At 48.1% G+C, this 57671-nt stretch carries 45 protein-coding genes (1 of these 45 running past the window's edge); 21 read left to right on the top strand and 24 right to left on the bottom strand.

Annotated features, from left to right (window positions below):
- Positions 1-61: the 3' portion of a carbohydrate-binding module family 20 domain-containing protein gene (locus tag AAKU64_RS03655; RefSeq protein ID WP_354329943.1), read on the top strand. 1871 nt of this gene lie to the left of the window's left edge; the window shows 61 of its 1932 coding nt (coding positions 1872-1932); the start codon falls outside the window, past its left edge; it ends in the stop codon at positions 59-61.
- 141 nt (positions 62-202) lie between these two features.
- Here the strand turns inward: AAKU64_RS03655 and AAKU64_RS03650 are convergent, their stop codons facing one another.
- On the bottom strand, positions 203-1159 hold the full coding sequence (locus AAKU64_RS03650) for a LysR family transcriptional regulator (RefSeq protein WP_354329945.1): 957 nt from the start codon (positions 1157-1159) through the stop codon (positions 203-205).
- Between the two features lie 186 nt (positions 1160-1345).
- Here AAKU64_RS03650 and AAKU64_RS03645 point away from each other — a divergent pair, with 186 nt between their 5' ends.
- The 5 genes from AAKU64_RS03645 to yfcF all read left to right on the top strand — a co-directional run bounded on the left by AAKU64_RS03645 (position 1346) and on the right by yfcF (position 4892).
- Complete coding sequence (locus tag AAKU64_RS03645; protein WP_354329947.1) at positions 1346-1957, top strand: FMN-dependent NADH-azoreductase; 612 nt, start codon at positions 1346-1348, stop codon at positions 1955-1957.
- Positions 1958-2174: 217 nt separating this feature from the next.
- A complete protein-coding gene (locus AAKU64_RS03640; RefSeq protein WP_354329948.1) occupies positions 2175-3044 on the top strand; it encodes a pirin family protein in 870 nt (289 codons plus the stop codon).
- Positions 3045-3140: 96 nt separating this feature from the next.
- Positions 3141-3548: a DoxX family protein gene (locus tag AAKU64_RS03635; RefSeq protein WP_354361458.1), complete on the top strand. Its 408-nt coding sequence runs from the start codon at positions 3141-3143 to the stop codon at positions 3546-3548.
- A gap of 144 nt (positions 3549-3692) precedes the next feature.
- A complete protein-coding gene (locus AAKU64_RS03630) occupies positions 3693-4124 on the top strand; it encodes a GNAT family N-acetyltransferase (protein WP_354361456.1) in 432 nt (143 codons plus the stop codon).
- Positions 4125-4256: 132 nt separating this feature from the next.
- Positions 4257-4892 (top strand): glutathione transferase, encoded by a 636-nt coding sequence (gene yfcF / locus AAKU64_RS03625; RefSeq protein WP_354329952.1) that lies wholly within the window; start codon positions 4257-4259, stop codon positions 4890-4892.
- A gap of 83 nt (positions 4893-4975) precedes the next feature.
- On the opposite strand, the gene AAKU64_RS03620 is transcribed toward yfcF, so the two are convergent.
- Positions 4976-6037 (bottom strand): 3-deoxy-7-phosphoheptulonate synthase, encoded by a 1062-nt coding sequence (locus AAKU64_RS03620; protein WP_354329954.1) that lies wholly within the window; start codon positions 6035-6037, stop codon positions 4976-4978.
- 287 nt (positions 6038-6324) lie between these two features.
- Between AAKU64_RS03620 and AAKU64_RS03615 the strand changes: the two genes are divergently transcribed.
- Complete coding sequence (locus AAKU64_RS03615; protein ID WP_354361455.1) at positions 6325-7455, top strand: acetyltransferase domain-containing protein; 1131 nt, start codon at positions 6325-6327, stop codon at positions 7453-7455.
- Between the two features lie 84 nt (positions 7456-7539).
- On the opposite strand, the gene AAKU64_RS03610 is transcribed toward AAKU64_RS03615, so the two are convergent.
- On the bottom strand, positions 7540-8181 hold the full coding sequence (locus tag AAKU64_RS03610) for a YcbK family protein (RefSeq protein WP_322120294.1): 642 nt from the start codon (positions 8179-8181) through the stop codon (positions 7540-7542).
- A 357-nt stretch (positions 8182-8538) separates the two neighbouring features.
- Positions 8539-9759, bottom strand: coding sequence for a 6-phosphofructokinase (locus tag AAKU64_RS03605; RefSeq protein WP_354361454.1), 1221 nt, complete (start codon positions 9757-9759; stop codon positions 8539-8541).
- Between the two features lie 381 nt (positions 9760-10140).
- Between AAKU64_RS03605 and AAKU64_RS03600 the strand changes: the two genes are divergently transcribed.
- The 5 genes from AAKU64_RS03600 to AAKU64_RS03580 all read left to right on the top strand — a co-directional run bounded on the left by AAKU64_RS03600 (position 10141) and on the right by AAKU64_RS03580 (position 17410).
- The gene (locus AAKU64_RS03600; protein ID WP_354329960.1) at positions 10141-11016 is read left to right on the top strand and encodes a DUF6236 family protein; all 876 of its coding nucleotides are present in this window, start codon (positions 10141-10143) and stop codon (positions 11014-11016) included.
- 198 nt (positions 11017-11214) lie between these two features.
- Positions 11215-11967 carry a phytanoyl-CoA dioxygenase family protein gene (locus AAKU64_RS03595; RefSeq protein ID WP_354329962.1) on the top strand — a complete coding sequence of 251 codons (753 nt, stop codon included), beginning with the start codon at positions 11215-11217 and terminating at the stop codon, positions 11965-11967.
- A 500-nt stretch (positions 11968-12467) separates the two neighbouring features.
- Positions 12468-14573: an elongation factor G gene (fusA, locus tag AAKU64_RS03590; RefSeq protein WP_354361453.1), complete on the top strand. Its 2106-nt coding sequence runs from the start codon at positions 12468-12470 to the stop codon at positions 14571-14573.
- Between the two features lie 186 nt (positions 14574-14759).
- Positions 14760-15170 (top strand): hypothetical protein, encoded by a 411-nt coding sequence (locus AAKU64_RS03585; RefSeq protein ID WP_354329965.1) that lies wholly within the window; start codon positions 14760-14762, stop codon positions 15168-15170.
- Positions 15171-15433: 263 nt separating this feature from the next.
- Positions 15434-17410 carry an ATP-binding protein gene (locus AAKU64_RS03580; RefSeq protein ID WP_354329967.1) on the top strand — a complete coding sequence of 659 codons (1977 nt, stop codon included), beginning with the start codon at positions 15434-15436 and terminating at the stop codon, positions 17408-17410.
- Positions 17411-17580: 170 nt separating this feature from the next.
- On the opposite strand, the gene lysA is transcribed toward AAKU64_RS03580, so the two are convergent.
- Entirely contained in the window at positions 17581-18816 is a 1236-nt protein-coding gene (gene lysA, locus AAKU64_RS03575) for a diaminopimelate decarboxylase (RefSeq protein WP_354361451.1), read from the bottom strand.
- A 175-nt stretch (positions 18817-18991) separates the two neighbouring features.
- On the opposite strand from lysA, the gene AAKU64_RS03570 reads away from it, so the two are divergent.
- Both AAKU64_RS03570 and AAKU64_RS03565 read left to right on the top strand, forming a co-directional pair.
- Positions 18992-19441: an Lrp/AsnC family transcriptional regulator gene (locus AAKU64_RS03570; RefSeq protein ID WP_322120284.1), complete on the top strand. Its 450-nt coding sequence runs from the start codon at positions 18992-18994 to the stop codon at positions 19439-19441.
- An 88-nt stretch (positions 19442-19529) separates the two neighbouring features.
- Positions 19530-19748: a hypothetical protein gene (locus tag AAKU64_RS03565; protein WP_354361449.1), complete on the top strand. Its 219-nt coding sequence runs from the start codon at positions 19530-19532 to the stop codon at positions 19746-19748.
- 46 nt (positions 19749-19794) lie between these two features.
- Here AAKU64_RS03565 and AAKU64_RS03560 read toward each other — a convergent pair whose 3' ends face one another.
- Positions 19795-20646, bottom strand: coding sequence for a substrate-binding periplasmic protein (locus tag AAKU64_RS03560; RefSeq protein WP_354329971.1), 852 nt, complete (start codon positions 20644-20646; stop codon positions 19795-19797).
- A gap of 15 nt (positions 20647-20661) precedes the next feature.
- Between AAKU64_RS03560 and AAKU64_RS03555 the strand changes: the two genes are divergently transcribed.
- Positions 20662-21183, top strand: coding sequence for a TlpA family protein disulfide reductase (locus tag AAKU64_RS03555; RefSeq protein ID WP_354329973.1), 522 nt, complete (start codon positions 20662-20664; stop codon positions 21181-21183).
- 71 nt (positions 21184-21254) lie between these two features.
- On the opposite strand, the gene AAKU64_RS03550 is transcribed toward AAKU64_RS03555, so the two are convergent.
- Entirely contained in the window at positions 21255-22376 is a 1122-nt protein-coding gene (locus AAKU64_RS03550) for a beta-ketoacyl-ACP synthase III (RefSeq protein ID WP_354361493.1), read from the bottom strand.
- 269 nt (positions 22377-22645) lie between these two features.
- Between AAKU64_RS03550 and AAKU64_RS03545 the strand changes: the two genes are divergently transcribed.
- Positions 22646-23485 carry a phytanoyl-CoA dioxygenase family protein gene (locus tag AAKU64_RS03545; RefSeq protein WP_354329975.1) on the top strand — a complete coding sequence of 280 codons (840 nt, stop codon included), beginning with the start codon at positions 22646-22648 and terminating at the stop codon, positions 23483-23485.
- Between the two features lie 134 nt (positions 23486-23619).
- On the opposite strand, the gene AAKU64_RS03540 is transcribed toward AAKU64_RS03545, so the two are convergent.
- The 7 genes from AAKU64_RS03540 to AAKU64_RS03510 all read right to left on the bottom strand — a co-directional run bounded on the left by AAKU64_RS03540 (position 23620) and on the right by AAKU64_RS03510 (position 37837).
- On the bottom strand, positions 23620-26271 hold the full coding sequence (locus AAKU64_RS03540; protein WP_503012580.1) for an Ig-like domain-containing protein: 2652 nt from the start codon (positions 26269-26271) through the stop codon (positions 23620-23622).
- A gap of 947 nt (positions 26272-27218) precedes the next feature.
- Positions 27219-30296 (bottom strand): efflux RND transporter permease subunit, encoded by a 3078-nt coding sequence (locus tag AAKU64_RS03535; RefSeq protein ID WP_354361491.1) that lies wholly within the window; start codon positions 30294-30296, stop codon positions 27219-27221.
- A gap of 12 nt (positions 30297-30308) precedes the next feature.
- Positions 30309-31574, bottom strand: coding sequence for an efflux RND transporter periplasmic adaptor subunit (locus tag AAKU64_RS03530; RefSeq protein WP_354329979.1), 1266 nt, complete (start codon positions 31572-31574; stop codon positions 30309-30311).
- A 200-nt stretch (positions 31575-31774) separates the two neighbouring features.
- Positions 31775-33211 carry an efflux transporter outer membrane subunit gene (locus tag AAKU64_RS03525; protein WP_354361447.1) on the bottom strand — a complete coding sequence of 479 codons (1437 nt, stop codon included), beginning with the start codon at positions 33209-33211 and terminating at the stop codon, positions 31775-31777.
- 408 nt (positions 33212-33619) lie between these two features.
- Complete coding sequence (locus AAKU64_RS03520; protein WP_354329983.1) at positions 33620-34627, bottom strand: tetratricopeptide repeat protein; 1008 nt, start codon at positions 34625-34627, stop codon at positions 33620-33622.
- Between the two features lie 203 nt (positions 34628-34830).
- Positions 34831-35604 (bottom strand): bestrophin-like domain, encoded by a 774-nt coding sequence (locus tag AAKU64_RS03515; RefSeq protein ID WP_354329985.1) that lies wholly within the window; start codon positions 35602-35604, stop codon positions 34831-34833.
- A gap of 124 nt (positions 35605-35728) precedes the next feature.
- Positions 35729-37837 (bottom strand): site-specific recombinase, encoded by a 2109-nt coding sequence (locus AAKU64_RS03510; RefSeq protein ID WP_354329986.1) that lies wholly within the window; start codon positions 37835-37837, stop codon positions 35729-35731.
- Between the two features lie 489 nt (positions 37838-38326).
- Here AAKU64_RS03510 and AAKU64_RS03505 point away from each other — a divergent pair, with 489 nt between their 5' ends.
- Entirely contained in the window at positions 38327-39637 is a 1311-nt protein-coding gene (locus AAKU64_RS03505) for a hemolysin family protein (RefSeq protein WP_354330098.1), read from the top strand.
- 79 nt (positions 39638-39716) lie between these two features.
- On the opposite strand, the gene AAKU64_RS03500 is transcribed toward AAKU64_RS03505, so the two are convergent.
- Positions 39717-40589 (bottom strand): MBL fold metallo-hydrolase, encoded by an 873-nt coding sequence (locus AAKU64_RS03500; RefSeq protein ID WP_354329988.1) that lies wholly within the window; start codon positions 40587-40589, stop codon positions 39717-39719.
- 96 nt (positions 40590-40685) lie between these two features.
- On the opposite strand from AAKU64_RS03500, the gene AAKU64_RS03495 reads away from it, so the two are divergent.
- From AAKU64_RS03495 to AAKU64_RS03480, 4 genes are all read left to right on the top strand, one after another.
- Positions 40686-41039: an ArsR/SmtB family transcription factor gene (locus AAKU64_RS03495; protein WP_503012577.1), complete on the top strand. Its 354-nt coding sequence runs from the start codon at positions 40686-40688 to the stop codon at positions 41037-41039.
- A gap of 101 nt (positions 41040-41140) precedes the next feature.
- Positions 41141-41590, top strand: a complete 450-nt coding sequence (locus tag AAKU64_RS03490; protein ID WP_354329990.1) for a YeeE/YedE family protein — start codon at positions 41141-41143, stop codon at positions 41588-41590.
- Positions 41587-42054, top strand: coding sequence for a DUF6691 family protein (locus AAKU64_RS03485; RefSeq protein WP_354329992.1), 468 nt, complete (start codon positions 41587-41589; stop codon positions 42052-42054). The genes AAKU64_RS03490 and AAKU64_RS03485 overlap by 4 nt, the downstream gene beginning before the upstream one ends.
- Positions 42055-42140: 86 nt before the next feature.
- Positions 42141-42944: a sulfite exporter TauE/SafE family protein gene (locus AAKU64_RS03480; RefSeq protein ID WP_354329994.1), complete on the top strand. Its 804-nt coding sequence runs from the start codon at positions 42141-42143 to the stop codon at positions 42942-42944.
- Positions 42945-43159: 215 nt separating this feature from the next.
- Here AAKU64_RS03480 and AAKU64_RS03475 read toward each other — a convergent pair whose 3' ends face one another.
- The 9 genes from AAKU64_RS03475 to AAKU64_RS03435 form a co-directional block, all read right to left on the bottom strand.
- Positions 43160-45886: a sensor domain-containing diguanylate cyclase gene (locus AAKU64_RS03475; RefSeq protein ID WP_354361445.1), complete on the bottom strand. Its 2727-nt coding sequence runs from the start codon at positions 45884-45886 to the stop codon at positions 43160-43162.
- Positions 45887-45996: 110 nt separating this feature from the next.
- A complete protein-coding gene (locus AAKU64_RS03470) occupies positions 45997-49200 on the bottom strand; it encodes an efflux RND transporter permease subunit (protein ID WP_354329997.1) in 3204 nt (1067 codons plus the stop codon).
- A complete protein-coding gene (locus AAKU64_RS03465) occupies positions 49197-50531 on the bottom strand; it encodes an efflux RND transporter periplasmic adaptor subunit (RefSeq protein ID WP_354361443.1) in 1335 nt (444 codons plus the stop codon). The genes AAKU64_RS03470 and AAKU64_RS03465 overlap by 4 nt, the downstream gene beginning before the upstream one ends.
- On the bottom strand, positions 50528-51946 hold the full coding sequence (locus tag AAKU64_RS03460) for a TolC family protein (protein WP_354330001.1): 1419 nt from the start codon (positions 51944-51946) through the stop codon (positions 50528-50530). Before AAKU64_RS03460 ends, AAKU64_RS03465 begins: the two co-directional genes overlap by 4 nt.
- A 73-nt stretch (positions 51947-52019) precedes the next feature.
- Entirely contained in the window at positions 52020-52436 is a 417-nt protein-coding gene (locus AAKU64_RS03455) for a hypothetical protein (protein ID WP_354361441.1), read from the bottom strand.
- A gap of 425 nt (positions 52437-52861) precedes the next feature.
- Complete coding sequence (locus AAKU64_RS03450) at positions 52862-53137, bottom strand: hypothetical protein (RefSeq protein WP_354330005.1); 276 nt, start codon at positions 53135-53137, stop codon at positions 52862-52864.
- A 29-nt stretch (positions 53138-53166) separates the two neighbouring features.
- Positions 53167-54426, bottom strand: coding sequence for a hypothetical protein (locus tag AAKU64_RS03445; RefSeq protein WP_354330007.1), 1260 nt, complete (start codon positions 54424-54426; stop codon positions 53167-53169).
- 5 nt (positions 54427-54431) lie between these two features.
- Positions 54432-56516, bottom strand: coding sequence for a T6SS effector phospholipase Tle3 domain-containing protein (locus tag AAKU64_RS03440; RefSeq protein WP_354330008.1), 2085 nt, complete (start codon positions 56514-56516; stop codon positions 54432-54434).
- A 21-nt stretch (positions 56517-56537) separates the two neighbouring features.
- Positions 56538-57671, bottom strand: a 1134-nt coding sequence (locus tag AAKU64_RS03435) for a DUF2345 domain-containing protein (protein WP_354361439.1), incomplete at its 5' end; no start/stop codon positions are given.

The following is a 57671-nucleotide window of genomic DNA, read 5'->3' as shown; positions in this document are numbered from 1 at the left end:
TGTCACGCCAGCTTGTGGCGCGGCGACTTTAGTGCTGGATGCAGGTAACTTTAAGTTTTAATGATCTGCGCTGAGCTAGTATTTTTGTTTGAATACTCGCTCAGCGTATTCTGAAAATTATTTAAATTAGCCATCACCCTTAATCCATTTTTTGCGGTGGTGGCGACATTAATAAGCAAAACAATCTCAGCTTATTTCAGCATTAGACAAGCGCTTTATTGGCAGATTTTCTTGCGCTGATTTGTGTCTCCATTGCCTGGCAGCCGGACCCGGAAAAATGGGCTTGTAGCGCATCCAAAAACACCCGTGTTCTGGCTGGCATTAAGCGCCTTCCGGGGAAAACTGCCCATGCAGTGACGGAGGGCATCTGCCAGTCACACAGCACCTGGACTAACTCGCCTTTCTTGATCATGTCTTCTGCAAAATAATCAGACAGCATCGTAATCCCCGCGCCTGATCGTGCCAGTCGTACCAGCGCATCTGGCGAATTAGCAATCGCCCGTGCGGGCGGCGAGCCTTTCCAGCTTTCTTCACCACGGATAAATGACCAGACGGCAGGCTCGCCATTACGCGTCAATATGCGCAGGCAATCATGTTCCATCAAGGCCTCCGGCTCGTGCGGTATTCCGCACTTTTCCAGATAGCTGGGCGCCGCATACAGGCCGACCGTAGCGACCAGCAAACGACGTGCAGCAAGAGTGGCGTCGTCGGGTAAATCTCCCATGCGGATTGCAACATCAAAATTCTCACTGATCAGATCAACCCGTCGTGCGGATAAATCGAGCTCTAATGAGATCGCCGGATAAGTCGCAATAAAATCCGCCAGCAAGTTGGCCAGCACATCGTTCGCAAAATCATTCGGCATCGATACCCGCAAGCGCCCGCTGGGCTGCACTTGCCGGTGCTGTGCTAAGGCCATGGTCGATTCCACCTCTGCCGTCACCTGATGCGCATGTGCTAAAACGGCATGCCCAAAATCCGTCACGCTCAGTTTGCGGGTGGTGCGCAATAACAGGCGCTCGCCCAATTGCGATTCCAGTTCCGTGATCCGGCGCGACAAGGTGGATTTGGGCAAGCCCAAACGCTCGGCGGCGCGACTAAAGCTACCTTCATCCACCACACGGGCAAATAGCAGTAAATCATTGGCTTCCAGGCTCATGCTGATCTTTCATTGGAGGTGGTGGTGGCTGAAGGGCGTTAACGGGGTTTGATTTTGCGTTGTTTGCATCCGATTGTACTTTATTGTTCCATTATCGGCACAATGATATCCAAATTAAGGTCTTCTGCATTGATTTCGGAACAGCTACAGTGCATGCACTACCACTTCACATGAAAAGGTTCCAAAATGAATATCTTGCAAATCAACTCTAGCGTCCGTGCTGATGCCTCCCATTCCAGCAATTTAGCCAATGTCGTCGTACAACGTTTGCGTACGGCCACACCAGATGCACAGTTGACTGTGCGTGATCTGGGTGCGACACCGCATCCGGCTTTGGATGGCGCTGCTTTGGGTGCTTTGTTCACACCCGCTGAAAATCGTTCGCCAGAACAAGCTGCCCGTGTTGCGTTGGATGACGCTTTAATTGCCGAAATTCAGGCCGCCGATACCGTAGTCCTCGCCGTGCCGATGTACAACTTTGGTATCTCAGCGCAATTGAAAAACTGGATCGACGCCATCTCACGTGCGCAAGTCACTTTCCGCTATGGTGCAAATGGCCCAGAAGGATTATTAACTGGCAAAAAAGTCGTCGTCGTCTTAACCCGTGGTGGCTTGTATCGCAACACGCCTAATGATACGCAAACACCGTATTTAAAAACCTTCCTGGGCTTTTTGGGTATGACCGATGTACAGTTTATTTTTGCTGAAGGCTTGGCAATGGGGCCAGATGCAGAGAAAGCCGCGTTCGCTTCTGCGCACGAGCAAATCCAGCAAATTGAATTGGCCCTTGCAGCATAATAATGCTTGACTGATATCGGGCATTGCTTAAATCACCGCTTTTAAGTCAGCTTTAAAAGTCCGGCTAAAAAGATGGGGAGAAGGTAGATTTTTATATACTCCCCATTATTTTTAGTAAAAATACCTTATTGTCCAGAGAATATATGGACAATTAAAAGATACTGATAATGAGTATATTTTTTAATTTGATATTGTTTTCATCAACATGGAGTCCATCATGACATCTGCAATTACTTCCGACACTGTTCTTCAGCCACGCACGGTGGAGCAAGTCATCGTTGGGTTGGCGACGTCGGATGGCGATGGCGTCAAGCTGACTCGCGTGTTAACGCAAAACTTGCAGTACCGGCTTGATCCGTTTTTGATGCTGGATGCGTTTGGTACCGATGATCCGCAAGACTATATCGGCGGCTTTCCCGATCATCCGCACCGTGGTTTTGAGACCGTCACTTACATGCTCTCCGGCCGTATGCGCCATCATGACAGCGCTGGTAATGAGGGTTTGCTGGAAGACGGCGGCGTACAGTGGATGACTGCTGGCCGTGGCGTGATTCATTCGGAATTACCTGAGCAAAAAGAAGGGCGCATGGAGGGTTTTCAGCTCTGGCTCAATCTGGCTGCTAAGGACAAAATGATGACGCCCTGGTACAAAGATTTCCAACATGCGGATATTCCAGAATTTACAATCGATGATGCCACGGTGCGCGTGATTGCAGGCGCCAGTCATGGCGTAACAGGTGCCATGCAACGTGCGGTGACCGAGCCCTTATATCTGGATATCAATCTGGAAGACGGCGCTGAGTTTGCCCAGGCGATGGCGGACAGCATGAATACATTTATCTACGTTTATCGTGGTGAATTACAGATAGGCGAGAAAACCGTAGCGCAGCAACGTATGGCAATTTTGCGTAACGACAGCAACAGCGACGGTGTACGGATTCGCGCTAAGGGTCCAACTCGTGCATTGCTCATCGCCGGTCAGCCATTGCGTGAAACGATAGTGCAATACGGTCCTTTTGTGATGAATAGTCAGGCAGAAGTATTCCAGGCGATTAATGATTTTCGGGCAGGAACTTTGACGGCGTAATTTGCTGTCAATTTTGAGTAATTGCAGGTTTAGTTTTTTAAAGCACCAGTGTCTTATCCAATAATGTATTGATCTCTATTTAGAAAGTATAAAAATATGAACGCACTGAATAAGTTTGGCCCTTTAGTTGGCCGCATCTTAATCGCATTGATTTTTGTCGCTTCTGGCGCAGGTAAAATTGCCGGTTTTGACGGTACCGTCGGCTACATCGCCAGCAAAGGTTTGCCTTTGCCACAGTTGGCCGCTATCGCCGCTATTATTGTAGAACTCGGCGGCGGTTTAGCAGTCATCCTAGGTTGGAAAGCGCGTTGGGCTGCCGCCGCGATGCTGATTTTTACTGACTCCGCTGCGGTGATTTTCCATAACTTTTGGGGTGTGCCAGCCGATCAGGCACAAAATCAGATGATCCACTTCATGAAAAATATTTCTATGATGGGCGGCCTGTTATTTGTCATCATCCACGGCAGCGGCGCATTGAGTCTGGATGGTAGCGGTAAAAAATAAGACGATCAACATAGGTAGTACGATATAGAAAATCCCTTGAATAGCATTTGCTGATCAAGGGATTTTTGCTTTATTAGACAGAACAGCTTATTGTTTCATTCTGTTTAATTATCAGTCTAACTTATTAGACTCAATACTATGTCCATGAGCTACAGAATAGCCACCATCGAAGATATCCCCGTCATCATGGAAATCCGCTTTGCCGTAAAAGAAAATGTCTTGACCAATCCCGATGCCGTTACACCAGCGATGTGTATAGATTATCTGGATAAACTGGGGCATGGTTGGGTCGCCGAAATGGATCAGCAGGTAGTCGGATTTTCTTATGCAGCGTCCGAAGATAACTCGATCTGGGCGCTATTTGTTTTGCCCCAATTTGAAGGCCACGGTATCGGTAAAAACTTACTCACGCTCGCTACCGACTGGCTATTTCAGCGGGGCGCAAACCAGATTAAATTAGGCACGCAACCCGATACGCGGGCAGACCGGTTTTATGCTTTGCAAGGCTGGGTGCGTGGCGAGATGAAGAGTAAAACCGAGGTTGCATATGTATTAACCAGAGATAAGGCAAATTAAAGGAAACTTTTCTTTATTGATCTCATCTGACAAATATCAGCAACGAATAGCGCCCGTACAATCACCCACCTAAGCTAAATAATTTTTCAATCATTTCTCAATCACTTCCACAAAATAAAGGAGCCTGTTTTGATGCAAGAACACTTCACTCTCTATGTCGATTCTCGAATGACCAGTCCATATGCGCTGTCTAGTTTTGTGACATTGACAGAAAAAGCGATTCCTTTTGAAATGAAAAAAGTGAATTTAAGCGCACGAGAAAATCACCATGCTGACTTTGCCAGTTTGTCGCTTTCTAGCCGCGTACCAACCTTGGGACACGAGGGTTTTTATTTGTCAGAATCTTCAGCGATTTGTGAATATCTGGAAGACTTATTTCCAGCTCCCGCGCATGCGCGTGTTTATCCGGAGGACTTGCAACAGAGAGCCAGAGCCAGACAAATTCAAGCCTGGCTACGTAGTGATTTTATGCCGATACGTGAAGAGCGATCAACGGAGGGAATATTTTTTAAGCCCATCACCACGCCTCTGTCAGATGCGGCTCAGGCCTCTGCCAATAAGCTAATTACCGCCGTCAATGATTTGATCAAGGACGGAGCAATCAACTTGTTTGATGCTTGGTGTATTGCGGATACCGATCTCGCTTTAATGATCAATCGCTTGGCCTTGAATGGCGATCCGGTTCCTGAAAAATTACTGGCATATGCACAGCATCAGTGGCAACGTCCGTCGGTGCAGCTATGGGTGCAACAAGAACGGCCAGTGTGAGATGAGTTGATTTTTTCTTGGGTTGATTAAGTGTTGAAGTTAAGTCAGCCCAAGAAGATTAAGCGCAAAAAAAATTAGCAAAATTAGCGTTTAATCGTCCGCAACTTAGTCGCTGCATCGCGCAGCATAGCCTCGGTGGTCGCCCAATCTACGCATCCGTCGGTCACCGAGCAACCATATTTTAGCTGCGACAAATCATCTGGAATCGACTGATTGCCAGCGACGATATTGGATTCAATCATTAAGCCAACTAATGCCTTAGATCCATTGACGACCTGATTAATCACATCGGCCATGACTAAAGGTTGTAGCTCAGGCTTCTTGTAGCTGTTTGCGTGAGAACAATCGACAACCACGTTGGCGGGCAACTTTGCTTTGATCAAGGCTTGCTCTGCCATCGCTACTGACACCGTATCGTAATTGGGGCGACCATCTCCACCACGCAATACAACATGGCCGTGCTGGTTGCCACTGGTGCGTACAATAGCGACGCGACCTTGACCATTTAAACCAAGAAAAGAATGCGGATGCGATGCCGACAAAATCGCATTAATCGCAATACTGATGTCGCCATCCGTACCATTTTTAAAACCAACTGGTGTCGATAAGCCGGATGACATTTCGCGATGAGTTTGCGATTCTGTTGTGCGGGCGCCGATTGCGGTCCAGGCGATTAAGTCACCCAGATATTGTGGCGAGATCGGATCAAGTGCTTCGGTCCCGGTTGGCAGTCCTAACTCACAAACATCCAGCAAAAACTGGCGGGCTTTTTCCATGCCCTGATCAACGTGGAAAGAATCATCCATATCAGGATCGTTGATATAGCCTTTCCAGCCAGTCGTAGTGCGTGGCTTTTCAAAATACACGCGCATCACCAATAGTAAGGTGTCCTTCACTTCTTCTTGCAACGCTTTTAATCTACGGGCGTAATCCAGACCTGCTACCGGATCATGGATAGAGCAGGGGCCGACCACTACAAACAGACGCGGGTCTTTGCGTTCTAAAATATTCCGTAAATCTTCACGGCCTTGGTTGACAACGGCAGCAGCGGCCTCGGATAACGGCAAGCGTGCATGTAAATCTTCTGGCGTTGGCATGCTGTCGAAGGAGGTGACATTAATATTTTCTAAGTTTGGGCTGGTCATGATGTGTGAATCTAAAGAGAGGCTAAAAACGATGTGACATTATGGCGCAAAGCGGGTCAACTGGTGATGGATGATGACCGCGAAGCTGCACAGCATTTATTTTTGTGATTATTTCCTCACCTGTGTTCTGATGAAGATATTTTTTATAAAGACGTTTTCTTGCACTTGACCATCAGGATATTGTCCTCTAACCTATTGATTACAAGCAAGTTTAGTTCTATTCCTTCGGCATGCATTCACGCTGTTTATTGTGAAGTACAGGCTGCAATATCTCTGAGGACAGCGTGATGAAAACTTCAAATCGCCTACTTGCTATCGATGTTCTGCGTGGTCTGGTCATCGTCCTGATGGCGCTGGATCATGTACGCGATTTTTTTGCACCTACGCCTTTTAATCCTCTTGATTTAACGCTCACCAGCCCAGGCTGGTTTTGGACGCGCTGGATTACACACTTATGCGCACCGACGTTTGTGTTGTTAGCTGGTATCTCAGCGTTTCTACGTAGTCAGCATCAAGACAAGTGGAATATGGCGCGCTATCTACTCAGCCGCGGCGCTTTGCTGATTTTTCTGGAGCTGACCTGGATTAATTTTAGCTGGCAATTTTCACTCGATAGTTTGTTCCTGCAAGTGATTTGGGCTCTTGGCGTGGCGATGATGGTGATGGCAGCATTACAGTGTTTACCTCGACCAGTCATCTTACTGGTTGCAGCTGCCTTATTATTGCCGCATAATTTGCTGGACAGCTTGCATAGCCCGGACGCGACTGCCATGTTCAAATTATGGCATCAGGGCGGTTGGATACCGTTAGGTGATCAATTTGGTATTTTTGTTTTATATCCGCTGATGCCCTGGGTAGGTTTAATGGCGGTAGGATATTGTTTGGGGCCGCTGCTGTTGCAGCCACCTGCGCGGCGTCAGCAAACTTTGTTGCTGATATCGGCATTGTTGATGTTGAGTTTTATCGCTTTGCGCAGCGGTAACTGGTACGGCGATCCAGATCCTTGGTCGCCACAGGCTGGTGGCTGGCTGATGAGTCTGATGTCGTTTGTCGATATTCATAAGTATCCGCCATCGCTGCTGTATTTATGCGTAACCCTCAGTATTAGCCTGGCTTTGCTGGCGTTGATGGACAAATATGTGAAGCAAGAAGTACCCTTGCTGAGCTTATTTGGCAGCCATCCCTTATTTTTTTATTGCGTTCATGTGATGTTGATTCATGTATTGGGTGCGATCATGATGCAACTGTTATTTGATCAGCAGATCAATTTTGATGATAGGCGACTGGGTGTGCCCTCGACATATCACCCGTCGCTAGTCCGGTGTTATCTGGCCTGGGTTTTCATCATGACTTTGATGTATGGGATTACGCACCGCTGGGTCGCTTATCTAAAAGAATCCGGGCGCATACCTTATTAAGATCACTGGCAGTGGACGGCTGCTTTTGGGGCGAGGTTTACGCTCACAAAAACTGTAGTTATCAACCTTTATATTTACTTCCCATCAACCTTTCCAGGTTCTTTGCAAACCAGTATCGGTATGTATCCAGCCGCCCCGTGCGCTGGGACGATAATAGAAACCGACACCGCCTTGGCGGAAGCTGCGTATTAATTCTCCCAATACTTCTTCATGCAATTGCGCGATGCGGATATCGGCAGCCTTGCCTTCCAGATGCAGCGATTTTCTGGCAGCCGGAATCCCTTCTTCGATCAGACGCTTATTCGATTCTGGTGTGCGGTAACCAGATAAAATCTCTAGCGGTTTGGTCATGCCAAAACGGGCGATAAAGGCTTGGGTTGCCCACAGGGTTTCCAATAATTTAGGATCGATAGGCGCGGTTTTTTTACCATTCACGTCACGCAGCAGATGACACAATTGCTCGTAGGCAGACTCTTTGACTTCACCATCTTTCCAGTACAAAATTTTGGTCCGCTCACCGCTGGCAGGCCGGATTAAATCCAGTGTTCGTGGTTGCACCCAAAAATCAATATCCAGCGCTTGCGAGTCGAATAAATCTGGCGGTGGCGCAAGCTCATGCGGTTTGTCCTGATCGCTGGCAAGGCTAATGAGTGGCCGCGTACCCACGACCAAACCAGCGGCAGTGAGCATCAAGGTTTTTTTGAGTAAATTGCGACGTGCTTGCATAAGTTTGATTTGTGTCTAAAAATAATTACTGATGTAGCGGGACTGCAAAACGCCATGCTTTAACGTAGAACATTGCGTCGTAGAGTTGTATCAGTCAAAAAGTACGACTTTAAAGTGCGGTCTTAAGGTACTGTTTTAAAGTGCATGGATAGCAGTATGTTTCAATATACTCCCCATCATTTTATTAAAAACTGCCCAATCGTCCAGTAATTCTCTGGACAATTAAATATACTCATAGTGAGTATTAATATAGGTCAAAACCCACCGACATGCAATCTTATCTACGCTGACTTAAAAAAAGATACCCAAGTTTGACCGATAGCGCTATCCCTTTGCTATACAGCTTTTTCGCGCAGCTTACTTTTTAACTCCTAATATCTTCTCCACCGGACTAAAACGCAGGCGGAACGCATCTGGCATACCTGACCCCAACAATGGTCGCAAATAACGCCGGAAAGCCTCGGTCACATCCGTACCGCTCTCCGCAATCAACTCGTCTTCCATCACCCGCGTTTTACCAGCCACCGCATCCAGCGGCAATAACTCGTAATCCACCGAATAATCGCCTTGACGTTTGATGGCGACAGAACCATCACGCTGCCCCCACATGGCAAATTGCACGGCTTTCTCGCCGACCTCACGCGCTTCACGCTGATCAACATCCGACACGCAACCAATAAATGAGCGTTGCAAATAACCAAAGGTATCGCCACGTACACGTTTGATGCCGAGTTTGGATTTGATCTCATCACATAGCAAATCTGCTAAGGCGCCAGTGCCAGACAACTGCACATTGCCGTGCGCATCACGTTCCACCTCGGTGGCGAGCAGGCTGGCAATCGCAGCACCGCTAGCATCATGAATCCCCTCCGATACTGCGATCACACAGCGACCATATTGGGTATAAACCGCTTTGACATCCGCCAGAAATTTATCTAAGGAAAACACCCGCTCTGGCAAATAAATCAGATGCGGCCCATCGTCCGGGAATTTTTTCGCCATCGCCGCAGCCGCCGTCAAAAATCCCGCATGCCGCCCCATGACAACACCGACATACACGCCAGGTAATGACGCATTATCTAAATTAGCACCCGCAAATGCCTGTGCCACAAAGCGCGCCGCAGAAGGGAAACCCGGCGTATGGTCATTGCCGACCAGATCGTTATCGATGGTTTTAGGGATATGAATACAGCGCAAAGGGTAGCCCGCTTTTTGCGCTTCCAGACTCACAATGCGCACCGTGTCGGAAGAGTCGTTACCACCGATATAAAAAAAGTGCTCAATCTCATGTGCCTGCAAGACTTTAAAAATCGCTGCGCAGTAAGCGGCATCCGGTTTGTCGCGGGTAGAACCCAAGGCCGACGATGGCGTGGCAGCAACCAGTTCCAGATTCTGGCTAGTCTCTTGCGTCAGATCGACCAGGTCCTCATCGACAATCCCACGTACTCCATGCCGCGCACCATAGATACGAGTAATCTGCGAAAAGCGCCGCGCCTCTTGCACAACACCCACCAAAGACTGATTAATCACCGCAGTCGGACCACCACCCTGCGCCACTAAAATTTTGCCTGATGCCATGAGATACCTCTTTGTAGGTTGCTGTTTTTATTGCAAATACGCTGGCTCATCTTGCCACTGGGGCTGGGTGGGGGCAAGGGGTTTTGTGATTGGTGGAAATGTTCTTTCTATGATAAATCTAATATTTATTGTAAGACGGTCATTACAAAATAATCAGCGTCCAACGTTTAACTGAAAACTATTATGAGTTGCCATAATGTTATATTCAGGCTGCTGAGTACTTAGAAACTTAGAGTTTTCTTAAATTTTTATCGACTAATGTTTAAGTAATAATTGGTATGGCAGACACTTATCAGACATTGATTACATGACGACTTTTTTCTGACTATTACATTGAACCCAATATAGGAGTGGATGATGGGCGAGGCGAAGCAACGGAAAATGAGTGAATCGAATTTCGGACGGGTTCCTAAAAAGGCAACTCATCGTGGTTTAGTTGTGAGTCCTCCAATTGAAATCGATGGTAGTCGTATGTTTGTTAAATCTTCAAATTTAGATCCGCAAGAACTTCGTTTCGCTCTATTATTTTGGGACCGACTCGTCTGGCCCTCATCTAGGGGCATATATTTTGCGAGTAACGCAGATGAGATTTTTCTTGAAACTGTTGGAATTCTGAGTCGACCGGACTACACCATAAACGGAGATCAAGCACAGGCGATCGCTAAAGGACAGATATTGGCTTATCAAGATCTTGAGCGTGCAGAGCCGGGAGTCTGGGCGCTAGCAAAAGGTGAAAACTCCCTTTTGTTAAAAGATGGTATCGCTGAAGAAGGAAAAGGTGCATTACTAGAACTACATCGTGCAATCCCTATACCGAGGCAAGACGTGCCATTGGCAGAAATCCTCGAATTCAAGCAACGGCGACGAGACGAGTTGAATTTATTGAGATATCAGTTGGAATCATTCGTATCTAAAATTGAGGAGTCAGTCGATAAACCAACGGAGCTAAATAAAAGCATTTCCGAATTAGATCAAGCATGTGCAAATTTATTAGCTGTTGGTAGGGAGTGGCAGTATCCTGTGTACCTATCAAACATAAAGGCATCATTTAGTCTAAGTCCTCAAAAATTTCTTCCGGCATTAGCAGGTGGCTGGAAGTTTGGAGAGCAGTATGGACTTGTAACTGCGGCGGCAGTGGCTGGCTTCGCGGGTATCGCGAGTACTCTCGAAATAAAAGCTGACTATGGACTTCGATCGATAAAGAGATCTGCTAATCCGTATCGATATGCTTATCTAATACATCAAGAACTCAATTAGGTTTTTATAAGAGGTCGCTTTTGTTTTGAACTCGATCACAGATGGTTGATTTGATTCGGTGTGAACTATTTAATTAACTTTATCTAGATGTTATTTTTTCAATCTGTTTCGTAAAGTTTCCGCACTACTGTATCTATTATCAACCCTATCCTTCATGTAACAATAGCTGATCTGATTTTCATTTGGCTTGGTACGATCATGCTCTCTCAAGAACAACTTCAGCAATTTCAACAAAACGGTTATCTGGTGTTGCCGGCGCAAGTCGATGGCAATGTTTGTGAAGAGATGATCGCGTTTGCTCAGCAACAATTGGCGTCGCATATTGCGCCGATTGAGTATGAGGCGGATACGCGTTACCCAGGCGCGCCAGTGTCGCGTGATGCTGAGGGTGGATTGACTGCGCGGCGGGTGTTGCAGGTGATCGGTCGCAGTTCTTTGGTGGCTGATTGGGTAACAGCTGATCAACTGGTGCAGCCTTTGCGGCAGATTTTGGGCGAGGGCTTGCGTCTGGTGCAGTCGCATCACAATTGCATCATGACTAAACAGCCGCGGTTTTCTAGTGTGACAGGATGGCATAGAGACAGCCGCTACTGGCATTTTCAGCGTGCTGAACTGGTGTCCGCCTGGCTGGCTTTACGCGATGAGACGGTAGAGAATGGTTGCCTGTTAGTGATACCCGGCTCGCATCGCTTGGCGATCGCTGCTTCGCAATTAGATGCGGCCTTATTTTTGCGTGCTGATTTACCCGAGAACCAAAGTTTGTTAGCGCAAGCGAAGACGGTGCCTTTGCGGCAGGGGGATGTGTTGCTGTTCCATAGCAATCTGTTCCATGCAGCAGGCTGTAATCAAACGACACAGACTAAATTCTCTCTGGTGACGACCTATCGTTCTGCGGATAATCCTCCGGTAGCCGGTACTCGTTCCACGTATCTGGATGAGATTGCGCTTTAAGTAGTTATTAATATTTTTTATCAAGTCACCATTTATGTAGAAGTAGAGTCGCTAATTTTGTCAGGTGAATAAAATTGTTCGCAATTTAATGTTGCGCAAATAATAAACAGCATATTGCGTAATTCGACCTTGACTCTCAAATAATCCCTGCTATCCTGTGTTGATGAACTCAATGGACATTCTCTTTTTTACCTCTGATGTTTCGAAACTTTTTTATAAGGTTTCGGATTGCCAAAGTGCGCCCTCAATGACATCTTAAGATTATTCTTAATGAAAAAATTAAAGGCCCACCAGGGTCTTTTTTGTTTTTAGGCGCTTAGTTTTATCACTTATTTTGTACTCATTTTTTACCTCAGTTTGATTAATCGGGAGCTATATATCATGAAGTTAGCAGACGAAGAACGCGCGCGGGACCACTGAACAACGGGTGGTCGCATGGCTCCCGCGGCGCTTGTCCCACAAGACATTCCACGACCGCTCGCTATGTTGAAAGTACCATCATGACTACCACTCCACTTCGCTCAACAATGAGCAATGCTGTAAAAACTTCTACACATCAGTTCGCCCGCAACTTCGGCATCATCGCCCATATTGATGCAGGTAAAACCACGCTCTCAGAACGCATTCTTCTCAAGACGGGTGAAATCCATCGCACGGGTGAAGTGCATGATGGCAATGCCACGATGGATCATTTGGATCTGGAAAAAGAACGTGGCATTACGATCGGTGCCGCGGCAACGCAATGTGTCTGGGACGGCCATACTTTTACCCTGATCGATACGCCAGGTCATATCGACTTTGCGATTGAAGTTGAGCGCTCTTTGCGGGTGTTGGATGGTGCGATCACTGTGTTAAGCGGCGTCGCAGGTATCCAGCCACAAACAGAAACAGTCTGGCGTCAGGCAGAAAAACATGCTGTGCCGATGATCATCTTCGTCAATAAAATGGATCAGCTTGGCGCTGACTTTGATCGTGTGATGGAACAAGTGCGAACACGCTTGCATGCGCGTCCAGTAGCGCTGATGATCCCGGTCGGTACCGGTGATACTTTTTCTGCGGCGATTGATGTATTGCACCAACGCGTATTGACATGGGATACCGCTGGCATGATGACTGCAAGTGATTTGTCGCCTGAGCTGGCTACGCAAGCAATAGATGCTTATGCAAATGTGGCTGCGATTGCGGCAGAAGCCAACGATGATCTGACAGAGGCATATTTGACAAATGACACGCTCACGCTTGCCGAGATTAAACAAGGTTTGCGCCATATGACTTTGTCACGTCGCGCTGTTCCGGTGCTGGCTGGTTCTGCTTATAAAAATGCAGGGATAGAGCCATTGCTAGATGCGGTGATTAACTGGTTGCCGTCGCCGGATGATGTTGCCGCACCGACTGCGATGTTAAATGATGTCGCTGTACCAGTTGCGACAGGGGCGACAGATCCACTCGCTGCGCTGATCTTTAAAGTGGTGCATGACGAGCATGGTTCTTTGTCCTTTGTACGACTTTATGGCGGTACTTTGCATGAGGGCGATACGGTCTGGAATGCCAGTTTGCAGGCGCCGGTCAGGGTAGGGCGTTTGTATATTGTGCATGCCGATCGTCGCACTGGTGTTAGCCAGGCGGAGGCGGGCAGTATTATTACTATCGCTGGTTTAAAAGATGTGCTGACAGGCCAGACTTTGTCGTCGAAAGCAGTGCCGCTGGTGTTAGAAACCATCGATGCCGGTGAACCTGTTGTGGCTCTTGCGATAGAACCGGGTAATAGCAGCGATAGAGCAAAAATGATCGCTACGCTGGATCGCTTCCGTCGTGAAGATCCGTCTTTACGTCTGGAAGGCAATCCAGAAACCGGCGAGACTATTTTATGGGGTATGGGTGAGCTGCATCTGGATGTCGTGCTTGAAAGAGTGCGGCGCGAGGCTGGTGTAGAAGTCAAAGTCGGTGCGCCACATGTGGCCTACAAAGAGACGATTGCAGGCCCGACGGTCGAGGTTGAGGGCAAAGTGTCTAAGCAAACTGGTGGCAAAGGGCAATATGCACGTGTTGTGATGAGGGTGGCGTTGTTTGACGGTGAGTTTGCATTTGAGAATGCTATCAAGGGCGGCGTAGTTCCTAATGTATATTTCTCTGCGGTAGAAAAAGGCATACGGCAGGCACTGGCGCAAGGTCCGCTTGGGCATCGCGTCACGGGCATCAAAGTCACTTTGCTGGACGGTGATTATCATGCGATAGATAGTAGTGAAATGGCGTTTATGGTGGCGGCGAAAGAAGCCGTTTTATCCGGGCTGAAACTTGCTAATCCAGTCCTGCTAGAACCCGTCATGACAGTCACCGTTGATGCCCCAGCGGCCAATGCCGGTGATGTGATCGGTGATCTGCAACGTCGTAATGGCCGGGTGCTGGGGATAGAAGAACATACAGGCCGGGTAGAAGTCGTGGCTGATGTCCCGCTCAAGAAATTGTTCGGGCATACGACCGATCTGCGATCCCTGTCGCAAGGCCGTGCTTTTGCCAGCGCTGTGTATGCCAGACATGCGGCAATTGCTCATCAAGCGCATGGTCAACCTCAAACCCATGATGAGTGGGACGCAGTTGTTGCATAGGAAGTGTTAAGGAAGGTAGAGGCGCTTGCTTTTACCTTCCTGTTATATTGGAAGGCCGTTAAAAGCAGTAAGCTGCAATATCGAATTACACTGAATTACATGCAATTTCAGGATATCGCCGCATAGCTTGGTAAAATGCCGCTCCGCATCATCATCTAGTGTTATTTGTTTTTGTAAAAATCATTCATGTCTCGTTCTGTCATTAAGTATTTTGTCCCCACGATTTTGGCTGTTGCCTGCGCTGTTTTTTTCTTGTCAGCATGTTCTTCTACGGCATCAACTTCTACTCCAACAGCGTTGGCAAAAACCATAGGTGATGGCCCTTACCAGTTAAGCGTCACGTTTGAATCTACCGATGACGCTGTCTTTGCTTGTGCTGCTGAGCTGGTTGATAAAGAGCAGGTTGTCGCTACGATGACGTCCACTTTAACTACCAACGCGCCCGGCGTCATCAGGGCACTGGCGTTTACCCAGACCATTGATCATGCTAGTGAACACACCGATGCTTTTATCGAGGCTTTTAAAAAATGTCAGGGTAATCTTGCGCTCGGCGGGAATAGTTTTAGCTGGTCATTAAGCCACAGCTTATCGAAGTAGTGATTGCTTAAAATAAAACGTCAAAAACAGATGTCCAATCAGAATGCGGCCTCCAGCATGAAAATGCTTGGGAAGGCGCAGAATGTATGGACAAAGGATTTTGTTTTTTATCTATCAACTAATTGAATTTTTTTGCAAAAAATTGTCTCTTAGGCGTTGAATGTAGTTCAGAACAGCCTGCATGTGAAGCATACAAACGGCACTCAGAGTATGCTCTAAGCTCCGGCCACAAATAGATTTGTGGCATTCATCCAGGAGCTTGCATGCTAGAAGCACCAATCCCGAGTAACGATGCAGATCGCTTGCAAGAGCTGCGGGATTTATGTGTATTAGATACGCCAAAAGAGTATCGTTTTGATCGACTTACCTTGTTGGCGCAACGCCTGTTTAGGGTAGAAATGGCGATGATTAATCTGGTAGATCAAGACCGCGTGTGGATCAAATCTACCGTTGGGCTAGAGGTACAAGAAGCGCCTCGCAACACTTCGTTCTGCGGCCATACTATTCTGAATGCTCAGCCGCTGGTTGTGCGAGATACTTTGACCGACCCTCGGTTTAGCGACAATCCTGCCGTTACCGGCGAACCCTATATTCGTTTTTATGCAGGCCAGCCTTTGCGTAGTCCGAACGGTTTTCGGATTGGCAGTCTATGTCTGGTACATAGCCAGCCACGGGAATTTGACAGCGCCGATGAAGAAAGCTTACGCACGCTGGCACAGTTGGTCGAAGTAGAATTACAAGCCAATGTGTTAGTCAAAAAACTGGCGCTTGCTGAAGATAGCGCAGCCCGCCTCAACACCATCGCCCGTCAGTTTGAACAATTATCCTTAGTGGCTCGTTACACCGACAGTGGCGTCATTATTAATAATGCGCGAGGCGAGGCTGAGTGGGTCAACACGACTTTTACCAAAATGTCGGGCTACAGCTCGCAGGAGATGATGGGCCAAAAGCCTAACCGTATTTTGCATGGGCCTGGCACAGACCCCGCCACCGTGGATTACATCATGACTTGCCTGGCGCAAGCGGTCGAATGCAAGACGGAGATTTTGCATTACAACAAGCAAGGGAAGGCGTATTGGATCAGTCTGAATATGCAACCCGTGTTTGATCAGGCCAACCAGCTAAGTCACTTTATTGCGATCCAAACCGACATCACCGAGCGTCGTGAAAATGAACAAAAAATTCGTAGCAGCGAAGCCTTGCTGCAATCTGCGGCGCGTCTGGCAGGGGTGGGTGCCTGGGGCGTTAATCTGCTTACATCAGAAGTGACCTGGTCTGATCAGACGTGTTTGATTCATGACACAGAGCCGGGATTCCAGCCGACACTAGAACAAGCGATTAATTTCTATTTACCCCATGTTCGCCCCATCGTCCAAGAGGCAATCCAAAAAGCGATTGATAGCGGGAATGGTTTTGAAATTGAATTCCCGCTTACCACAGCAAAAAACCGCGCGATCTGGTGTCGCTCTGTCGGCGAAGTAGTGTATGAAAATCAGCAAGCGGTACGCATGATAGGGACTTTTCAGGATGTGACGGAGAGTCGCATGATGGATACGATTAAAACTGAATTCATTTCTATGGTGAGTCATGAATTACGCACACCGCTGACGTCGATACGCGGGTCTTTAAGTTTGCTGGAATCTGGCGTCATGGGCGCATTGCCAGAAAAGGCAGAGCAGCTCATCAAAGTGGCGCACCGCAATAGCAAACGCTTGCTGGCCTTGGTCAACGATATTCTGGATATGAACAAATTGTCGGCGGGCGCTTTGATCCTGAATCTGCAAAGGCACGACTTGATATTGCTCGCGCAGCATTCGATAGAAGCCAATCAGGCCTATGCCGATGAGTTCCAGGTGAGTATTGATTTTAATAGCGACTTACCGGCCGCAATGGTCGATGCCGACGCCGGACGCCTGCTGCAAGTATTTGCCAATTTAATTTCTAATGCGATCAAATTCTCTTCTGCGCAGATGGCGATCAAGATCATGATTGATCTGCATGAGGGTGCTTACCGGGTGCAAGTGATTGATCAAGGCTGCGGTATTCCAGAATTATTCAAACCAAAGATTTTTGGTCAGTTTGCGCAGGCCGATAGCAGCAGCACCCGCAACCAGGGCGGTACAGGTTTGGGTTTGCATATCAGCAAAACCTTGATAGAAAAAATGGACGGCAGGATAGGTTTTGACAGTGCCGAGGGCGAGGGCACGAGATTTTGGTTTTGCTTGCCGATGTTGGCTTAGTGATGAATTGAAACTGGTGTTTAGTAAGTAGAAGTTCCCCAAAATTAAAGGTCCAATGATAATGCGGCTTCTGGCATGAAAAGCGTCCAGAAGCCGCATTATGATTGGACGATCTAAATTGAATTTAATTTAATCCAATTTAATTTAATAAATGGTTTTCAGAAAAGCGATCAAATTTGTTCTAGCGCAATCAGATCCTGCACTGTCTGGCGACGACGAATCTGCTTGATCTGGTCGCCATCGACTAACACTTCGGGTATCAGCGGGCGGCTATTGTAGTTGGATGACATGCTCGCACCATAAGCGCCGGTGTCATGGAACACCAGCAAATCGCCAATCTCACATAAAGGCAAGTCTTGGGTTGTGACGACGCCGCCATCTTCTTGCGTAAATACATCGCCGGATTCACATAGTGGGCCAGCAACGACGGTGGCTTTTAAGTCCATTGTGCGTGGCGTGCCATCCGCAGCGTGGGCGCTGATGCGGTGGTAGCTGCCATACATCGCGGGACGTGCCAGATCGTTAAAGCCTGCATCAACTAAGGCGAAGAAGTTATTGCCGACTTGTTTTTGCGCACGCAGTTCAGAGATCAGGATGCCTGATTGAGCGACCAAAAAACGACCAGGTTCAATTTCCATGCTGATGCCGTGACCCAGATGCGCCTCAATTTGCTCGCGCGCTTTCGCCCAGATTTGGAAATAATGATCGGTATCCACCACCGCTTCACCATCACGGTAAGGAATGGATAAACCACCGCCAATGGAGATGGCCGACATATCGCAAGCACAAGTTTTAACCTGAGAAATCATCGCATCGCAGACGCTTTGCAGATGATCGTAATCCACGCCTGAGCCAATGTGCATATGCAAGCCAACCAGCGTTAGTTTGTAGTGCGCGATCAGTGCCAGACTCTCTGCCAGATGCTCATACCAGATACCGTGTTTGCTTTGTTCGCCACCGGTATTGGTTTTGCGGCTGTGTCCATGTCCAAAGCCGGGGTTAATTCGCAACCAGACCGCATGACCGGGATGGGCTTGGCCTAACTGTTCCAGCATTTGAGGTGAGCCGCAATTGACCGGGATGTTCAGCTCTATCACACGCTTTAAGGCATGCTTGTCCAGTAAATCAGCGGTGAAAACGATGGGGGCGTGCTTTGCTTGCGCATCTGGAACATAGCCAGCGGCCAGCGCCCGCTCTACTTCTCCTAGCGAGACTGCATCGACCATGACGCCTTCTTCTCGCATCAGGCTCAGCAGATGAATATTGCTTGAGGCTTTTTGCGCAAAACGGATGACATCAAACTGGCGCAAACGGGCAATTTGCTGGCGAATAATGTTGGCGTCATAAGCCCAGCAAGGAGTCTGGAATTGTTGCGCAATGCGGGCGATCTGCTGATGAGAAATCATAGTATTTTCTTTAAAAGATTAGTTAAATTTGATTTACACTGTAACAAGTAAGCACACTCTTTTAAAGAGCATTCCATCAGCAAAATAGGACGATTGCAATGGATTGGCTTGAATATCATGGCAGACACCTATCAAACCTGTGGCAAGCGCTGACGATCATAAGTTAACCAAAATCATGACCCAAAAAATTGACAACTTTGACCAAAAAATTCTACAGCTCTTGCAGCAGGACGCTCGCATGACGCATGCAGAAATTGGTCGTCAAATCCATCTGAGCCAACCTGCTGTGTCCGAGCGCATTAAGCGGCTGGAGAGCGCCCAGGTGATCCGTGGATACCGCGCTGATATCAATCCTAAAGCACTTGGCTACCAGATCACGGCGATGATACGTTTATCGACTCAGCAAGGTCGCCCCTATGCACAATACGTTGCCGACTGCCCGGAGATTATTGATTGCTATACCGTAACGGGTGAGGATGGGGCTGTGATGCGGGTGCTGGCAACCGATGTCGAACATCTGCAACGCATCATCAATGCACTGAATGCATTTGGCTCGACCTCGACCGCGATTGTGCTGACCACCCATGTGTCGGGCAAGACGATTTCTGCGCCATTAGATTTGTAATACCGCCAGAAAATCCCTTCTGGCGTTCATTTGTAACTGTGGTGTAACTGAGGTGGAACTGAGATTTCACTGATCAAGGAAAGAAAAAATGAATGCAATCAAATTCGTCGCTATCGCTTTAATCCTGGCTGGCGTGCTGGGTTTAATTTATGGCGGCTTTAGCTATACCAAAGACAGCACAGCTTTAAAAGTAGGGCCAATTGAATTATCCGTAAAAGAAAAAGAAACCGTCAACGTACCAGTCTGGGCTGGCATTAGTGCGATTGTTGTTGGTGGTTTACTTTTGGTTTTTGGTGCTAAGAAGTAGTCGCTTGCTGCGCTATTAAAAGAGTCTTAGAAGACTAGCGTACAGATTATTCCAGTGCGCTAGTTTTTTTTGCTTTTTGGATCACCGTATTAATGCGGTTGATGATGCCATTATCCTGGCTCGCTAAAATGGCGAAATGGATGTGATCGGTACTCAGTGGCTTGCCTAATACAGCAAACTTCACACCCGATGGCAAGGCGGACTCTAGTGACAGTTTTGGGATTAAGTTGTTGATGATGCTTTCGATTTTGGTCGGGTTATCGCTACGATGTCCTACCAAAATAACATCGGTTCGCTTGTTGATTAATTTTTGTAATCGCGAAGTAATTGAGTAGGTGTCTTCGTCTACAGTGAACGCACTGTTTTTTTGTGCATCAAATTCATCTCCATAACTAGAGCCTCGGATTATTCCAATTTTTTTACCTTTTAAATCTTGTATAGATTGGTATGGAAAAACGCTGTTGCTTAAAGTGATCATCCATACATAGCTTGTATATACAGGGTCAGAAAAGTGTAATGTCCGCAGGCGCTCTTTGGTCTTGGATAATCCAAAGGCTAAGCCCTCGCCTTGATTGAGATTTTTGAGTAAGCGGTTCCATGGATAGTGTCGTATTTCAAAGTTAACATCGAGTTCTTTTTCGACGTAATCCATCGTTTTGCGAAAAGTATCATTGACGGGAATTTGTGGATTTTGATCAGGGCTCGCTTCCGCCAGCAGCAAGACGACGCTACTCTTTTCTGACCATGCAAAGCTGGGTATCAGTAATGTGAGCAAACCACTGATTAGTTTTCGTCTACGTTGTTGCAATGTTATTTCAGTCAGCATATTAATTTTGCAAGAGATAGTCAGCCACCATAATACGGCATCGGTCGTATAATGGGATTCTGTTGTGTACATCTCTGGTGGTTTCTTATGTTGGCGCCTTCTTCCCCGATCAAGTTCAGAATTTTTTCCGTTATTGCTGGCGCAGCTTTAATTACGCTGTGCGTCTTGTTTTATCAATCACTGTCAAATAAGGCAATTGTGCCGGACGTCACTTTTGTAAATCTGAAAGGTGAAAAAATTAGTGCGCAGAGTTTGCGCGGCAAAGTCGTCATGGTCAATTTTTGGGCGACTTCCTGCACTACTTGTGTCGCTGAGATGCCACATATGATAGAAACTTATAATAAATATCATACGCAAGGCTTGGAATTTGTTGCTGTTGCGATGAGCTACGATCCGCCGAATTATGTACTCAATTACACTGAAACCCGGCAGTTACCTTTTAACGTAGCTCTAGATATTGACGGCGCCTTAGCAAAAGCATTTGGTGAAGTTAAATTAACCCCAACGACCTATGTCATCGACAAGCAAGGTAATATTCTTAAGCGTTATGTCGGAGAACCGTCCTTTACAGAGCTGCATGCCTTGTTAGAAAAAGCCTTGGCAGTTTAAAAAGGTGACAACCCTTAAAACAAAAAAGCTGCGTTTATATCGCAGCTTTTTTGTTTTAGGGATGCTTACGATCAGAGCTTTTTAACGACTACGCAACCGATCGAATAACCTGCACCAAACGAACAAATCACACCGACTGCGCCGCTCGCTAAATCATCCTGATACTTGTGGAAAGCGATGATGGAGCCTGCCGATGACGTATTCGCATAGGTATCCAAAATTGTTGGCGATTCTTCCGCCGTTGCGTCGCGTCCAAGTATCATACGAGCGATCAGCAGATTCATATTTAGATTAGCCTGGTGTAACCAGAAGCGTTGTACTTCAGGGATTTGTATCCCTGCTTCTTGTACTGTTGCCGTAATGGTTGCAGCTGCCATCGGACAAACTTCTTTAAATACTTTGCGACCTTGCTGACGGAAAAGCTTATCGGGTTTGCCAATGCCGGATTCATCTGCACGGTTTAAGAAGCCGAAGTTGTTACGGATATTATTGGAGAACTGGGTTTTTAATTTGAGACCAATGATTTCAAACTGATCGGCAGACGTTGCCAGATCTGCGCGCTCTACCAAAATCGCAGTGCATGCATCACCAAAAATGAAATGACTATCGCGGTCACGCCAGTTTAAATGGCCACTCGTAATTTCTGGGTTGACCACCAGCACTGAGCGCGCCTGGCCGCTTTGTATGGCACTGACCGCAGCCTGAATACCAAAGGTGGCAGATGAGCAGGCAACATTCATATCAAAACCGTAGCCATCGATGCCCAAGGCACTTTGTACTTCTACTGCAATAGCTGGGTAGGCGCGTTGCAAATTGCTGCAAGCGACAATGACCGCATCCACATCGGCGGCGGTACGACCTGCGCGTTCTAATGCTTGTGTGGCGGCAATCACGGCCATTTCGCACATGATGGAGGGTTCTTCGTCACTGCGTTCTGGTATGCGCGGCGTCATACGATTGATGTCGAGCACGCCTTCTTTTTCCATGACAAAGCGTGCTTTAATGCCGGAGGCTTTTTCGATAAAGCCGACGCTGGATTCTTCTAATGCAGTTACTTCACCGCTGGCAATTGCCGTCGCATTTTGTGCATTAAATTGATTAACATAGGCATTGAAACTAGCGATTAATTCTTCATTGCTGATAGATTGGGATGGAGTAAACAGACCAGTGCCGCTGATGACGACTTTATTCATTGGGACTTCATTCATCTCGATATCTTTCTTATAATAGTGTCGAAGCTGATGCACGACAAAGCGGCACAATTTTACACAAAATTGCCTGGTTTTAAGGAATTAGCCACGATAACTGATAAAACTAGAGCGCTTGTTCCAACCTTGGTGAGATCCGGTTCTTTAAATAGCTAACATTCTGCCAAGCGTATAATTTTGTATCATACAGCTAGTAACATCTGATTTGACTTGCAGAGAATTCATCGTTTGCCACACATAGAGGGAAAAGTATCATGTTGAGCGTCGCCCAAAAAGAGCAATTTATTCAGGATGGTTATTTGATCGTGCCGGACTTTAAATCTGCTGCCGAGATCGCTGCATTGCGCGAACGCGCGGGTTTGATTGTGGAGCAGTTTGACACTGCTGAGAGCAAGTCTATCTTTACTACCCAAGAGCAAGAGAAATCGACAGACGACTATTTTTTAGGTTCGGCCGATAAGGTGCGCTGTTTTTTTGAGGAAGAGGCATTTGGTCCGGACGGCGAACTGAAGCAGGATAAATCTTTATCGATCAACAAAATCGGCCACGCCTTGCATGATATTGATCCGGTTTTTATTGCTTTTTCACGTGATGCCAAGTTGGCGCAAGTGGCGCAGGATTTAGGTCTGGTGGAGCCGCAAATTTGGCAATCCATGTATATCTTTAAACAGCCAGGCATTGGTGGCGAAGTACGCTGGCATCAAGATGCTACTTACTTTGATACGACGCCAATCAGTGTGACTACGTTCTGGTTTGCGCTGGAGGATGCGTCTTTAGAAAACGGTTGTTTGTGGGCAGAACCGGGTGGACACAGAACTCCCTTGCGCGAACGTTTTATCCGTGAGGGCGATCACGTCATCGTAGAGAAATTAGACGCGATGCCTTGGCCGGATGATAGTACAGCGGTGCCTTTAGAAGTCAAAGCGGGTAGCCTGGTTTGCTTCCATGGTTTGTTGCCACATTACAGCGCACCGAATCGCTCTGCGGTATCTCGCCATGCTTATACATTGCATGTTACCGATGGCCGCACTGTGTACTCTCCGAAGAACTGGATACAACGCGGTGCTAATTTACCAGTAAGAGGTTTTCAATAAAAAACGCTAGCTTGTAAATTCCAAACTGGCGCGATTATTTTGTGTGACGTCGTAGCGTATTAAAGCTAACTATGGCGTAATGCTTAATGGATGAATCTGTTGGAACTGGCTTGCGCCAGTTCCAACAGATTTTTTTATTGCGCAATTAAGCTGACATCATCAATCAGGAACGAAGTTGCGACGGTGCTATTTTCCACACCTAAGAAGTACACGCGAACAGTCTGACCTTTGTACGAGCTCAAATCAAAGGTTTTGTTAACGTAAGTACTGCCTTTATTTAAGTTGGAGTAAGTCGCCAGTGTCGCGAGTACCGTGCCATTGCTATTACGGATTTGCACTTGCAGGGTGTCATAGGCATTGGTGGTCGTCGTTTCGTCAGAGATGACTTTCAGCCAGAAGCTCAGCGTTGCGGTTGTGCTGGTAGCGGGAATCGTGACTTGCTGATAAATGGAATCCGTATGTGCAGCGCCATAACCATCCATCCACGCTTTATACGTTCCGCCATGTGCTGCCTGGCTGCTGTCAGAACTGACTACGCCGCTAGTCGCTGTCCATGAGCTTGCACCACTTTCAAATCCACCATTTACAATCAACTGAGTCGATGCCGCCGCGTTATTAACGGTGAAATTGACTGCTGAGGATGTGCCAACATTATTGGCGGCATCGTAAGCTTTGGCCGTTAAGCTATGGCTTGCATTGGTGAGCGTAGTGGAGTTTAGCGTCAGTGAGTAAGGTGTGGTCGTGGCGCTGCCTTTGAGAGTGTTATCGACATAAAACTCAACTTTAGTAACCCCAACGTTATCGCTCGCCGTTGCCGACAAAGTGATGGTGCCGCTAGTGCCGCTTTCAGTCGCGCTGACCGTTGGCGGCGTGGTGTCGCTGGTCGCATTGCTGACCGTAAAATTGACTGCGCTGGAAGTGCCGACATTGTTCGCCGCATCGTAGGCTTTGGCGACCAACGAATGGGAGGCATTGCTCAGTGTTGTTGAATTCAACGACAAGCTATATGGCGAACTGGTGGCATTACCTTTCAGAACGCTATCGACATAAAACTCAACTTTACTGACGCCGACATTGTCGTTGGCGCTGGCGGATAAAGTGATATTACCGCTGGTACCACTTTCGGTTGCGCTGACTGTTGGCGGCGTTGTATCGCTGGAGCCGCCTGAGCCTGTGGACTGCGTTACCCACATCGGTGCAGACCACAAAATATTGCCGTCATCCTGAGTGATTTTTGCATAGTAAAAATGCTCACCGACTGCTGGTGTGATGGTCGTTGTGGCAGTGCTGGACAATTGTGTGACCGTGCCGTTACGTCCAGGCACACCCTCGTAAATTGCTACCGTTGCAGCAGTACGTCCCGTACTGCTGGCAAAGTTAGTGACCAGAGTTAACGCACCGGTATTGGTAAAGCGCTCGCCCATCAAATGGCCGTTGGCAGTCAAGACCAATTGGGAATTTTTATCCATCGTCGCAAACACTCGGCGCGCCTTTAATGCAGCCAGGAAGTTGGCTGTGTTTAAGGTCGTTCCGGTTGGTAGCAACACGCCAGTGCGGTTGGTGTAAGAAGCACCCCAGTTAGCACAGTGGTTATCTTGATCTGTGCTGAAGGCAACGTGATAACCAGCTTCCAACGCTTTATTACAGGCCGCTTCGTAATTACTACGGCTAGTTTCGGTCTCGGTGGTATTGGTTGAGAACGCAGAAGTGTTCAGCACTTCGCACATTACCATCGCCTGATCGCCATCAGCGGTATAGCCCAAATCAACGCCACCGGCGTTGAACTGGCCTGTAGCTGCTGGATGATTAAATTGGCCGATCCAGCCGCGTTGACGCATCAAAGTATACAGCGCGGCGTAGTCACTTTTTGCTGTGTAGGTGTCGCCAATCAACTGATTGCTGCTGTTATATTCCCATTCCAGTAATTCGTTGGAATTGAAAATATTCATATGGCCGCCATTGCTAATGACGCCCCATTCCATGCCATAAATAGCCAAGAAGTTTGAATGTGCAGAATTGAAGCTGGTCGCCGCCGTTAGTCCCGATTGATATAGATTTTTTGCGGTTGCTGGTACGGCAGAAGCATTGGTGCTGTCAGACCCGTCGTACATATGATTGTGTTCCGACGTCATCAAAAAATCCAGACCACGGTTTAACGCATATTGGTAGGCATCTGTCGGGCCAAGTGCGGCAGATTGCGGATTTTGTGCGCCGGTACAAGAACTCAGAGCGCCACCGCCATCGCTGTGATTTGTCTGGCTATGCAAGTTACCGAAATAGATTGTGTACGGCAAACTGCTTGGTGCCGCAACGGCTAAAGAACTGACTGTACCGCCAGCAGCAGTTGAGCTGAGTGTTTTAGTGCTAGCGAGGCTTGTGCCACTTTTTGCGCGAGTAGGCAAGGCTTTAAAACTCGGCATAGACGGTGCGGTGAGCGTACCCACTTGCATAGGCCAGCTTTGAGAAATGATTTCAGTTTTAGACTTGGCTAATACGTTTTCTACTAATTTGTCTTGTGCACCTGCACCGCCAGCCAAAGCAGTCAAACCACTCGTGTCATTGGATGTTGCAGTCAAGCGCACTTGGTATAAACCATTAGGTACGTTGGAAGATAAGCTAGTCGAGCCATATGGACGACCTGCCCACAATACTTTGGTTGTGATAGTTTTTTTAAATAATTTTTCTACGCCATACCATTTGTTGACGACTTTCCCGGTCGGGCTGATCAGCTCCAGACGCCAGGTGACGGATTGTTCTTGTTCCAGCAGGGGGAATTCAAATTCCATCGTGAAATAACGCGACTCGTCACCAGTCCGCAGACTAGCATCTGCACGAAAAGGTACATGCAGCGTCGCCTCAAATTCATGATGATCGGCGTATGAGGCCATAGCGCTACTACTTGCTGCCACACCTAAAGCGCAGACCAGACTGAGTTGATAGGCGAGGGTTTTTAGTTTGATGCGATGACTCAGATGATGTGTAAAGTTGTGCACGAGTTGTTTCTCCCTTAAGACGGCTGTTGAGTAAATTCGGTATGTTCCGAACCAAGTACATTGAGTAAATCTGAAGCTAGCTAATAAAAAACTGCAACAAGATTGATACGGCCGAAGGGAAGAAAAGCAGACTTCGCTGCAGACCTGTTCTTGTTATTGTTGTGCTCTACATCTTTTGTTGACGACTGATATCAATACGCCGACCCTGATATTGGCTGTGACACCTCGACGCAATCGTAGACACAAATAAATTGCCTCATGACTTTCTGATTTCCTAAAACGATAAAAAAGCAGAAAAAAGCAATCGCTTGCGCAAACGATTGCTCATTAACTTATGAGTAAGAAATCAAGTCAAGGATTTGCGTTTTTTTTAGGGAAATAGTGCAGAAATTGTTGTTAATTGATAACAACATATCGATATGCATATTTTTATGACCCTTTAATGACATGCATTGCACAGCCATTGGAGGTTAACTTCGATTAAAAATCGTTTAAATAATTAATGGTACTTATTTAATGATATTTTTGATCTTATTTTTTAGCTTATTTTTAATCGTGTTTTACAGCAAAATGATCATGATTTTGCAGAGTTAAAATGCTTGCATTAAATATATAAAAAGCAGCAAAAAGTGCGCTGCTGCGTGAGCGCAAACCGACCATTAATACGATCGGCAGGTATCAATATTTTGTGACGATCACCGCATGCATGCGATAGGCGTGGTGATTTGCTGCGGTGATCGTTATTCGTCCGCAGCGGTAGTGGCGTGCGCTGTTTTTACTGTACGTCGCATTACTTTTTGTACAAGGTCGTCAACATAGGTAAATACGACTGGTACCACCAGTAATGAAAGCAGGGTGGAGGTAATCAAACCACCGATGACGGCGATTGCCATCGGTGCGCGAAAACTAGGATCAATGCCGATGCCCAAAGCAATTGGCAGCATGCCAGCGCCCATAGCAATGGTGGTCATTAAGATAGGGCGCGCGCGTTTATGTCCGGCATCTAGCAATGCAGCGCGACGCGACAGTCCGTTGCGACGTGCCACGATGGCATACTCGACCAGAAGGATAGAGTTTTTAGTGGCGATGCCCATCAACATGATTAAGCCAATCAAAGACGGCATAGAGAATGCGCTGTGCGTTAATAGTAGTGCGACAAAAGCCCCGCCTATGGATAAAGGTAAAGCTGCCAGAATCGTGACTGGTTGCATAAAATCATGGAACAGCAATACCAGCACCATGTAGATGCACAATACCCCCGTCAGCATCGCCAGCCCGAAACTCGCAAACAGCGTCTTCATCTCTTCGGCATCGCCAATTTCTGTGCGGATGACGCCAGCCGGAAGATTCTTTAAGCTTGGCAGGGTATCGACGGCATCGCTGACCTCACCTAAAGTTTTATCGTTCAACTCTATGGTAAAGGTGACGTTGCGTGATCGGTCCATTCTGCCAATTTGTGTCGGACCGCTGCCCATGCTTAGATCAGCGACTTGGCTCAGTAGCACATGTCCAGTTTTGCCAGGTACCGCGAGTTGGGATAACTGCGAGAGATCATTGCGTGACCCTAGCGGGAACCGCACTACGATCGGTATCTGGCGCTCAGGCAAATTCAATTTTGCCAGACCAACGTCATAGTCGCCGACGGTAGCGACGCGTATCGTTTCTGCAATCGCCACAGTGCTCACGCCGAGATCGGCGGCGCGGGCGGAGTCTGGACGGATAATAATTTCTGGCCGGAGCAGGCTGGCGTTTGAGCTAATCGCGCCGACGCCTGACAAAGTACGTAAATCTCTCTGCACTGCCTCTGCTGCGCTGTTTAAAGTATCGGGGTTATCTCCGCTTAACGAGAGTTGTAGTTTTTCTCCCGTACCACCAAGTCCGATATTGATTCGCACACCCGGCAGCACTTGTAATACCTGACGTAACTTGCCTTCTATCACTGTTTTTGTCTCGCTGCGTTGTGATCGGGGACTCAGCGTGAGTGTCAAATTGGCTTTGTTGACTGAGCTAATGCCGCCCTCGCCAAATGGATCAGAGCCTGCGCTACCGCTGCCGACAGAGGTATAAATTTTGGTAATATCTTTACGTTTTTCTAGAATTTTTCGCGCTTGTTCTGCCACAGCGAAAGTGTCTTTAAACGAACTGCCAGGCGGTAGTTCTAACTTGACGACGGTTTGTGAACGGTCGTCCGGTGGTACAAAGCCAGTCGGTAAAAATGGTACTAGCGCAAGCGATCCAAAAAAGAAAATGCCCGCCAAAATCGACGTCATCAATCGATGTTCCAGACACCATTCCGCCACCCGCATATAGGTTTGCATCAGCTTGCTGTCGCTGCTCGGATGCACAATAGGTTTCAGAAAATAGGCCGCCATCATCGGCGTTAACAAACGTGCGACGACTAAGGATGCCAGTACTGCCAATGCCGCAGTCCAGCCAAATTGCTTAAAGAATTTACCGGCGATGCCAGTCATAAACGCCGTTGGCAAAAATACTGCAACCAGAGTGAAGGTCGTGGCGATGACTGCCAAGCCTATTTCATCTGCGGCCTCCATCGCCGCTTGATAAGGCGTCTTACCCATGCGCAAATGGCGTACGATATTTTCGATTTCTACAATCGCATCATCGACCAGAATACCGACTACCAGCGCTAGCGATAATAGCGTTACGGTGTTGAGCGTAAAGTCAAACAAATACATGCCGAGAAAAGTCGGTATGACAGACAATGGTAATGCTGCGGCAGATACCAGAGTCGCGCGCCAATCTCGCAAGAACCACCAGACCACCAGTACCGCCAGCAGTGCGCCCTCAAACAGCAAATACATAGAACCGTCAAAGGATTCTTGTACTGGCTCGACCATGTTATACGCTTCGTCCAGAATTAAATCCGGATGGCTCGCTTGTAATTTGTTTAAGGCATCACGTACGCCTTTGGCGACCGTAATTTCGCTCGCACCTCGACTACGTGTAACTTCAAAACCGACCACCGGTTTGCCATCCAGTAGCGCGATTGAACGTCGTTCGGCGACGGTGTCTTGTACATGGGCGATTTGTTTGAGTTGCAGCCGGCGACCATCACTCAGGCTCAATTCCATGTTGGCGAGTTCGGCTGCGCTGGCGACGGTGGCGATGGTACGGACTGCCTGTTCACTGTTACCAATATTGGCGCGACCACCAGAGGCATCACGCTGCACTTGGACTAGCTGACGCGAGACTTCGGCGGCGGAGACATTCAGTGCCGCCATGCTGGCAGCATTGAGTTCAACCAGGACCTGACGGTCGACGCCGCCCACCCGTGCAACTTTGCCCAGACCCGGTACCGACATCAAGGACTTAGTGATCTGGTTATCCACCAGCCAGGACAAACCTTCTTCATCTAATTTGCCAGAGGCGACGGTGTACACCAGAAACGGGACGCCGGAAAATTCCACCTTACTGATCACAGGATCTTTCACGTCGCCTGGCAATTCTCCGCGCACGGTGCTGACGGCATTACGGACATCGTCTAATGCTTCCAGCATAGGTTTTTCCAGCACAAACTCGATGGTGGTAAGCGACATGCCATCTTGTACGGTGGAGTACAAATGTTTGACTCCCTGCATCGTGCCCAGCGCGTTTTCCAGCTTGCGGGTGATCTCAGTTTCTATCTGTGCCGGAGCCGCGCCGGGGAGGGATGTGGCGACGGTAATCATCGGCAATTCGATATCAGGAAAGTCCTGTATCTTCATCGCATGAAAAGCGAGCAGACCAGCCAGGGTCAGCAGAATAAACAGCAATAGCGCCGGAATCGGTGTTTTGATCGACCAGGAAGAAAAGTTCATCATGCGCTGGCCTTACTTTGGGCTGGAAGAGGCGGGAGTTGCACTCACCACTCTGACGATGTCGCCATCGGCCAAAAAACCAGCCCCGCTGTCGATCACTTTTGATGTCGCTGAGAGTCCATTATTGAGAGAACTCAGGATTTCAGTTCTGCCGTTTTGGGTTCTGCCGGTGGTCACCCGCAATTGCTTTACTTTGCCGATGTCCTTCGTTACGTCCTTGCTAGTGTCCATCACAAAGATACTGGCATAACCGTCACGCATCACGACCGCTGTACTGGGTACGGAGATCGCGTTGGTCTCAGCCAATACGAACGCACCTTTGGCAAACATGCCTGCTTTGAGATTATTCATCACGCCAGTTTTATTTGCTCCCTCCAGCAAATCCACATACACCAGGGTCTTACGAGTTTGTGTGTCTACCGTCGGTGCCAGCATTCTGACTTTGCCTTGAATAACGCTGCCATCGGTAGCGAACACGTTTACTTGCTGACCGATATTGATACGGGCACTGTCTTCTGCCGTCATTTCTGCGCGCCATTCCAGCTTGCCCTGGCGAATCAGACGAAATAATTCCTGACCGCTTTGTGCAACTGCGCCGATGGTCGCGCTGCGGGCAGAGATCACACCATCGTCCGGTGCAACAATGCGGGTTTGCTTTAGTCGTAATCGCGCCGATTGCACACTTGCCTTGGCGGCGGACATACGGGCAAATGCGGTATTTCTGGCAGTGGCATACTGGTTGATTTGCTGGATGCTGATGGCGCCGCTTTCTTTTAACTGCATCGCTCGTCTGGCATTGCTTTGGGCTTCCGCCAAGGTCGCTTCCGCCTCAGCCAGCATCGCTTCCTGCTGGGCGACTTCAGTGCTGATCGTCTCTTCAGAAAATTTGGCGAGCAGTTGACCACGTTTGACCTTGTCACCAACCTGCACCAGTAATTCATTAAGCCGTACACCGTTGAGTTCGGTGCCGATGATGGCCTCTTGCCATGCAGCGATGCTGCCATTGGCGCTGCTGCTACCGGCCCATGCCGTATTTTGTATGGTCGCTACCGTCACGCTGAGGGAGGGACGTACGGAACCTGCTGCAGCTGCTGCATTACCTAAGCCAACGGCGCTGGCGCCAAGATTGGTGTTGATGTCACCTTTGGCGCTGTGACTAGTATTGCCGGTCTGATCTGCTGACAAACCTCTTTTGGCAAAGACAAGGATGAGCAACATCAGTATCAGCAAGGCGCTGACGATGATGGCTGTTCTTTTATGATCGAGTACGTACTTCATATGCCGACTCCGTAAAATTCTTTTCTCTGCAATTCTTTTCCCTGCATTCACTCAACAGAATATGAGCATATAAATACCGGGAAATACAATATACTCCCCCATTATTTTTTTAAATATACCCTATTGTCCAATGATTATATGGACAACTTAAATATACCTGTAGGGAGTATTTATTTATATCAAAGTGTCTGCATAGGTATTTATTCTGTTATCGAGGTGGTTTTCCAATCACCACCGACCGCTTTATACAGCGCAATCCAGGCACTTGCCTGATCGCGCTGCAAAGATAATTTTTGTTGCTGACTGCTGAGTTGCTGACGCAAGGCATCTTCTTTATCGAGCACGCTATTACTGCCAAAGCGGACGCCTGCTTCGGCGCTTTCTAGTGATTTTGTATTCGCTGTTTCAATGGCAGCATAGCTTTGCAGATGCTGGTTGACGGTATTCAATCTGACTATTGCCTCTTCGACTTCGCGGATGGCGATCAAACTTTGCTGGCGGAACGCCGCTAGAGTCTCGGCATAACGCGCTTGCGCTCCATCCACCGCAGCTTTGCGCTTGCCCGCATCAAACAAGGGTAAATCCAGGCTGGGGCCGAACGACCAGCTGCTATCGCGCATCGTTTGGTCGCCAATGCGCACACCAAATACATTGATCGAGCCGAGTAAAGATATAGAAGGATAACGCCGCGCTTCTGCAACGCCGATCTCTGCCGCACTAGCGGTCAGGTTATATAAACTGGCGCGCAAGTCGGGGCGTTGCAATAACACTTTGGCGGGGACTGCATCGACAATAAAACTACTGACTTGCGGCAATTGCCCATGCCGTGCGCTCAACATCTGGCGCAATTCTGCCTCGGGCAAGGTGCTTAATACAACCAAGGATTTGACGAGTACCGCACAATCACTTTGCTGACGCTGTAATTGGGTTTGCACATTAGCGACCACGGCGGCTTGCTGTGCCAGCTCCAGCGGTGAGATAAAGCCAGCTTCGGCTTTGCGAGTTGTCAGTTGCTGCGCCAGCTCTTGCGACTGCAAGGCTCGTTGCTGTAAATCGGCTTGCGCTTCGCAAACACGTAAGCTGACATAGGTGTTGGCAACTTCTGCTGCAAGACTAATCCTGGCATCGTGCCACTCGGTTTCACGCGTATTGAGCCGCGCTACTGCGCCGCGGCGAGCTACCGATACTGCGCCAAATAAATCGACTTCCCACTTGGCATCTAGCCCCGCGATCGCCAGCGTCTGTTTGCTGGTTTGCAGTAATTGTGGATTGCGACCAGCCGTCACGCTGGCCGTCAGGTTGAGGCTAGGCCAAAGCGCAGCTCCCGCTGCTGCCGCATCGGCGCGCGCCTGTCCTATACGGGCGGTGGCTTGCGCCAGACTTTGATTTTGTTGCTGCGCAACTTGTTGAAGCTGGCTCAGCGTAGCGTCGTTCCAGCTATCCCACCAGGCAGAAAGATTTTGTGCAACATCCACCTTCTCAGACGGTGGTAAATTTGTTTGCCAAGTTGCGGCATTATTATCAAGCAGATGCTGATCTGGCTTAGGTGTGCTCAAACTACAGGCAGACAATAACCCGCTCAGGCACAAGGCAGCGACAGCAGGGGAGAAGACAAGTTTTTTGGCGCTTAAAGCCATGGAGTGCCTTGTAAAACTTGCAGATAAAGAGCTCGCAAAGAAGATGACGTAACCACGCAACTATTCACGTACACGCAACTATTTTTTAAATAAGCACGCAGACGATTTAAATTCAGATCAATCTCAGTTTCGAACATGCTTGGAAATACTTACTACTCGGTGATTCATGACCGAATTAATGAGTGCCATACTTTCTCTTGTTCGATAGCAATCTTAATGCTGTACCGACACAGGGATTGTGAATTGACTCATGGGAGAGGTCAAATTTTTTGATATAAAAATGACCTTATTTGCAGAATGTGTACCGTTTCAGACCACACTCGCCTGAAACGGTAGATGATTTACAGAGGAACAGAAAAAAATGAGGGTAGCAAATAAGTTCTAACTTACTGATGATCAGGCGCCGAATTAGCCTCTCAGCATTTTCAACTGCGCCTCAACATCGTCTTTAATTTTTTTCGGTAGCTCTGGTTTAAAGCTCAATGCTTTTTCAAAAGTGACTATCGCCTTGGCTTTGTCGCTTAAAGCTTGCAGACATTGGCCCATGCGATAGTAGGTATAGGATTGCGCATCGATAGCGAGAGCTTTCTCAAAAAAAGTGATGGCTTCTTTGTGTTTACCTTGCTCTTGCAGATTTCTGGCCATGCCATAAAAGCCGCCTTGCTTATCCGGGAAGCGACGTTGCGATTCTTGGAATACACGGGATGCATCCGCATATTTTTTCTGCTTTGCATAATTGCTGCCTAAACTTTGCAACAGATCGGCTTGCATATCGCTCAGCTGTTCTGAATTGGTAGCGTTGACTGACAAGATCGCGGCTTCAGCTTTGCTGAAATTCTCATCTGCGATATCCAGCTTGGCTTGCATTAAAGTGCCGGCTGCCGGATTGATTTTTACTGTCTCTGTAATGAGTTTTTCAGCTTTGCCTTTGCCGCCACCTGCGATGCTTGGCGCTTGCATGTAGTACTCCATCAAGGAGCTGCGTGCCTCTATATTTTGGGGATTGAGTTCGACTGCTTTTTGGAAGGCATCACGTATTTTGCTGGCATAACCAATCGCTGACATAATCCCGCCGCGCATGGCCTTGGTGCCTAATACTTCCCCCAGACTTTCTTGACAATCCGAGTTGCTTGGATTTGCATTAATGCACTGCTCAGCTAGCTTTGCCGCTTCGTCTAAACGACTTTCTTTACCCTCAATCAAAATCAATTTAGCTTTGGCAATTAATGCATCTGCATTATTCGGCTCTACGCTGAGTTTGGCGTTGGCGACACGCGCCACTTCATCATATTTTTTTGCTTTAAATAAAGGCGAATAGTCGTTGGCAAATGCGGATTGGGATACCAGTGCAGACAAGCTGATGGTAATGCTGACTGCAAGACTAGTTGAGACGATAGCGGCAGAAGATCTTTGCATGAAAATCCTTGATGTCGAATTGTGATGGGCGCGATACCCACGCAATGCTCAGAAGCTTGGGTACACGTAAAGATAAGGACATAAGGATAACGCGATCAAGCTCGTTTAGGTTGACGTTTTATTATGGATATTTTTAAAAAATTGCGCGACTAAATGCCATCATCTTTTTAACCAATACGCTTTTTACTCAGCTCCTCACCTATCTATTGCATGCTCTCCAGCACACTTTGCATAGGATGCTTGTTCACCTGAATTAAGCCGCGTTGTGGCCGGTCCAGATCAATGATGGAGAAAATGACTAACGCGACCAACAACGCAAATATGCTCGTCGCCATTATGTTGCGATGACCAATGGCGCCGCAGGCATAGCCGCTGAGCGCGGCTGTCAACAGTGCCGAGATAAACAGCAGCCAGAACACGGATTCAGGTACATGATTTTCTCGCGCATCATTTTGCTCTGCGCTGACATCAATCATGTCATTGAGCGCTTGCACAAACAGTGAATTATTCATTTGTCTTTCGCGCCGCAGTTCGCTACTGGCGATGCTCCAGATTTCTTGCTGTAATTGATTCGTGTGCTGACTGACTTGGCTAATTTGTTTTTGATTAATGCTGGTCTGATAGCTCGCCAGACGAATTTTGGTGTAGTCCTTTAATTTATTTTTGACTTGGTCGCGCACATTAGGATCGAGTAAATCAGCCCGCAAATACGTAGTGCCGATCGCATTAGCTTCTTTCAAAATAATATTTTTTCGCAGATCATAACGGGCGGAGGCCATCGCAAACGAGAACGCGAGTAACAATCCCAGCAAGGCCAGAGCAGCACCCATTAAAGTAGAAAACACGGAGCTGGATTGCTCATATACCGCAGGGTCATTACGCTTGCCGAAGCGGTAACTGATCTCAATCATCAGGAACAGACAGATCAATAAACTGAGTGCGATTTTCCAGGCATCGATTTGGTACAAAAATTCCATTTTTCTGTCCCGGTGGTGATTTGATAGCGAGAATATTTAAGGTCTCTGAACAAGGCTTTGTTCAGAGACCTGCGAGAGCTTAGATATATCGGTTGGCACTTAGCAAGTGCCAATGAGTTTATCGTCAGTGAGACTTGTGCTCAATCGGTTTTTGATCTGGTACCGACGCGGCATTAATGGATTGTGCCGATTGTTCCGCCTCTTTCGCCTCTTCATCCAGTGTCGCTGCAGTCACTGGATCTATGCCAGAGATTTCTTTTGGTGGTAAAAAGAAATCTCTGGTACCCGACCAAAACCGCTTCCACAGCATTTTATTTAGAGCTCTGCCTTGGCCAAAACTCACGCGCTTAGACCGTAAGGCAACCATCATCGCCAGCGAAAAACTCACGCCTAAATTGGTCAGGCCTACCAATAAAATACCCGACAGCGAAGTGACCACAACTTGCCAGGGCATATGGTTGTCCATCGCCGCTAGTGCAAAGGCAAAGTTAGCACTGGAGAAAGTGATATGGCGAATATCAATCGGTAATCCAAAGAACACGCCCAACTGACCTATCGTACCCAGCATCACACCGAAGAAAAAATTACCTGCTAATGCTCCCAGATTATTGCCGATATAGTTGGTCATTTTATGCAAGCGTGATTCGCCCAAAATCGCTCTTAACCAACGTAATTGGCGCAAGCGTTCTGGTATGCGCGAATACGCTGCTTTATTATCGTAATAGCCCGAAATCAATCCAGACAAAAACAAGCACACACCGGCAATCGCCGCATGCGGAAGTGCCAGACTGTGGATAGGGTCAATATCCTCTAGCAAGTGGTGGGCTTTATCGACCGTCACCATGTGGTGACCAGAGATCGCAAACCATGCCCAGGCAATCGCAAAGGCAGTCGGGATCGCAATCCCGACGTTACCGAGAATCGCAATAAATTGTGAACGTAATACTTGTACGATCAGCTCGACCAGTTCATCGAGTTTTTGCTTGCCTTTATCAATTGATTTGGCGATCAGTGCAGCGGTCATCGCCGGCTGTTTGGTCGCAATCGTAAAGTGCAAGACATGCACAAACATAAATCCGAATGAATAGTTTAGGCTATATAAAACGGCATAGCCAAACGGTGCCATGATCAATTTGCCAAACAGGATTTTGATCATCGCCATAAAGCCGACAATAAATCCCGCGCCCATTGCCGAGCGCATCATTTCGTACCATTCTTTGCGATTGGTCGTGACGTAATGTTCACCGCTTTTACCAGCATGCTCGGTGACTTGCAATGACAATAATTCGGTGTTGGTCTGGATTAGGTCCCGGATACTGCCGTTTTTGTTATCGGCTAATACCAGTTCTTTTAACAGCGCGACCCCGATCATCGCCGCAGATTTGGCGCTGCGGGTGTCCAGCAGTGTTAATAAAATCCGTAAGCGCTCGATACTTTGTGTCAGGCGTAATAGCAAACGCGTCAGGCTGACGGATACGCCTTGCATCGCTGCGGTACGTCTGATTTTGATTACGACTTCTTCACACTGCGTCAGTAACACTTCGATATGCAAACTGTCTTCGCGGCTTATTTCTTTATCGATTAACCAATCGCTATGGCCAACAATGTAATCGTTGATGGCGTCGTTCTGGCGTAAAAATGGCGATTCAAAACGTTCTATATCTGGATAATTTCTGACCAGTTCTGCCTCCAGGCCAATCGTAGTGATACGGTATGACAAAACTTGTACTGCGCTGAGTACTTCTTGCGTCATTGCGGCATAGATCGGACGTGGGTTGGAGACTCTAAAACCCAGACTCATGAATAACTCTAGCCAGACTTCATCACTGACACCCGATACCCAGCGATAGTCGTTGGCGTTATTAAATAGTTGACCGAACAGATCTTTAAGGTAGTCGTCATTGACCAGCGGCGGCAAAAACTTCTCTGCCAATTGATGCCAGACGGCACCCCAAAATCCCTTGTTTTGGGTAATGCCCGTGTCGGTAAACAGATGCACCAGTTTGCGGGTCGTGATCACTTGCGCGATGTATTCACGTAGGCTGCGTGCCCAATCCGGATGTTGCTTTAACAGGTAGCACAGCGCACGGATATTGTCGGTAGCTTGCCCAATATTGTGGACGCGAGGAGGGCGTAGCGCTGCGACCAGATCACGCAAACAATCTATATTTCGATAGAGTGGGTCTTGCTGTCTGATTTGAGAGATGCGAATAAGGATGCTGTCGATAGACAATGTTTTCTCCATTTCTTTCTTGCGGATGAGCTTTGTCGGATTCTATGTCATCTTGGCACGATTGCTTGTAACTAAGTGCCGTTAATTATGTGCGGAATTAAGCTCAGGGATGAGTAGAGAGCGGTCGCGAAACCAGTAAAAGTCCTAAGGATATAGTCCGAATTTTTCTGTACGCCAAGCTTGCAGCTACGGAATGCGACGTCTGACTATGTTCGCTGCTGCCAGTATTTTTATGCTATCTGATTTAATCTGACCGAGCCGGTTTTTTCTAGTATTTTCAATATACTCCCCAGTTTTTATTGAAAAATATGCCTATTGTCCAATAATTCTATGGACAACTTAAATATACTTGATCCGAGTATATATTGACGACCGTAGTAATTTTCAAGCGATACTTGCTAAGTAATCGCATATTGACACCTCAATTACTAGGCAAGTTCCCTCAATCTAGTCTACATTAGCGGTTGGTTCGTTGACAGAAAGTTTGTGTTGGATAATCTTTTGCTCGTAATCGCCGCCTTGTTTTTGGTGGTGTTGAATGGTTTTTTTGTGGCCGCCGAATTTGGGTTGGTCAAATTGCGTCAAACCAGAGTGCGCAGTATTGCCAAAACCGGCGGCGTGCGTGGACGCTTACTTGGTACCGTGCATCAACATCTGGATTCTTATTTATCGGCCTGCCAGCTTGGTATTACGCTGGCGTCTTTGGGTCTGGGGTGGATAGGTGAACCCGCGTTTGCCCGCTTGCTGGAGCCTCTGCTGGTTGCCGTTGGCGTCGTCTCGGTAGAATTGATTCATGGCATTTCCTTCATTTTTGCCTTCTTCGTCATCTCCTTTTTACATATTGTGATTGGTGAACTGGCGCCAAAATCGATGGCGATCCGTATGCCAGAGACCGTATCGTTGTGGACTGCACCGGCGCTGTATTTATTTTATTGGACGATGTACCCGGTTATCTGGGCGCTCAATGCCAGCGCCAATAAAGTCTTGACCTGGGTTGGCTTAGATGCCGCACATGGTGGCGATACACATTACTCGCCGGACGAACTAAAGCTGATTTTGCGCGGTAGCCATGGCAGTAAAAAACTGACGCCAGATGAGTGGAGCATCATGGCGCAGATGCTGGATTTTGGTGATCTGGAAGTTTCTGACCTGATGCGTCCATTTAGCGAAGTAGTAGCGATGCATAAGGACAAAACCTTGGCGCAGAATATGGAAACTGCGTATCGCAATCGCTTCAGCCGTTATCCGTATCTGGAGGCGGATGGCAAAACAGTCCTTGGTATGTTGCATCTGAAGGATTTATTTCTGGCGCAGCAAAGCGGTAAACCGCTAGACGAATTAAGCAGCCATTTGCGCTATGTAGAATTTGTCCCGCCAACCATGCCCGCATTGGAATTATTCCGGCGCTTTCGTAAAGGTGCGCCGCATTTTGCGATCGTCGGTTACAAAGACAATAAACCGCTGGGCTTTTTGACTTTGGATAATTTGTTAGGCGCTTTGGTTGGACAAATCCGTGACGAATTCCGCTTGAATGAAAACGATTGGGTCACGTTGGACGACGGTACTATGATGGGCAAAGGCAGTTTGCCTTTGTTTACTCTGGGCATTGCACTCGGTATCGACATCGATAGCGAAGAGGTTGAATCTATCGGCGGTTTAATCATGCATACCTTGGGCGACTTACCGATTGAAGGCCAAAAAATTGGTTTCCCACAATTTGATGCAGTAGTGAAAAAAATGAATGGCCCACGGATAGTGCTGGTCAGGATTTATCCTAAAGAGCTCGTAGAGAGCACATAAAACTGGTGAATAAATCTGGCGACGCTGCAGTAGAAAACTATATGTAGAAAACCATGTAGAAAAATATATGTAGAAAACTTCATATGCCATTCAGCGGGATTTTTAAGTAGCTAATCCCGTTTTCTTCCGCTGTCGGAAAAGCACCAGCACGGATATTGATTTGCACCGACGGCAAAATTAATATTGGCATCTCTAAACCCGCATCGCGCTTGTTGCGCATTGCTACAAACGCGGCCTCACTGATGCCGTCATGTACGTGAATGTTATTAATCCTTTGCTCGGCCACACTGGTTTCTAAGCGGATTGCGCGGTTGGTCGGTGGGTAGTCGTGGCACATCATGAGGCGTGTCGATTCCGGCAGTGATAATAGTTTTTGGATAGAGCGATACAGTAAGTGCGCATCGCCATCAGGGAAGTCGCAACGCGCCGTGCCGACATCGGGCATAAATAAAGTGTCGCCGACAAAAACCATATCGCCGATCTGGTATGCCATATCTGCTGGGGTGTGGCCAGGCACATATAAGGCCTTGGCGGTCAAACTGCCGATCTGGAATTCTTCATTCTCCTCAAACAGCACATCAAATTGCGAACCATCAACCGCGAAGTCCGGCTCCAGATGGAATAGCTTTTTAAATACCGTTTGTACCTGACGGATATGTGCGCCAATCGCAATTTTTCCGCCTAACTGCTGGCGCAAATAATGTGCAGCCGATAAGTGATCGGCATGCGCGTGGGTTTCTAATATCCAATCAAGTTGTAATTGCTGGCTACGAATAAATTCCACAATCTGATCTGCACCTGCGGTACTGGTGCGCCCGGATTTGGGATCGTAATTGAGGACGCTGTCGATCACGGCAGCATGACCGCCAGTTTTGCCTGCTACCTTATCAAAGACCACATAAGTCGCGGTGCAAGTGGTGGCATCAAAGAAGCTTTGAAATTGCACGGACATGATTTCCTCATTCCTAATGATTGGGGGATAAATATTCTTTTGACTTACATAATATCAAATTATATAATGTAATCAAGTAAATTATAACGAGCTGCTATGACTACCCAAACAACAGAATCAATAGAATCAACAGAGCCAGCCGGACATGCGTTTGATATTGCACAAATGCGCATCGCTGCACAAGCCGCTAGCAGCACCTTGCGTGCTTTGGGCAATGAAGATCGCTTACTGCTGCTGTGCCAGCTTAGCCAAGGCGAGAAGTCTGTCAGCGAGCTGGAAGAGCTGCTAGATCTGCATCAACCCAGCTTGTCGCAGCAATTGGGCGTGTTGCGAACCGAAGGTTTAGTCGATACGCGGCGTGACGGAAAGCGCATTTATTACTCTGTCGCCGACCCCAAAGTACTGCATTTGTTGCAGCTTTTGTATGATCTGTATTGTCCTAAGTCCTGAATATACTCAGGGTTAGTATATTTTAATCGTCTAGGTATTATTTGGACAATCGGCATTATTTTAAAAAAATATTGGGGAGTATATTTTATGAGACTATTTTTATGAATATTGCATGGGCCGTTTTTACCCCGGTTTCTGCTTTGCTTGGCGGCGCTTTAATCGGTCTCGCCGCATCGCTGCTGATCTTGATGAATGGTCGGGTTGCTGGCATCAGCGGCATCGTTGCCGGATTGTTGCGACCGGTGAGCGGCGATTGGTGGTGGCGCCTAGCGTTTGTGCTGGGTTTGCTGAGCGCGCCTTTGGTATATGGCGTATTTGCCACTTTGCCTATAATAAAAATTGATACTGGTTGGCCGTCCATCATCATTGCCGGTTTGCTGGTCGGCATCGGTACACGCTATGGTTCAGGCTGTACCAGCGGGCACGGCGTTTGTGGTTTGTCGCGTTTATCGCCGCGTTCTTTAATGGCAACCATCGCGTTTATGGCAGCCGGTTTTGTCACCGTTTTTATCCTCCGGCATGGTTTGACCAATTTAACCGGAGTTCTATGATGCCCCTATTTTTCTCTGGATTGGCGGGACTGATTTTTGGTCTGGGATTGATTTTGGCGGGCATGGCTGATCCGGTCAAAGTGCTTGGTTTTTTAGATCTGGGCGGCGCTTGGGATCCATCATTGGCCTTGGTGATGGCGGGTGCGATTGCGGTAGCCAGTGGTGCATTTTGGTTTGCGCGTCGACGTCAGCGTCAATATCAACACCAACATCAACAGTCGCTGCTTGGTTTGCCTATACATTTGCCGACTGGCACGCAGATCGATCGTCGTCTCATCATCGGTAGTCTGCTGTTTGGTATGGGTTGGGGAATCGCCGGAATTTGTCCGGGCCCGGCGCTGGTTTTGCTGGGTGGCGGCTTTGGCAAAGGCGCCTTGTTTGTGCTGGCGATGCTGGTCGGCATGCAGGTGTTTAATTGGTTAGAAAAATTCTATGCTTCTACAGCAAAACAATCTGATCAATAAAAACGGCTTTGCTTATTTGAACTTGGCTATTTGATCCAACCTCTATGACGCTGTTCACTTGATTCTACTCACCTGACTATACTCACATGCTCCAGCTTATTGCTTTGATTATTGGTGTAACCGTCGGCGCAGTCATGGGCATGACTGGTGCGGGTGGCGGCATTTTGGCGGTACCCGCTTTGGTTGAGGCAATGGGCTGGCAAATGCAGCAAGCCATGCCCGTGGCATTGTTAGCCGTCACCGTTGGCGCTGCGGTGGGTGCGGTAGAGGGCTTTCGAAAAAATCTAGTGCGTTACCGTGCTGCATTACTGATGGCCTTGATTGGTATGCCCTTAACCTCTGTCGGTGTACTAGCTGCACAGCGCCTCCCACAAGTCTGGTTGATGGGTTTATTCGCTGTGATTTTATTTTTTGTGGCGATCCGATTATTCAGCCGAAGGATTAATCCCGCTTCCGGTCAGCAATCACCAACCCGGGTTTGTATCAACAGTAGCACCGGGCGTTTTGAATGGACGTGGGTTACCAGCTTAGTCATTGCCTCAATCGGCGGTATCGCAGGTTTAGTCACGGGTTTATTGGGTGTTGGCGGCGGCTTTGTTATCGTCCCGATGTTGCGGCACTACACCAACCTCAGTATGCATGGCGCGATTGCGACTTCCTTATTTGTGATTGCTTTAGTCGGCAGCGCCGGGGTAGGTAGCGCTGTACTACATGGCGCGGTAATCCCTTTGCAGTTCACAACATTTTTTGTACTGAGTACGATACTTGGCATGCTGCTGGGCAGACGTGCTGCCAGATTATTCAGTGAGACGATGATACAAACTAGCTTTGCTTGTTTGTTGCTATCAGTTGCCTGTTTGTTTGCTTATAGAGTGATAGTTTTGCTTTAACCCAGATTTTCCATTGGAACAACGCCAGGCAGTTCGCCAAAGGTGCAATTATCGCTGTAGCGTTTCCACTCAAATCGCGGTGGTGCTATCCCTCTGAAGACCGCACGCCGTCTGCATTTTTTGCGAAGTGGTAGCGGTCTAATGGAAAATCTGGGTTTAACTCGCAAACCTCGCCAAGCATCGCTAACGAGTGGTGACGTCTACCTTTTCATCCGTTAAAGTTCAAGACTTCTAAAAATATTCCGTCCCGCTTTTTTAGCCAGATACAAGGCTTCGTCAGCCTTGTTCAAGAGGTCTTCGCCACTGGAATTTTTAGTGTTAGAAATCGCAATCCCGATACTGGTAGTGATGATTCTAGAGTTGCCATCAATATTGAAGGGAGTCGTCATTGCCTGGATGATTTTTGATCCTACAATTTCACTTTCTTCCTGGCTATTTAAACCTTCAAGAACAATCACAAATTCATCACCGCCCAAGCGCCCGACCATGTCGGTCTGGCGGATACAGCCCTTTAATCTGAACGCAAATTCTTTGAGGACCAGATCGCCTGCATGATGTCCAAGGGTATCGTTGATGGATTTAAAACGATCAAGATCAAGAAACATGACAGCGATAGACCGCTGATTTCGTGTTGATCTGGCGGTGGCTTCCGCTAGCCTTTCGTTGAGTTGGTTACGGTTGGGTAAGCCAGTTAAGGTATCAAATCTTGCTAGCGCGAGTAGTTGTGTTTCTATCGCTTTGGCATCGGTAATATCGTTAATTAATGAATTAACGCCAATTACGTTTCCAGCCTCATCGCGTTGCGGTGCATAAGTCGCTCTGTAATGATTAAAGATCCCAGAGATACTGATTTGCAATTCAAACTCTGTTTTTTCACCTGCAAGCGCAATCTGAAAATGTTCTGTGTGTAGTTGCTGAATTGGTTCGCTTAGCAATGACAAGACAGAGCGTCCGCGTATCTCTGCAAGTGGCAGATTAAACCAAGCTTCGTATGGCCGGTTCACAAATTGAAAGCGATCTTCTTTATCGATAAAGCCGACGAATGCCGGGATATTGTCTGCAATTGCACGCAACAATCCCTCGCTGGACTGCTGTTTTAGTTCTGCTTCTTTACGACCGGTTACATCAATGACCATGGTATAAAAACCGACCGTAGAACCATCAAGATTAACGTCAGGCACATATTCATATTGCAGATATCTGGCGAGACCGCGCTCGGTGGTAAAGCGCTCAAAAGAGACCGCTTTTCCTTTCAGTGCTTGCCGGATATTTTCCTTCAATTCCAGATAGGGCGCTTCGCCAAAAACGTCTTTGACCGTCTGGCCTATCATCATCTCAGAGTTCAAACCAGGGATCATGTTGTAGAACCGATTGCAGAACTGATATCGTTCATCCGCATCAATATAGCCTATCAGTGCGGGCACATTATCGGTAATCGTTCTGGTGCGTTTTTCACTTGCAGTTAATTCTGTTTGGATGCGTTTAAATTCTGTAATGTCCTCAACAAGTACAAAAAATCCATCGACCATTCCGTCTGCATTAATGTCCGGGACGTAGGTCACACGGTCCCATTCAACATTGCCGTTTCTTTGTGCCTGATGCTCATACCGTGTCCACTCCCCATTAAGGACTTGGTTGATAAACGGTTTGATTTGATGATAAAAAGCGGGCGCCGTGACTTCTTTGATGGTCTTGCCAATAGCTTGTTTAGCAGAGAGTCCAAACAGCTTTTCAACCTGCTTATTTACAAAAGTATATTTTTCGTTGTAATCAATGTAGCCGATAAAGGCTGACATATTGTCTGCGATTAATCGTAATTTATTTTCGCTTGTGACTAAGGCGGATTCAGCCGCTAGCCGTCTAGCCATCGCATCGTCAAAAGATTTGGCGAGTTCTCCAATCTCATCCTTGGGATAGCTTTTTGGAAGTAAATTAATATCAAACTCAGTATCTGCGGTAATGACTTTATTACGTAATTTTTGTAGCGGAGCTAGTTGCCGATACATAAACCACCAAGCAAGCGGCAACAGAATCACCAATAAAGTTATGCTGACAAAAATGGCGCTACGCTTAACTTCTATGATGGGACTAAAAGCTTCCTCAGACGGGTAAACGGCGGTAACAATCCAGTCTACAGATTTCAAGCGTTTGAAAGAAAATATAGCCTCTTGTCCCTGCCGCGTAGTGGACATTGTTGTTCCCTCAAATCCACTCAAAGCCATATCTAGCGATTTACTTTTGCCAAGAAGATCACTGGTGTTCTTTAAGATACGTGACTGGTCTGGGTGAGTTACAAAAAAGCCTTTAGCAGTCACGATATAAAAATATCCCGTAGCACCAATTTTCTCATTAGCAAAGTTGGCCAAAAAACTGTCTTCAGTCAATTCTATGGTACCCAATAAGGTCAAGATCATTTGTCCCCTTGGATCAAAAATAGGAACGCAGATCACGACAATTGGTCGTCCTGAGACACCACTTTTTAATGGTGATGAAATGACGACTTTGCCCTCTGCAATGGATTTCTGAAAATAGTCTCTGGTCGATATATTTAATTTTCCGCGGGTTTCTGGCCTATCCATATTTGCGATTAGGTCTCCTTTGAGGTCGAAGATCGCAAAATTATCAAACAAGCCGTCGAGGCTATGTTGCTGTTCAAGAAAGCTTTGTAAGTTGTCGTTATCTCGCGGTACTGAGCCAAGGTCAACCGCCAGACGGATTAAGGTGCTTCTTCTCAATTCAAATTTTTGATCTATCTCATCTGCGGTATTTTGTATGAGACTTGACTGACGAACGTCGATGACTTTTTCTAAGGTCCTTTCAAATACGGATATAGAGAATACGGTGAGCAGGGCAAATGCCAGAGTAAAAAATAAGGCGACTGCCAAGGTTAAACGAGTTTTTACACTCATATCGCGCACTCGAATATTCGCTAATAAAGTCATAAGAACCTGTCCGGTGAGAGTTACCTTAGAAAATCATATTAACATTCACATACATAGCTAAACTGCGATTTCTAAACCTAAGTGTTACAAACTTATAATTAGGTGACTCTTTAGTCTTGTCGCTCTGGTGCATCTGCTAATGTATCTGCTAATGTTCCTGCTGATGTTTTTGCCGATGTTTCTGCCAATTTTCTGATTTGTTTTCGACGCAATAACAGATACACCGCAGGTACCACAAACATCGACAATAAAGGCGCAGTGATCATGCCGCCTACCATTGGTGCGGCGATGCGTTGCATGACCTCTGAGCCTGTGCCTTGCCCCAACATGATAGGTACTAGCCCGGCAATAATCACCGCTACCGTCATGGCTTTTGGTCTTACCCGCAACACCGCGCCGTCACGAATCGCATCTAACAAATCTTGCTCGGTTTCTTTTCCGATGTGGATGCGAGCATCCCAGGCTTGTTTTAGATAGAGCAACATGATCACGCCAAATTCTGCCGAGACACCTGCCAAAGCGATAAATCCTACCCCGCTGGCAACGGATAAGTGATGATCAAGTAACCAAAGCAGCCAAATCCCGCCAGCTAGTGCAAACGGCAAGGTCGCCATGATCAGTGCCGCCTCATCGACACGTTTAAATGTCATATACAGCAGCACAAAAATAATCAATAAGGTCGCTGGCACCACTATTTTTAGCTTGGCGGTGGCGCGTTCCAGATATTCAAACTGACCAGACCAGGTGACAGAATAACCTGCAGGTAGTTTCACTTGCTTGGCAACTGCTTGCTGCATCTCATGCACCGTCGAATTTAAATCACGGTCACGGATATCGACATAAACCCAGCCCGACAGGCGTGCATTTTCACTCTTCAACATCGGTGGCCCATCGTTGATGCGGATCTGAGCTACATCACCTAATTGGATCTGCGCGCCACGTTCGGTCAGCACCGGTAATTGACGTAATTTTTCTACCGAGTCACGTAGCTCACGGGGGTAGCGAAGATTGATCGGAAAGCGTTGTAAGCCCTCGACGGTTTCTCCAATATTGTCACCACCGATGGCGGCTGAAACGATGCTTTGCACATCCGCAATATTTAATCCATAACGAGCTGCTGCATCCCGGTTGATGTCCACGTCAATATAGCGACCGCCGTTTAAACGCTCTGCTAAGGCCGAAGATACGCCCGCTACATTTTTGACGACATGTTCAATGTCGGCGGTAATGCGGTCGATTTCTTTTAAGCTGGCACCGGCAACTTTAATACCGACCGGACTCTTGATGCCGGTAGCCAGCATATCGATACGGTTTCTGATCGGTGGTACCCAGATGTTGGATAATCCGGGTACTTTGACGATGCGGTCCAGTTCTTCAATCAACTTGTCGGTGGTCATGCCAGCACGCCATTGATCACGTGGTTTGAATTGTATGGTGGTCTCAAACATTTCCAAGGGCGCGGGGTCAGTTGCTGATTCGGCACGTCCCGCTTTGCCAAAGACGGTTTGTACTTCCGGCACGGTCTTGATCAGACGGTCGGTTTGTTGCAGTAATTCGGATACCTTACCGGCACCAATGCCAGGCAGCGCAGAGGGCATATACAGCAGATCACCTTCATCCAGCGGCGGCATAAACTCACCGCCCAAACGTGATATTGGCCAAAGAGTTGCAACGACGACTAAGGCGGCAACGATCAGCGTTGCTTTGGGTGAATGCAGCACCACATCGAGTAACGGACGGTAGAGCGCAATGAAGAAACGATTCAGCGGATTTTTTTGTTCATCCGGAATTTTGCCGCGGATCAGATAACCCATTAATACCGGAATCAGTGTCACCGCCAGCACGGCAGCAGCAGCCATGGCATAAGTTTTAGTAAAAGCGAGCGGTGCAAATAAACGTCCCTCTTGCGCCTCTAGCGTAAATACCGGAATAAACGACAACACAATAATTAAGAGCGAGAAAAAAAGTGCGGGACCAACTTCTGTCGCTGCATCGCCGATGACCCGCCAATGTTCTTCGCCGGATAATTTTTTGTCTGGGTGAGTATGGTTCCAGGCCTCGATATGTTTGTGTGCGTTCTCTATCATCACCACTGCCGCATCTACCATGGCGCCAACAGCGATCGCGATCCCGCCCAGTGACATAATGTTGGCGTTCACTCCCTGGTAATACATGACCGTAAAGGCAATCAAAATACCCACCGGCAAAGTGACGATAGCGACTAGCGCTGAGCGCAAATGGAATAAGAAAATCGCGCAGACCAGCGCGACGACGATAAATTCTTCTATCAATTTCTCTTGCAAATTATCGACTGCACGCTTGATCAGGTGCGAGCGGTCATAGGTGGTAACGATCTCAACCCCAGGCGGCAGGCTGGCTTTTAATTGTTCTAATTTTGCTTTGACGGCGTTGATCGTTTCTAGGGCGTTTTTGCCGGAGCGCATCACAATCACGCCGCCTGCGACTTCGCCTTCGCCATTCAGGTCGGCAATGCCACGCCGCATTTCTGGTCCGATCTGGACACGCGCTACATCGCCTAGCCGCACCGATACACCAGCGTCGGTCGCGGTCAGAGGAATCTTACGAAAGTCATCCAAGCTTTTGAGATAGCCGGAAGCGCGCACCATGTATTCGGCCTCACCCAGCTCTAATACCGAGCCACCGGTTTCTTGGTTCGCTTTCTGTATCGCCTCTACGATTTTGCCGTGGGGGATGTTATACGCACGCATTTTGTCAGGATCGAGTTGCACTTGATATTGGCGCACCATGCCACCAATACTGGCGACTTCGGATACGTTAGGAACGGATTTTAATTCGTACTTCAAAAACCAATCCTGGAAGGCGCGTAATTGCGACAAATCCATCTTGCCGCTGCGATCTACCAGCGCGTATTCATACACCCATCCTACACCGGTAGCATCAGGGCCAAGCGAGGCTTTCGCTTGCGGTGGTAAACGCGACTGCACCTGATTTAAGTATTCCAGCACACGTGAGCGTGCCCAGTACATATCTGTACCGTCTTCAAATAATACGTAGACGAAGGAGTCTCCAAAAAAAGAATAACCGCGTACCGTCTTGGCGCCCGGTACCGAGAGCATGGTGGTGGTCAAGGGATACGTCACCTGATTTTCAACGATCTGCGGTGCCTGACCCGGGTAGCTGGTGCGGATGATGACCTGCACGTCGGACAAGTCTGGAATTGCATCCAACGGTGTGCGTGATAGTGACCAGATACCCCATGCGGTCATCATCAAGCTTGCTAGCAATACCAGAAAGCGATTTGCGATAGACCAGCGGATTATTTTCGCCATCATTTTTTGGCTCCTGATGGAAGTGCAGGCACAGTCGTTGTCATTGCAGCGTTGGCAGAGGCGTCGCTCATACGGGTCGTTGTCGCTTTCAGGCTTGCTTCTGAATCGACTAAAAACTGACCTGAAACAACCAGCTTTTGCCCGACTTGCAGTCCCTTGCGGATTTCGGTCTGACCATTGGCTTCCATGCCGGTCTCAACATCCACTGGCATAAACTTGCCGTTATCCTGAGCGATCATCACGACCGAGCGGGTACCGGTCTGGATGATGGCTTCTGTCGGTATCAGTAAAATATCGTTGTGTGCGTCAGAATTAAATTTAATAGTAGCGAACATACCGGCTACCAATTGACCGGAAGGATTGTTCAGTTCAATACGGGCTTTTAGCGTGCGGGTCGTCATATCGACTTGTGGCAAGATCGCGCTGACTTTCCCTTTGAAGGTTGTGCCGGGTAAGGAGGGGGTGCTGGCTTCCACCGTGTTACCCGGACGTATCTGCGCCAGACTATTTTCTGGGACATCGGCATTGACCCAGATCGTCGCCATGCCGTTGATGCGGAACATCGGTGCGCCTGTCATGACGGTCATCCCTTCACGTGCCGACAATTCTGTAATGACGCCGCCGACCGGCGCTGTAATCGTGATGCGTGGATGTAGCTTGCCACTGGTTTCTACCAAATGGATTTGCTCATCGCTCATGCCGACCAGACGCATACGTTGTTTAGCGGCCTCTAGCAAGCCATCTATGCCGCTCGTCTGCATTCGTTTTGCTGTCAGAAATTCTTCCTGCGCTGCAACCCAGTCCGGCACATATAATTCGGCTAGAGCTTGCCCTTTTTTGACCCTATCCAAGGCCGCGCGGACATACAGTTTTTCGATAAAGCCATTACTGCGTGCCTGCACTAGCGCTACTTCACGCTCGTTGTAGGCAACGCTACCGACCGCGGCTAATGCTAGGCTCAGATTGCCTTTGACCACTTGCGCGGTGCGTATTCCTAAATTCTGCTGCACACGGGAACTGATGCTGACTGAGTTTTCGTTATCACCGTTGCCGTCGTTGCCGCCATTACTATCGCCATCGGCATAGTCCGGTACCAGTTGCATGTCCATAAACGGTGACTTGCCCGGGTGATCAAACTTTTGGGTGGGAACCATAGGATCGTGCCAATACAGTACCTTTTTATCATTAGCTCCGGCTGTTGGCGTCGCTGTATTTGTTTGGGGTGTTGCGGAGGCTTTCATACCTTGGCTGATGCCGAGACGATAGAGACCAAATCCTGTCAACATTCCGATAGCAACGAGTCCTGCGGTGAGGAGGATGTTTTTATTTTTCATTGGATATCCTTGTTCATGGACTGAGCCGAATGTATGCCTGACACTTCGGCCGGAAATAGAAAATTCAGTTGTGCCCATAAACGGGCAGTGTCGGATTGAAGTTGCAGCGCTTGCAGGCGCATATCAAGCTCATTGCGGCGTGCAGACAAGAGTTCAGATAGGCTGGATTTGCCGCCCCGGTATGCCGCCATCGTGGCTTGCGTCCGCTCTGCTGCCAACGGGATTAATTCGTGCTCGTAGCGGGCGATACGCTCAAGCTCCGTTTGCCATTCGTCTATCATTGCTTTGGTCTCGGCGACGTGGGCGCGCAGCATTTCGTCACGCTCGGCTTTGGCTTTTTCGACCATTGCTAGTTTGGAAGAGAGCTCGCGATCCTGGCGGTTCTTTTGATCCCACTGAAACGGCAGTGATACGCCGACCGATACCATATTTGAATAGGCAGAACCACGCTGCTGAAAAGCGACCTCGACAGACCAGTCCGATTTTTTATTCGCCTCTGCCAGTTTGGCATCGGCTTCGGCCAGCTCTGTTTGCCTGTTCAATACCGCGATCTGTGGATGATGGGCGAGCGAAGTGTCTAGCGTTGATTGATCTAGGCGAATAGTGTCAAGCTGAGGCTGCTCCGCTAAGCTCAGCTCTGAGTTAACACCGGTCCAACGATGTAACATCGTCTTGGCGTTGCGTAGTTTACGTTGGATGTCGCTGCTGCGGTCATTCGCCATACTTAGCGCACTACGGGCGCTAAAGATATCTGCCTGGCTGCCGCGACCAGCGCGATAATTTCCCTCCGCCGCGTCGATTTCAAGCTTGGCTTGAGCTGTTTGTTCTGCGACCACGACAGCCATGCGTTCTGCATAGTATTGGTCCAACCAGGCAATCGCAGTATCGCGTTGAATAGAGGTAATGAGGTTGGATTTTTCTGCTAACGACTTATCGGCTGCCCGGTCATAGCGTTGGGCGCGCAACTGGCGCTTATCGCTTCGGGTCAGTTCTTGCATCACACCGATACGATGCATCGTCATAAAATCGCTGGTCAGGCTGCCACGGTCAGGGCCGTTAATAGGCAGATTATCGATGCCGGCTTTTAATACTGGATCAGGCAATTGTCCGGCCGCGATCGCCATTTCACGTGAGGCAGTAACAGCTAAATCCTGTGCAATCAGTTGATGCGACCGGGCGACCGCAAGTTGCTGCGCTTGGCTCAAAGTTAGCGGCACGGTGAGTGGTACAGTCTGCGACGTCATTGGCATAGTTAGTGATATATCCGCAGCCTTGACGTTGAGTGACGACAGCGTAATCACGAACGCGGTGATTATTTTGCCGATTTTTCCGGCACGGAGTATGGTATTGACCAGCTTAGAATGATGGTCAGCATTAAGATGCGCAAGCAAAGGTGCGTAGATTGGGAAAGACATGGAATCTCCAGAGAACGATCAACGGCACTGTCGTCAAAAAGACGTACGGCAACAAGCTAAGCGATCTGGAGATTTAAATGCGGAAACAGCAATTGCGGATAGCGATGGGCGGCGCGGTAGAGCGTGCCAGCAATAAGCTTTGACGCTGAGGTTCTTGTGGGAGTTCTGATATTTCAATGATGACCAGCGTCAGCACTAATCCAGCCTGTACAAAGGCAGGTACATCCGGCGCTGTTGGTTTATCCAGCGATTGTTTTCCAAACGCATCTTCAGCATGGGCGTGGCACAGTGCGGGTTGCTCGCTGTCCATACCTTCGCAGCCCACCATAGTCATAGCGTTGACGTTTTTGCTCGTGCCGCTCATACCGCTCATAACATTACCCATCGTCCTGCCAGGGCAAGCATAAGATGCCACAGCAAGCTGCATAAACAGCATGCTAAACAGCGTTAAAAACGCTGCAATCAGGCGAGAGGGATGAGAGAGTTTCACAAGTTATTTGGCAATTATTTGGCAGGTCAGTGTCAGTTGGTATTAGTAGATTGTATGAGTAGATGAGGATTAACATCCACCGCAAGCCGGCCATTAAAATCCAAACTCTTTTTACGCCACCCAATCGGCATCATAGTACATCAGCTATGAAGTGTCGCCAGAAAAGTATCAAAAATCCTTGCAGGACTAAGCACTTAGCTTGACTCTACGCGATCAAGTGATTGGCTAGTTGATCGGGCAAAAATAAAATCAGACTGCGTCGTGACTATTATTTAACGATGTGATCGTTTAAGACGTAAAACCATATACTCCCACTATTTTTAAATCAATATGCCTTAGTGTCCAAGGATTATATGGACACTATAAATATACTAGCAGGGAGTATAAACTGGTGTACAGCGACCAACTTATTCAGCGCGGTTGCATCAACCCCTGAATTTCATCCGACGGTCGCCCATCAACGAGCGTAGTTCCCGAATACTCAAGTCGCTGATCTCATGCATGCGCAACAGCAAAGTCGCACCGACAGGCAAGTGGCCATGACGGACTTTACTGATCACCGGCGGTGCAACTTCCAGCATCCGTGACAGCGCTGCATCGTTTTTTAATCCGACGTGCTTGATGACAGCATCGAGCAAGTGGTTGGGGTTGTAGCTTTTTTCTTGTGTGGGTTGTGTAAGTTCTATCTTTTGCGTTGTCATCTTATTTGATACCTTCGTTTTAAGTCCGCTTAATAATCCAATTTTCCATCCAGTCGCTGTCCCCACCAAGGCGCGTACCATTGACCACGCGGTTTATGTTCTGGAAAGCTACGATGCGGATCAGGTGGCGTGTGATCTTTTGGTGGGAATATCAACATAGCGCGACCAGCTTCCGGATCTACGTTGGATAAATACAGCACCACATGGTTGCGCTGATGTGCAGCATAAGCGGCCATCAGCAAGGTGTAATTTACTGTATTTGCGCCCAGCTCACCTATTAAAGCCACCATATCGATTCTGTCTTTGGTGACGTCAAATTCAGGAAGTACATCGTGCAATACGCGACCAACTTCTCCCAGGTGTTGGGCAGATAATGCTGTTCCGCGTCCGCAATCAGTCGCTACTGAGCCTATCGATGTGGAGTCAATGCCTGCGGCGGTGCAGGCTTGCATGACGGCTTGGCGCATGGCGGTGATTTTGCGACTTTCTCCCTCAACCGACTTAACCTCTTTGACCGGCACAATCTGCGGTGCGCTGAAGTAGGCCAGAGGTTTGCGGCCTGTGTCGTAGGCGGGATGGGCTACCATTAAAAGCACTGCGGCTTCGTTGGGTTCGTCATCTTTTGGGTAGCTGGGCGAATCTACGGTCGCTTGCCAGATCACTTTAGCGTCTGGAGTGGAGATCATGTTCCAGCCTGTTTCCAATGTCGTCCATCCAGAATTGCCGGATGATAAAGTGAGCACTGGTTTGGAGGTGAGGCCATAGGCTTGGTAAGCTTTGCGCCATATGGTGCGCGCCTCCTCTTCAGTACGTTCAGCGGTAAAGCCACTGACGATAGGCAGACCATTCATGCGTATACCATTCCACATGAACATGTTGAAGCCTTGGATGTCGCGGCCGTAATAGCTGACGACAAACTGGAGGCCTAGGCAGAGTTCATCTATATAACTTACATCACACCTGTAGCGTCCTTCGGGATAAAATTTTCCGTTGCCAGGAGCTATAGACTTAAATGATTTAGGTGGTTTGCCATTCGATCCTAACTCAAACAGTTTAGGCAAATATTTCTCTATCCCAAAGCCTTGGTCAAACAGATTAGAGATCAGGTTGGCGCCGACCAGTTGAACCATTGCACCTTGCGGCCATGTAGTGGATTTAGGTGCTATTGCGTCAGCAGCCTTTGTACTGGCGGCAGTCGCGGGCTTGAATCCTAAAAGTGTCAATAATCCCATTCCTAGGGCTCCTGTCAGTAGAGTACGGCGTTGTTTTATGTTGATATGGTGTGGCATAAACTTCATCCTTTAATCGCACCAAGCAGACTGCGCTCGCGCTCATCCTTGATGAGTGAAGCGTTCTTATCCATGTGCTCCATGGTGTAGGTGTGCTGAAGCTGTAGTTCGTTATAGAAGCCACGCTTCCAGTAATCTTCAAATTGCTGAGTAACTGGAAGTCCAAATGTATCTTTTAACATCATCCAATGCGCAAACTGCCTGAACGCGAACATATCTTCTTCAGTAATCTTACTGGGGTTCACCCATCCAATTGCCACGTCGTAGGCAAGAACCTTTTCCGAATGTGCCGGATTAGTCAGGATAGTGGAATGGTCTGTCGCATTCGGGTTTTCTTTCAACATCCGTGTAATGGCAGCACGCTGATCTTCTTCAGGTAATTTAGTGTTACCCGTGGGGTCGCGTTCTCGTTCTAGCCGACGGATGCGTGCCTGATGTTCGTAGCGCAAACTTGCTTCACTATTGGCATCGCCTGCACCACTATCTTGGTATAGGCCGCCATGAACATCGTCTTTTAATTTGTCCTTATCTTCGGCATTGGCAAGGGCATCATGTGCAGGGTCATAACCCTGATCAAATTCAGCTGTTTTTCCGTAACGTACAGACTGCGGTACGACGGGAGATCTGAGGACGGGTGCTGTAATGGGGACTGCCCAGTCTTTTTTGGGTTCATTGTTGATACGCAGCGTGACCAGTCTGGTAAAAATCAAAAAAATCGGAGAGGTCAATACCGTGATGATTTGGGACGCTACGCTCTGGTTGGGGTTGAGGCTCAACTCATACTTCATGCGCGGCGCAGGTGGATACCAGAAATGTCCCGGTTTATGGTGATCGTCAATATAACGGTAAGCGCGCCCGGTCCAATCTGGTGAACCAACGGCAAATGAGGGACTTTGATTGCCTCCCGGTGTAGCCCAAACGCGTTGGTGGAATACACCATCGGCTCCTATTTCAGGCAATTGTGCCTGGCTCACACCACGCCAGCCTATGCCTTCGACCGGGCTCACACCAATGACTTGATCATGCGGATTGCAATACAAAAATACGCGACCACGATTGTCGCGGTCTTGTCCCTCTTGCGGCACTTGTTTAGGGTCGCTTGGGAATGCACTTAATTCAAAAATAGTCTTACCGCTGTCGGGCTGTTTAAAACCATGATAACGATTGATGAGATCAAGAGATTGCGGGCCTATCTTGGCTTGGAGCTCTTTTACCGTTTTAAGGAAGTTCGCAAAGGTGAGTTTGCGTGCGGCAGTGGTGACGCTACCAAATTGACCTACGGCGGATTTGTCATCATGGTTGATAATTTTATCCATGCCCAGGCTTTCCAGACTATACGGTGGGTTGCAGAGTATGTAGGTGTCGGCCAGGGCATGTTCTTTTTCGCCTAGCAGAGCAGCGGCGATGGTGACCATATTGCCTTGGCTATGGCACACCACGGTGATGGGGCAATCTGCCTGTTTATCACGGATGGATTTGATCAGCTCTTTGAGGCGATGTGCCGCATGGGCAAAGTAGGCGCGGGGCGGACTGGCATAGACTTCGCGTCCGGCCACGGGAAACATATTGGCATATAACCACCAGAATACGCGATCATCCAAACCTAAGCCCCACATGTAGGGAAGCGCGGTGGTACCGTTTTGGAAGGGGCCACCACCCCAGGCATCTAGCTCGTTAAGATAAATCTTGCCACCGTAGGTGCTTACTTCATCTCGTGAGCCGGGCGTACCATCCTGACCTGCTGCTTTATAGCCCCAGCGAAAACGAATAACCGGTGAATTTCCATGGTCAGAGATAAAATTTTTACCAGAAATATCACGGTTCAGACTGCCATCAGGCATCAACTCCTTGGCATACGTGACTGGACTCAAGCTAAGGTCGCCGCCCACTGCGTCATTCAGACCGAGGCGAGCGCTTAAACCTTTTAACAAACCTCTTTCTGCCGCCTCGTACCATTCGCCATCTGAGTTGACTCCATGGACAAAGATGATGATGCCAGGTTGATGAAGCATTTCTACTTTTGCATCTGGCATGCCTGGTGCGGACATATTCACGCTGGCGCCGTAAGGCGTTTGATTATTTGTTATCACGTTGAATTATTCGTAAAGAAGTCAGTCGTAAAGAAATTGAATTTTGACGATTTGCATACTGTCACTGTGCGCGAGATTAGTAGCGCCTTGTGCATCGCTGATACCTTCCACCTTCCGTCCGTCATCTAGCGTCAGACGATATTTTTGATGTGGCACCACTTGCTGGTCGGTCGCACGTGTAATGATGAACTTGCGTTGAAACGGACCAGATGTTGGCATGGTCGGCATCGCGTAGTTCAAGGTGTCAGCATCAACAAAGCTCTTCTTCCCAGCCTGTACCAGAATCTTCCCCGGACACTGCACAGTAATATTGCCATCCTTGATCGTAATATTGGCCCCGTCAGCGGTACTGAGGCTAATACTCTTCGCCGCAGCCCAGTCAATATGTGCATGGCTGCTGAGGATATTGATCTCATCTCTAGCCTGAATCTGCATCTGGTCACTTTGCGCTTGCAGGTCGATGTTGTCTTTAGCGGCGATCAGTTGTAATCCGATTTGTTGCTCACCAGGTTTGACGACACCGCCCAGGATGCCGATCGCTTGTCCTGTTTGCAGGCGGAATTGGTTCCCCGTATGCAGTTGCGTATCTTGTCCGCTGAGGAACGTCGTGGTTTCTCCATTGGCAAATTGGATGTTTTGTCCGGCGGTCATGCTCAGGCCCGCTTTCGCGCTGAGGCTGATAATGGGATCAGTGCTATGCGGCAAAGTGTCTTTGTTGGGCGCTGTATTTTTATCAGCAGCATCGGCTTTTGCCTGTGCTTCACTCTGGGCACTAAGCATGCCACTGGCGGCGGTGTGCAGTGCTTTGATAGGGGAAGCACGTGGATCAAGACTGCTGCTATAACTACGAATACTCCCGATGTGGCTGGCAAGCTCCACCGTTTGATGCGTCTTGGCCGCATCGCTGAAGCTTTTTGCCAGGCTGGTCGCTTGCTTTAAAAGTGCCATACCTGCGGTGTTATCAGCCGCATAGTCGCGTTGATTGGCGTTATGGCTAATAGGATAGCTACTGAGATGTAGTCCGGCACCAGCGCGGAGTGCACCATAAGCGTCGGTACGTAGTTCGGCACCCAGTCCACGGAAACTGCCGCGGTAGTTGTCGGCGGTGTGGATTAGGTGACCAAGGTTAAGTTCGGTACCGGCTTGGGTAGTTTT

It is taken from the genome of Undibacterium sp. GrIS 1.8, from assembly GCF_040544445.1.
Classification (GTDB): domain Bacteria; phylum Pseudomonadota; class Gammaproteobacteria; order Burkholderiales; family Burkholderiaceae_D; genus Undibacterium.
The sequence above is the reverse complement of the archived record's forward strand: the minus strand, read 5'-3'. Positions and strand labels throughout refer to the sequence as shown.

Coding starts and splice junctions, on each gene's coding strand:
- AAKU64_RS03585 (WP_354329965.1), top strand. CDS start 14,760: ATGTCTCGTTCTGTCATTAAGTATTTTGTCCCCACGATTTTGGCTGTT.
- AAKU64_RS03615 (WP_354361455.1), top strand. CDS start 6,325: ATGAAAACTTCAAATCGCCTACTTGCTATCGATGTTCTGCGTGGTCTG.
- AAKU64_RS03560 (WP_354329971.1), bottom strand. CDS start 20,646: ATGTACACAACAGAATCCCATTATACGACCGATGCCGTATTATGGTGG.
- fusA (WP_354361453.1), top strand. CDS start 12,468: ATGACTACCACTCCACTTCGCTCAACAATGAGCAATGCTGTAAAAACT.
- AAKU64_RS03525 (WP_354361447.1), bottom strand. CDS start 33,211: ATGGCTTTAAGCGCCAAAAAACTTGTCTTCTCCCCTGCTGTCGCTGCC.
- AAKU64_RS03535 (WP_354361491.1), bottom strand. CDS start 30,296: ATGAACTTTTCTTCCTGGTCGATCAAAACACCGATTCCGGCGCTATTG.
- AAKU64_RS03630 (WP_354361456.1), top strand. CDS start 3,693: ATGAGCTACAGAATAGCCACCATCGAAGATATCCCCGTCATCATGGAA.
- AAKU64_RS03495 (WP_503012577.1), top strand. CDS start 40,686: ATGACTACCCAAACAACAGAATCAATAGAATCAACAGAGCCAGCCGGA.
- AAKU64_RS03515 (WP_354329985.1), bottom strand. CDS start 35,604: ATGGAATTTTTGTACCAAATCGATGCCTGGAAAATCGCACTCAGTTTA.
- AAKU64_RS03600 (WP_354329960.1), top strand. CDS start 10,141: ATGAGTGAATCGAATTTCGGACGGGTTCCTAAAAAGGCAACTCATCGT.
- AAKU64_RS03500 (WP_354329988.1), bottom strand. CDS start 40,589: ATGTCCGTGCAATTTCAAAGCTTCTTTGATGCCACCACTTGCACCGCG.
- AAKU64_RS03565 (WP_354361449.1), top strand. CDS start 19,530: ATGAATGCAATCAAATTCGTCGCTATCGCTTTAATCCTGGCTGGCGTG.
- AAKU64_RS03475 (WP_354361445.1), bottom strand. CDS start 45,886: ATGACTTTATTAGCGAATATTCGAGTGCGCGATATGAGTGTAAAAACT.
- yfcF (WP_354329952.1), top strand. CDS start 4,257: ATGCAAGAACACTTCACTCTCTATGTCGATTCTCGAATGACCAGTCCA.
- AAKU64_RS03465 (WP_354361443.1), bottom strand. CDS start 50,531: ATGAAAAATAAAAACATCCTCCTCACCGCAGGACTCGTTGCTATCGGA.
- AAKU64_RS03580 (WP_354329967.1), top strand. CDS start 15,434: ATGCTAGAAGCACCAATCCCGAGTAACGATGCAGATCGCTTGCAAGAG.
- AAKU64_RS03460 (WP_354330001.1), bottom strand. CDS start 51,946: ATGTCTTTCCCAATCTACGCACCTTTGCTTGCGCATCTTAATGCTGAC.
- AAKU64_RS03490 (WP_354329990.1), top strand. CDS start 41,141: ATGAATATTGCATGGGCCGTTTTTACCCCGGTTTCTGCTTTGCTTGGC.
- AAKU64_RS03550 (WP_354361493.1), bottom strand. CDS start 22,376: ATGAATAAAGTCGTCATCAGCGGCACTGGTCTGTTTACTCCATCCCAA.
- AAKU64_RS03530 (WP_354329979.1), bottom strand. CDS start 31,574: ATGAAGTACGTACTCGATCATAAAAGAACAGCCATCATCGTCAGCGCC.
- AAKU64_RS03545 (WP_354329975.1), top strand. CDS start 22,646: ATGTTGAGCGTCGCCCAAAAAGAGCAATTTATTCAGGATGGTTATTTG.
- AAKU64_RS03445 (WP_354330007.1), bottom strand. CDS start 54,426: ATGCCACACCATATCAACATAAAACAACGCCGTACTCTACTGACAGGA.
- AAKU64_RS03470 (WP_354329997.1), bottom strand. CDS start 49,200: ATGATGGCGAAAATAATCCGCTGGTCTATCGCAAATCGCTTTCTGGTA.
- AAKU64_RS03450 (WP_354330005.1), bottom strand. CDS start 53,137: ATGACAACGCAAAAGATAGAACTTACACAACCCACACAAGAAAAAAGC.
- AAKU64_RS03480 (WP_354329994.1), top strand. CDS start 42,141: ATGCTCCAGCTTATTGCTTTGATTATTGGTGTAACCGTCGGCGCAGTC.
- AAKU64_RS03650 (WP_354329945.1), bottom strand. CDS start 1,159: ATGAGCCTGGAAGCCAATGATTTACTGCTATTTGCCCGTGTGGTGGAT.
- AAKU64_RS03595 (WP_354329962.1), top strand. CDS start 11,215: ATGCTCTCTCAAGAACAACTTCAGCAATTTCAACAAAACGGTTATCTG.
- AAKU64_RS03605 (WP_354361454.1), bottom strand. CDS start 9,759: ATGGCATCAGGCAAAATTTTAGTGGCGCAGGGTGGTGGTCCGACTGCG.
- AAKU64_RS03640 (WP_354329948.1), top strand. CDS start 2,175: ATGACATCTGCAATTACTTCCGACACTGTTCTTCAGCCACGCACGGTG.
- AAKU64_RS03635 (WP_354361458.1), top strand. CDS start 3,141: ATGAACGCACTGAATAAGTTTGGCCCTTTAGTTGGCCGCATCTTAATC.
- AAKU64_RS03555 (WP_354329973.1), top strand. CDS start 20,662: ATGTTGGCGCCTTCTTCCCCGATCAAGTTCAGAATTTTTTCCGTTATT.
- AAKU64_RS03540 (WP_503012580.1), bottom strand. CDS start 26,271: ATGGAATTTGAATTCCCCCTGCTGGAACAAGAACAATCCGTCACCTGG.
- AAKU64_RS03620 (WP_354329954.1), bottom strand. CDS start 6,037: ATGACCAGCCCAAACTTAGAAAATATTAATGTCACCTCCTTCGACAGC.
- AAKU64_RS03645 (WP_354329947.1), top strand. CDS start 1,346: ATGAATATCTTGCAAATCAACTCTAGCGTCCGTGCTGATGCCTCCCAT.
- AAKU64_RS03520 (WP_354329983.1), bottom strand. CDS start 34,627: ATGCAAAGATCTTCTGCCGCTATCGTCTCAACTAGTCTTGCAGTCAGC.
- lysA (WP_354361451.1), bottom strand. CDS start 18,816: ATGATTTCTCATCAGCAGATCGCCCGCATTGCGCAACAATTCCAGACT.
- AAKU64_RS03570 (WP_322120284.1), top strand. CDS start 18,992: ATGACCCAAAAAATTGACAACTTTGACCAAAAAATTCTACAGCTCTTG.
- AAKU64_RS03485 (WP_354329992.1), top strand. CDS start 41,587: ATGATGCCCCTATTTTTCTCTGGATTGGCGGGACTGATTTTTGGTCTG.
- AAKU64_RS03610 (WP_322120294.1), bottom strand. CDS start 8,181: ATGCAAGCACGTCGCAATTTACTCAAAAAAACCTTGATGCTCACTGCC.